This window comes from Streptomyces sp. NBC_01320 (assembly GCF_035974375.1).
GTDB classification, from domain to species: domain Bacteria; phylum Actinomycetota; class Actinomycetes; order Streptomycetales; family Streptomycetaceae; genus Streptomyces; species Streptomyces yanii.
On sequence record NZ_CP108391.1, the window covers coordinates 170623 to 228293 of the forward strand.

A 57671-nucleotide genomic window follows, 5' to 3' on the forward strand; every position below is an offset into this window, starting at 1 on the left:
CCAGGGCCTTCAGGGCGGCGGTGGGGCGGGTCCTGGCCAGGGTGAAGACCGCGCGGAGGGCTTCCTTCAGGCGCCAAGCACGGTGCAGGCGGGGGTCGGTGGCGGCGATCCAGGTGAGTTTCGCGGCCTGTCGGTCGGTGAGGTCGGCCTCGTTCTTCCACAGTGCAAAGCGGGAGTCCTTCAGCGCCCGGGCGGTGTCAGGATCGGCGGCCTTGTGGCGGGCGCGGTTCCAGGAGGCACGGCGTTCGCCGTCCAGGGCGTCGGTGGCCCACGCGACCACGTGGAAGGGATCCATCACGCGTACCGCCGAGGCGGCCCGGACGGCCAGGACCTCGGCGATCCAGGCGGCGCCGTCGGCGCTGATGTGGGTGAGCCGGTCGGTGCGCGGCTCGCCGAGGGCGTCGAAGAAGCGGTGCAGGACGTCCTTGCCGTGTCCGTCGGCCATCCACACCACCCTGGCGGTGTCGTGGTCCACGACGACCGTCATGTACTTCTGCCCCTTGCGGTGGCTGATCTCGTCGATACCGATCCGCCGCAGTCCCGACAGGCGGTCGACGGCCCGGTCGCGGTCGGCGACCGACGATCGCACCGATGGTCCGCCAGGAGGTGCGCATCAACTGCGCGGCCGCACTCTTGGAGCACTCGACGGCCATCCATGCCGTCTGGGCGTCGAAGGCGTGGGTGTGCCCGGCGCCGTGACGGGCCCAGGGCACCGCGGCGACGGTCGTCCCGTGCTCACGGCAGGCCACCCGCGGCGCGCAGGCCTCCAGGAACACCCGCATCACACCGTGATCGAGGTCCCGCCACCGGCGCCGCCCCCGCCCCATGTCGTACCAGGGCGCCGGACGCCGGCAGATTCCGCACCGCTGCCGACGACGCGCATCAGGCCGTATCGACACGATCACACACTGTTCGTTCTCATCGATCCGGACACCCTCGACGACCGTGTGTTCGGCCATCAGCGTCCGCTTCCATATCCTGAAGAGGGACACGCCGTTTTCCTGCTTGATCCAACTTGAGCCTAGACACCTCAAGGATCACAGGAAACGGCGTGTTTCCCGTATCAGAGCAGGTCAGAGCACCCACACATACGGCAGGAGAGCCCCTTTTGGAAGGCTGCGGCTTCACGGCTAGGCATCGTGTGATGTCTCGCGGGAAGACAGCATGGGCAGTCCGGTCAGTCTGGTCAGGGACATCACAGTCAAGGTCGGGCAGCAGGGACAGCTTCATCCCTTCACACAGCGCACCACCCAGTGGATCACCGAGTCGCCGTCGATAACACCACGCCACCGGACGTGACCCATCGGCCGTCAGTGACGAAGCCAGTTCGGTGAGGGCCCGGCGAACCATGGCGGCGAACCCGAGCTGACTGGGGTCCGTTATCCCGGCAGATGGTGTTTCGAGGCTGGTCGGATCGACACGGTGTATGTTCGACGACCGATCGAACCTAGCCGCAAGGTCGGCTTCGTGAACTGTAGCCCTAGAAGCGGACCGGCCGCGAAGGGGTTCCTTCGCGGCTTTTCTATCCATGACCATTGGGGGGCTTGTGATCGATCGAAGGTGCAGGCGTCCCGGCTGCCGGTTCCCCCGCGGGCGGACGATCGGGAAAACCGACCGTCTCCGGCCGTACTGCTCCCCTGAGTGCCTCCACTGGTCCCGCTGGGCCCGCTCCGTCACCTCGTGGGAGGACGGGCCCGCGGCGGAGGCGGAGGCGCGGGAGCTGCTGAAGGTCGCCGATGCCCTTGACAGGCGTCGACGGCCGAACGAGCCGATACCGGAGTTTCCGCTGGAGCCCAACCTGTGCTGGACGTATGCCGTGTCGGCCGTCTGACGGCCCGCGGAGGAGCCGTACGACACCACCCCTTGTCCACTTCCGTGACGAACAGGGAGGTTCACCTGAGGATCACAGGTGCCGGGCAAACCGGTACTTGCAGGCTTGCCCACAACAGGCGAAGGCTTGCCCAGGAACAGCCGGGTTGCGTCCCGAGAAGTGGCGTATGGGTTGGACCTGATCCGGGGGTTTGCTCCGGCTTTAGGATGACGCCCGCATAGATGAACGGCCACCGGCTGATCCTTCAAGACGACCAAGTCTTTGAAGGAGAGATCAGCACGATGACCGCACCTGACAGTGTGCCCCTGCACGCCCTCGCCGAGGACAACCTCGCCACGGCGAGTCCGGATCTGTTGCAGCACGGAGTTGGGGTGGTGCCCGTGCCCTCGCAGGCGACATTCAACCACGCCCTTGCCAGCGCGCAGGGGTTGCTGAGCAACGCACGACAGCGCCGGCGACACACCGCGCGGCCCGCTCCCCCCGACCATTCGCCATGGCACCTGGTGAACTGGTGATGATGAGCGCCCCGTTGGACCTGTTCGCGGTGCTGGATGACTGGGTCGTGGAGCGCTGTGAGCTGACCATCGCCCTTGATGTGTGGCCACCCGCAGTATCTGCGCGTCCGTCGTGCGTCCCAAGGGCACACGCAGCGTGGATGCGGCCGTGCTCCTGGCGCAGATGATGGTGCCGGCGTCGATGCGGCCCGGCTGGCGCGAAGAGCTCGCCATGGAATGGTCGGTGATTCCGTACGAGCGGCTGCCGAGCGTGGACGCGCGGTGCGAGGGAACAGCGGCTCGCCCGGTTATCACTCCCCAGACCATCGTGGTCGACCAGGACAACGTGTTCATCTCCGGCCTCAGTGTGACTGAGGGAAGGCCGCACTCAGGGGACGGCCGCCCTGCCTCTGACGGGATCATTTCAGGGGCAGGGCCGCCTAGGACCGCCGCACGAACGGCCCCGTGGCCTCGGCGGGGAGCGCGAGGCCAACTGCAGTTCGCCCTCGATGCGCAGAGAGAGCAAACTGGTTCAGGCGGGCGGCCGGGGGAGTTGGCCGCCTCTTTCCTGCCATCCTCCACGGAGACAGGAGCCTTCATCGCTTACAACGGCGAGGATCTGTAGCCGGTTCACGCCTGTGAGGATTGATTTCGAGGCCATGGCGTCGGCCTGCGAGCGTGGCGAGCGAGAGTCTCCGTGAACGACACGTGCAGGTAGTAGGCGCGGGTCGGGCCGCGGTGTTCGGCGCGGAGCTGAGTGAGCATGTCCGCACAGTGGTCGGTGTACAGGATGCCGTCGCGGACGACGTGGTACCCGGCATCGATCAGGCCGATGCTCGCCGCGCTGGGCAGGTCCCGCTCTCGCAAAACGATCCGGCGCAGATAGTCCTGACCCACAAGGGCCAGGCCACGGCCAAAACGGTCACGGACACCGCCCGTCCGGCGGCAGTCGGCCTGGCGCCGCGTCATGGTGTCACTGTGGACGAGACGAGCGGTCAATTTCCGGCTCACGATCAGCGCTTCTGTCCGTGACGGCTCTTTGAAATGTCTGCTCGCGCTGGTGACGGGCGTCATAGCGTTGCTATCGCAGCAACGGTCAGGGCAGGGGTGGAAGATGTGGCGGTGAACGGTACGGAGTACCGAATGTGGGCGCGGCTGGCACAGCGAGAGGACTTACCGGAAGCGGCGTTCTGCACGGTCGTCGACGGGCTGCTCCCCGATGACGGTCGCTTCAAGCAGGGTGGCAGGAGGACGTGTTCAAGGAGACTCTGCCGTCCCTGTTCCGCCGGGTCGGCGAGCAGGAGCTTCGCGAGCGTTTGATCGCGGCGTCAGGCAGTATCACTGTGACCACCATCGGGACCATCACCAGCAGCGAGAAATGTGTGCGCGGGCACACACCACCAGGTCTCAACACGTACCTGGGAGGGCCTACGGGGTCTTCATCAAGAACGTGCGCCTCGCGGACAACGACCCGTTCTGGCTGAGTATCACTTTCTGATGCTCCCCGCCATGTGACCCGCCACGCTGATCCGGCGGTCAGTCTTGTCGTCGCGCTATCGAAGCTGATCAACAGCCTCAAGGGCGGCAGCTCCCGATACCTGCGCGCCGAGTACACCGGACGGATCAATCGGATTGGCATGGGGTCGGTGTTCTGGTCGCGCTCGTACTTCGCTGAGTCCTGCGGGGGTGCACCGCTGACCGTGCCCTGTTCAGTACATTGAGGGCCAGAAGCGGCCTGTCTGACCGTCACGGCGGAGGTGCAGAGATCCACGGCGCTTCGCGCCTCCGCACCAAGGATGCGTTTCCCTCCGCGGCTGAAGTCGGGGATACCCACGCAAGATCGCGGATGGACGTGTCCTGCGGTCTGTTCGACCGCAGGACACGTGCTGCCTGGACGAAGTCAGCCGCGAGTGGCCGCGCGGCGCTTGCGGGTCGCGACCAGGATGCCACCACCCGCCAGAACCGCGGCGACCGCGGCACCGGCGATCAGCGGGGTGGCGCTGGATCCACCAGTCTCTGCAAGGGGCGGCGCAGGGGCGCTGGTCGATGGAGCGGGAGTCTCGGGCCTGGGCGGCTTAGTGCTCGGGGTGTCCGAGGGCGCCGGCTTCGTCGGAGGCGGTGACGTGACTTCGCAGACCGGCGAGGTCTTGATCTCGTCACGGGAGTACCTCTCGTCGTCGCCGGCCTTCACGACGAGGTGCACTGGAACCGCGGTCTTGTGCTCGGGCAGCTTCAGCGTCTCGTGGAACTCACGCCCGAACTGCTTAGTGGGCAGCAGGTCCTTGCCGTCAACGGTTACAGTCACCGTGTTGGTGACGTTGTCGTCGTATGCCGTGAGATCGACAGTGACCTCGGAACAGGTCACCTGCCACGTGGGCGTGTGGGCTGACACCGGAGTGGCACATAGGCCCACACCAACGAAACCCATGACCACGCCCGATATCAGGGCGCCTGAGCGCTTCCCCGCACGGGTGGGTGCCTTCATCTGTCCTCCACGCACATCTGTACATCAGGGGGTTGATTCGAGCGGACAGTACTCCCCCCTGCACAACGCCGTGTATCCGTCCGCACTCTAGGGCGAGATGACGGTTCACTTGGGCTATGACCGGCACGATCCGGCGCGGAAGAACGGGCGCGGACGGTGATGAACCCCTTTTATCTGCGCCGCGTTGAGTTGTTTGAAGGTACCTGCCACCACATCACATCTCGGCAGGTGGGGAAGGCCGTCTCGACTCCGCCATTTCCCGATGGTGGGGCGGCTCGTGCCTCCGAGCCAGCAAGCTGAGTTTCCCCGGCTCGGCAGCTAGCGCGGTCCTTCGGCGGTCCTGTCCCTGCGTCCTCCCGCGGGCGGGGGCAGGACCATCGGTCACGTCCGGTGGCGTGGTCTATCGACGGTGACCGGTCCACTGTGGATGCTAGGAGCGTGTCCCAGTAACCCGCACCCCGCCTGCGGTTCGTGATCATTCATGCGGGATGATCACGGTATGCGTGATCGGGATGGGCTGTTCGAGATCGAGCCGGGTGAGAAGAAGCAGCCGCAGGGTCGTCCCGCGGCGGTGGACAAGACGTTCCGGGCGTTCGACCCGCACCAGGTCCTGCTGCTGCCGCCGTCGCTGGAGGACTGGCTGCCCCAGGACCACCTGGCCCGGTTCGTCGCCGACCTGGTCGACGAGGTGCTCGACCTGTCGCCGATCCTGGCCGACTACACCGAAAAGCGCGGCTACCCGCCCTACGACCCGCGGCTGATGGTGCGGCTGCTGATCTACGGCTACACCACCGGGGTGCGCTCCTCGCGGGCGATCACGCGTAAGTGTGTCGATGACGTCGCGTTCCGGTTCCTGGCCGCCGACCAGACTCCGGACTTCCGCTCGATCGCCCGGTTCCGCCGCCGCCACCTGGACGCGCTCGCCGGCCTGTTCCTGCAGTCGCTGCACCTGGCGCGGAAGCTGGACATGGTCAAGATGGGCCGCGTCGCGCTGGACGGCACCAAGCTGGAGGCCAGCGCCTCCAAACACAAGGCGATGAGCTACGGCCGCCTGATCGGCAAGGAAGAGCAGATCGAAGCCGAGATCGCCGCCCTGGAGGCCGCGGCCCGGTCCCTGCTGGACGACGCCGAAGCAGTCGATACCACCGAAGATGCCCGGTTCGGCGTGGACGGCAAAGAGGCCGACCTGCCTGCCGAGCTGGACCGGCGTGAGAAGCGCCTGGCCAGGCTGCAGGCCGCCCGCGCGCAGATCGAGGCCGAGGCTGCCGACAAGGCCCGCCGCCACGCCGAGGACAAGGAACGCCGCCGTCAGGAGCGCGCCGGGACCAGCGACGAACGGGCCGTCACCGACGCCGGGCAGAAGGCCGCCGCGAAGGTCCGGCCCAAGCCCAAGGCCCAGGCCAACTTCACCGACCCCGACTCGCGGATCATGAAGAACAGCGACGGCGCCTACATCCAGGCCTACAACGCCCAAGCTGTCGTCGATGAAAAGCACCAGGTCATCACGGCCGCCGACATCACTACCAACGCCTCGGACGCGCTGAACTACACCCCGATGCTCGACCAGTCCGCGCAGAACACCGGCGTCCACCCCAAGCAGGCCCTCGTCGACGCCGGCTACTGCTCCGAGACCAACCTGGAAGCCGCCCAAGAGCGCCAACTCGCCTGCGGCACCGACACGTTCATGGCCACCGGCCGACTCGGCCACGACGAACAGGTCCCGCCCGCGCCCCGCGGACGCATCCCTGCCAGCGCCACCCTCAAGGAGCGCATGGCCCGCAAACTGCGGACCAAGCCCGGCAAGGCCGCCTACAGCCGCCGCAAAGCCATCGTCGAACCCGTCTTCGGCCAGATCATGACCTGCCAGAACGGCCGCCAACTCCTCCTGCGCGGTGAGGACGGAGCCCGCGGCGAGTGGCGACTGTTGGCCGCCTGCCACAACCTCCGCAAGATCTTCCGACACGCCGGAACCGCAGGACTCGCCGCGGCGATCAGCTGACCAGCCCGGTCAACGGCCCCCTTCAGGCCGATCCCCAAGCCGACATAACCAGGCCACCCGCCCCAGCAGGCACCCAGCGAGCAACCACCGATCTCACCGTCACGATCACCAGCCGATTGCCCGTTACCGGGACACGCTCCTAGGCGGTGAGGGCGGTCGGTTCGGTTGTCTCGGTGGGTTTAATTTGATCAGGTGAAGGCGGCAGCGGCCGAGGATCTCGGGGCCCATGTAGCGGCGCTGTTCGGCCCATTCGTCGCTCTGCTCGGCCAGGGTGGCGCCGATCAGGCGGACGATGGCGCCTCGGTCGGGGAAGGTTCCGACGACGTCGGTCCGGTGCCTGATTTCCTTGTTCAAGCGCTTCTGGGGGTTGTTGGACCAGATCTGTTTCCACGCATATGTTCTGCTTGAAGAGGATCCAGGTGGCCATGTCTCAGGTGCCCCGTGACGATGACACGCCAGACAGTGGCGGTACGGCCGCAGAACAGTCGGCCGTGCCAGTTGAGGAACTGGTGGCTCGGAGCGAGACGCTGAAGGGCGAGTTGGTGGACTTTGCCCAGCAGACCCGTTTCGCGAGGCAGCTGACAGCTCGTCTGCATGCGACCGGGACGGCCGGTGAGGCCTTGGGCATGAAGACGCAGACGCGGGGCGGGTCTCGGTGATGCGCCCTTCCGAGCGGGGTGGACAGCATCGGGGACGCCGGCTGCGGCACTGCGCCATGCGGACGCGTTCGAGGTGCTCTGTGCTCCCTCGGCGCCGGGCACGCTCTCGCGCCTGTTCACCCCACGGTCATTCGCGGCAACGGCATGCGGCGCAGCAGCGGTTGCCGCGGCATCCGGCCGTGCACACGCTGCTGCTGCCCGGTGCCGGGCAGATCAGGTTCATACGAACCCCGAGTCATCTTCAGTGACCCGGAGGGCAACCATTTCCTGAGCGACGGATATCTGACCCTCGCGCTACTGAAGCTCCAGATGCAGGTGAGGCATCTTGCTCGACACAAGCTGATCTATCAGGACGTCCCGTTTCGTCATTCACCAGGGCTTGACCTGCGACTCAAGGCTCAAACGCAACGGTACTGTTACTGAGATCACTTCATGATCAAAGCAACGGAACCAGGCAGACCCATCCGGCAGAGGAAGACGAACAGGTCAAGCAAACTCATCAGGTCGAGGTAGCCGAACCGGACCAAGAGGCAGAGCAGGCCGAACCGACCGAACAAATGGCGTCCCAGGGGATCGGCGCCGAACCAGACCCGGCGGCCTTCGTGACGGACCGCCGTCTTGGATAGCCCCGTTCACCGGGGTGAACCCGCGTGCTTCGGGGGCTTGTTGGCGACGCGCATCCCCGGACAACTGAACTTGAATGGGTGATGTCGGGGTCGTTTGCCTGCGCGGAGCTGAGCCGGTCCAGTAGCTCTGGGGCGTGAGGTATGCGCAGGGCGGCGGCCTGTCCGACGCTGAGAGGGCCGCAAGGGAGCGGGTGCGGCCGCAGGCCCCGACTGTTCCACGTCTCGTACACCGTGGAGGGAACGTGGCGGCTGCTGAAGCGGTACGGGTGGTCGTGGCAGCAGCCAGCCCGGCGTGCGATCGAGCGTGATGACGAGGCGGTCGAGGTCTGGAAGAAGGAGACCTGGCCGCGGGTAAGAGCATCGCGGCGGAGCGCGGGGCTTGGATGGTCTTCGAGGACGAAGCCGGGCAGTCACTGACTCCACCGCGCGCGAGAACGTGGGGCCGTCGCGGCTGCACACCGGTTGTCCGGGTGCGCGGCCGCCGCTCCGGTCGGGTGTCGATGGTCGGCATGACCTGCTACAAGCCCGGCCAGCGGTCAGGCTTGTTCTACGCGGTCCGGGAGTACACCGGGCGCAAAAACCAGCCGAAGGGCTTCGGCTGGCGCGACTTCCGGGACCTGATCGTCCGCGTCCGTATCCAGCTCGGTGGCCCGATCGTGCTGGTCTGGGACAACGTCCGCTGCACCTGACGAAGCCGCTTCGCGAGTTCATCGACGCGAACGCCGACTGGCTCACGGTCTACCAGCTGCCCACCTACGCGCCCGACCTCAACCCGACCGAAGGCGTCTGGTCGCTGGTCAAGCGGGACATTGGCAACCTCGCGGCAGCCAACCTCGCCGACGTCACCCGAGCCGTGAAGCGCAAGCTCAAGAGCCTCCAATGCCGTCCGGATGTCAGAGACGGCTGCCTGATCCCCTCCTCGTGCCTTCGTAGACGGGTGCAGATCCAATGAGGGTTCTGGCGATCAAGCCGCTGGTATGAGCGTGTCGCGGTATCGGGCCTGGTGGTTGCGCGTGAACTCCTGTGTCTCGTGCCAGGCCCAGTAGGTGTCGAAGTCGCCGTTGCTGCGCAGGGCCCGGAGTTTCAGGACGGCTTCGGCGCCGGAAAGGCCCCAGCGGGCTCCGGTGATGTCGAGGCGGTCTTTGACCAGGTGGCGGCACGCCCCCTCGACGATCCCGGTGGCGATCGGGAAGCCTTCGGTCAGCGCGGTGTCGTAGCGCAGGTAGGCGGCCTTGTTCTTCAGGTAGCCGACGGCGTCGTCGATGCCCTTGCGTGAGCCGGGCCTGAGCCCGACGGCGTCGGCGGCGGCGCTGATCGAGGCCGCGGCCTGCTCGGAGCCTCCGGCCAGGATGGTACGGGCCTGTCCGGCGACCCAGGCCTCGGCCGCGCGGTCGCCGGCCGGGTGCAGGCAGTGCGCGGCGCCCCACAGGTATTCGAGCACGTGGATGATGTCGATGACGATGTGCACGGTGACGTTCCGGCGTGCTGCCTCGGCCCGGATGACGTCGAGCTGGTGCCGGGCGCCGTCGACCAGCACGACCCAGGTCCGGCGGTGTCCGGGGTCGCGGGCTTCGGCCTGGTCGAACACGGCGGCGATGACCTGCTCGGCGGTGTCGTTCACCGAGCCGCACAGCCACTTGGACCTGGCTCTCGGGCCCGGGCGACGCTCCTTCACGGGGTCGGCGGGGTCGGCGATGATGTCGTCGACGCCGCGGACGGCGGGCTCGGCGTCGTAGACGGTGCCCAGGGTGGCCATCCGTTTGCGGCCGTGTTTCTCCCCGGGCGCGAGCCTGGTCGCCATCTTGTTGCCGCTCTTGGTCGCAGCGGCCTTCGCGGTGGCCTCGCGCAGCGCCTCGGGCCTTATCACCACGCCCTTACCGTCGGTGGACAGGACCAGCAGCGTGGCGTCGGTGCACGGTTCGGGCACCAGGGCCTGGTAGAAAGCGTCGATGTCGGCCGCGGCGGCCACGGCGAGTTCCTGGACCTGCCGGTGGCCGATCCCGGCGCCGGTCAGCGCGTTGACGCGGTCGACCGCCTCGGCGAAGGAACCGCGGGCGGACTCGGTCGCGGCGAGCCTGGCCAGCCCGTGGCTGTGCATCGCGGCCGGCATGTTCAGCGCGGCGTCGGCCAGGTGCAGATCCGCCGAGCCCGTGGCCCGGTAGGCGATCCGGGTCGCGGTGACCTTCCCGAACACCGTGGCCAGGATCCGGCGTCGGCCCCGCTCGATCCGGGTGCGCTCAACACCGGTCTCATCGACCACCGGATCGGCCCGCTGCTCGCGCACCGCGCGCAGATCCAGATGGTCCTGGAACAGCTGCCGGGTCACCTCGCGCATCCGCGCCGCGAGCAGGTCCTCCAGCCCTGAATGCGTCAACGCGGCGGCGTCCGGCGCGGCCAGTTCCGTGGCGACCTGCTCGAACAGGCCGCGGGAGGCGGCGAACGCGGTCTCGGTCACCGCCAGAGAGCCGGTCTCCAGGGCGGCGCTCACCAGCCCAGCTCCCGTCCGTCCACCCTGAACAGCCCCGGCGCGGTCTCAGCCAGGATCCCCCGCTCCACCAGGCGCTTCAGCTTCGAGCGCATGCCCTCCACGTGACGGGCCTCGGTCTGAAGCCCCAGCTCCACGCACACGTCCTTGCACCGCCACGCCGACCCCGACGTCGCGAACAGCGCGGTGATCCGCTGGTAGTCCGGTGACATCACCGTCACATCGCCCGCGGCCTCGGCGGCCAGCAGTGCCGCGGCAACATCGACCGGCCCGGACGCCGCCGACCCAGCCGCATCACGCATGGCCACCGGACCACCGGCCAGCACCTGCTTCACCGTCTCCCGCGTGATCTGCAGCCGGGACAGTTCGGCTTCCGCCTGGGACACCGCTTCGGAAAACTCTGCGATCTGCTTGCGCAACTCCGAGACCCTGGCCCGGCATTCACTCTCTCTGGCATCCAACGCGGCCATCAACGACGGCACCACACCACCCCGCCTCACCCGGTGCCCGCACCCACGGCCGGCTCACCTCGCCGACGGTAAAGACCGCCCCACACCCGCACATCCCGAACCCCTGCGAATCACCCCAACGAGGCACCCTCACAAGATCTGCACCCTTCGTAGACCGTGCTCCAATGGCAGCGCACGCCCGGAGCCCATCTGGCGCTGGGGAAGGCCGAGCCCTGAACGGAAGTGGCATGACCGAGCAAGTGGCCACAGGGGCCTTCTGCCTGCGGTACTGGCAGCCGACCGACCAAGTGGAGATCGGATGCCAGGTGACCGGCGTCCCTGAAGTCGTTGCGCACGCTGACCGGGCCGCGCGCGTCTACCGTGCACAAGGGGCTGACTGCCTGGCCGGCGTCTCTCTGTGGCGGGGCGCCGACAGCCCCGAAAACTCGCTCAGCCTCGCCATCGGCCCACCGTGCTGGGCCATCGTCCACACCGACGCCGAGTTCTTCCAGACCGTGACGCGAGGTCCGCGAAGCCCAGAGCGAACTCCGCAGAAAGTTCGCTTCGACGATCTGCTGGAGATCCCGAGCGACTGCTTCATCGACAGGGCGCTCGCGATTGACACCGTGTCGCTGTGGATGACCGAGGACGCGCTGCTGCAGGCTGCTGGCTTCTCCGACGACCTGTTTGGCTAGGTCCGCACCGGCGTAACAGCCAACACCAGCTGGCCGGGCAGTGTCCCGACATCACCCATTAAAGTTCAGAAGCTAGTTCTCAACTCCGAGAGAATTTAGCAGTATTGTTCCGTGAGCGTCCCGATTTCACTGCCAGCTTCCGTGCTGCATCTATCAGGTTCCGCTCGTCAGGGGTAAGAAGGTTCATGATCTTCGCATTTTTGAGCGAATCGTTCAGAAGAGCATGCGAGGCGCCTAAGCTCAGGGAGTAGGACCACATGCTTCTCCCCTCACCGCTTTCATTCCACTCTGCCGCCCATTTCAGCAGATGACCTATTCTCTGCTCGGTTGTAAATCTCAGAGCCGAAGCCTTTCTGTGGGTATGAGAAGATAAAATACTTGCGCCTCAAGGGCACAAGATCAACGACAATGCTCACCGGTCCCTACTGCACGACACGGGTCAGGCGCCAGTGAGTCGCGTGCAATCTTAAGGGCAACTCGTCAGTAACTATTCAGTGCTGGGAACGCGTTCAGGTAAGGCCAGCTACTCACAGCTCTTAGTGAGTTTCCATAGGGGCGACTTGGTAGCGCCGTCGCGCCCACACAGCTCTACTGGTCAGGCGGAACCGGAACGTTGCCGTGAGCCAGTCGCTCAGCGACCGAAACCGCCCCTCCGGTTACTCGGTCGGCCATTTACGAAGCAGCACGTCTCAACGAATTGCCTGAGCGTGCAATCATGTTGGCCGAACGAACACTATTCTTCCGACCGACACAGCAGCTGTAGTTCGTGACGTGTGGGGGTTCGTGATCACGTGGTGGCTGCTGCGGTGATCTCGTTCCAACGGCGGTGGCAGGCCGTCGAGCGGTGTTGGTAATGACGTCGCCAGTTCGACCAGTGCGGGGCGTGTGCGGGGTCAGTGTCCGGACGGTCCGGGCAGGGCGAAGACGCGGAGCAGGGCGAGGAGTTCGCGGGGGCTGACGGGCACCATGGCCATATCCTCGGCGGGGTTGGTGCGTTGGCGCTCGTGGAGGACGCCGACGGGCCAGGAGCGCGTAGGCCAGGACGCTCATCAGGCTCGAGTGGTGCCAGGACGTCCAGCAGGTGACCTGGCCGGTGTCGAGGTGCGCCAGGCCCTTGGCTCCCTGGAAGTCCTCCTCAACGCGCCACCGGCGGCAGACCGCGCTGACCAGCACCGATATCGGCTGGGGTGCAGGGTGCCAGGTGCGGTAGAAGGAGAGAGTGCCGGTGCGCCGGTGGCGTCGGATCAGAACGTGGCTGTGCGCCCGTGGGCCTGGCCGGGCGGGGTGTCGTCGGCGTTGACCTCGATGACCGCCCAGTCGTAGAGCCGCTCACCCTTGGTGCCGTTGCCGGTCCTCAGCCGCACCCAGGCTCGCTTCGCACCCGGCCCGGCCTGGACATGGACCGCCTCAGCTTCACCGTCCTGCAGACCGTCGCCGCCTACACCGTCACCACCGCGACCGGAATCCTGCCCCCCGGCGGGACCCGCCGAGCTCGTCGGCACCATCAGCCGGGCCGTCCTCGACGCCCTGCACCCCGCCCGCCACCGGCACCGCGCCAAGGCTCGCACCCGCAAGAACCCCACCAGCAAGTACGGACCGAACGCCGGACAACACCCCACGATCAGTCAGAACTGCACCGTCCACACCACCGTCACGTTCTTCGAACACAGACTCTCGAACCGCTCACGGACCTAAACGCAACGGTGTTGAGGACGAGACCAGTACAACGCGACCGCATCCGCCTTGAACTCGGCGGGGTAGTGCTTCATCCCCACAGGGACTCCGTTCTCCTGGACCATCAAGATCCAAGTCTCTCCCGTGTCCAAACTCCGAGGTCAGGGCCCCGGCGCTTCCGGTGGAGGCCGACCGGGCGCCCGGGGCGTGAGGGAACCCGCCCACGCACAACGGGCCGTGCCCACGAAGGACCGTCGCCGAGTGGGAAGCGAATGCGGGAACCCAGCACATCCAAAACCGTTCGGGATGCGACCCGCACGCAGCAGTGGGTCGAAGACTCACTCACGCACTCGTTGGGAACGGTTTCCCGTCCCACCAGCGGAGAGCCGGCACCTTGATCGGTAGGACAACGGCCCTTCAGGCGCCCTGACACGTCGCGCACAGCAGCTTCGAGGGTTAATTCCAAGGTCGTGAACCGCTCCGGGTGCCGATGCGTATGGGTAATACGCGACCGTCCTTCGGTTCCCGTCGTCGTCCTCTGGTTGCGTCCGTTCCACAGAACCCCCCACTCTGCTCCTGTCTTGCGACCGTGTCAGACGTCCGACTGCCGCCTTCCCACGATGAGGTGACCCAATGGCACACGGCCATATGAAAAGTTTTCCGAACAGCGACGTGCGTGGCCTCGCGTCTACAGTCGCCGTACCTGCAGAACCGGCCGAGCCCCTCTGCGCCGGATCGGATCCGTCCATGTTCTTCCCCGATGGCATCGGTCCTGCTGTCGACTCGCAAGTGATGGAAACCAAGCAAGTGTGCTTTGCCTGCCCCGTTCGGCTTAACTGCCTGACGGACGCGATCCGATTCGATGCAGAGGAGGGGATCTGGGCTGGATTCACCCCGCGAGAGCGAAGGCGCCTGAGCTCCCGAGCAATCGCCCTACAAAAGTTCGATCGCCAGTTGATCGAGAGAGTTGCGGCGGGTTATATCGTCGAAGTGGACGTGCCGGAACGGTCGACGGTAGTCATGGGCCTGTACCGCCGAGGGTGGGACGAACTTCGAATAGCCGACGCTATGAAGCTCGCCCCTTTCGCGGTTCGGATGGACCTGCAAGCCCAAGTCGAACTCGAGTTCTTCATCCATGCGCATGAACGAGCGAAGCAAATGCGCGCCGAATATGCAATATAGCTCAAACTGGGCAGTCCTGCATGACCCGTCGATGGCTACTCATCCACGGTCGCCCACATCCACGTCCTGAACTTCGCGGTCGCACGCAACCGCGCCAAACCCTGCACCGGGCAACGTGAGCCAGGCGCCCTGTGGTGACGGGCAGCACAACGTGCGGGGGCTTACTACTTCAACTTTGATCTCGCCGCAACTACCTGCCAGCGACTCACCGGTGCCAACCCTGGGGTCGGCGGGCTGTGCCCCCGGCGCACGGCGAAGCCGCGCTGGATTGCTGTCGGGGATCTTGGATGGTCGGGCTCAGCTACCGAGGGTTCGCCAGGACTTCGGCCGGGGGATCTCGTTCTGATCCAGGAGTGTCTGGAAGGCGGTCGGCGGTCTCGGTGAAGAGGCTTCGTGGGTCACTGACCGGCTGCTGAGGCGTTCGATGTTCACGGCGATGGCCGTGAGTACGTGTTGCAGGTGGGCTTTCGGCCGTCCTCGGTAACGGCAGCGGCGCATGCCGTGTCCGTGGGCGAACTCGTTGATGGTGCCCTCCACTCCGGAGCGGACCGCGTAGCGGGCCTTCCACTCGGGAGTCTGCTGCTCGTTGCGGACGCGGACTTGCAGGTCGCGGAGTTCTCGTGGGGGAAAGCCCACGTTCCGGGCGCTCTCGTGGGAATTGGTGCACCGAGGGCGGTCCGGACACGGCTGACACTGACTCTTGGTGAACCGCGCCACGATCAGGGGTGCCGCGGTGGGCGAGGAGGCCGAGTAGGGGCCGTGCCAGCCCTGGCTGACCTGGCCTCGGGGGCAGGTGACCTGTCGGCGGTCGAAGTCGATGTGGAAGTCGTCCCGACCGAAGCCTTCGTTCCTGCGGTGCTGGCGGGTGGGGTTGCCCGGCAGTGGCCCACTGACGGTGATCTGGTGTTGGCGGACGGCTCGTTCCAGGCGGACCAGAGAGGTGTAGCCGCCGTCGACCAGGTGCTCAGCCGGCAGCAGCCCGCGACGGGCCAGGCGGGTGTGGATGCCGGGCAGGGCCTGACCGTCGTTCGTTGCGGCCGAGGTGGTGGCCACGTCCGTGATTACGTTGGCGCTGTCGGAGGCACACGTCTCGGTGATATGCGCGGCAAACCCCTTCCAGCTGATGATGTGCCCGTGACGGACGTAACGCGCCGTGGTGTCGTAGGGGGAGACGATTGCCGATGAGGAGGGCGGCAGGCCGCCGTCGTCGGCGGTGCGCCAGCGCAGGGCGGCCTGCCGCGTCGCGGTAGTAGTTCTGCACGACGATCTGCGGTAGCGTCTCGGCCTGTGGGCCGAGCCGGTAACCCGGTCCGTGCCGGTGGGGGCGTTCCAACAGTCTGCAGGCGTCGTCGCCGGCGGCGAGGATCCTGGTCTTGGGCCGGGTGGGGTTCTTGCCCAGACGGACCTGACGGCCGTAGCGGCGCCCCCAGTCCTCGTCGACCAGGCCGGTCAGCAGGTGCGAAGCGCTGCCGGCCACTGCTTCCAGCACGGCACGGACGGCCTCGGTGACCAGTTCCAGCCGGGTCAGGTCGCGCACTGCAGCCAGGACATGGGTGGAGTCGGTGCGCTGCGTAGTGCGCTCGCGCACGAGTCCGGCCTCCTTCAGGCGCGCGAGCGCCAGATCGAGAAGACGGTCGGCGCGGTCGTCCTGGGCGAGGCGCTCGCGGAAGTCGGCCAGCACGCTGTGGTGGAAGCCGGGATCGTCCAGCTCCATGGCCAGGGCTTACTTGAAATCGATGCGGCATCGGACCGCCTCTGATGCCTGACGGTCCGACAGACCGAGCAGGAACTGCAGCAAACAGACGGTGGCCAATTGGGCGGGCGAGATGCCGGGGCGTCCGTCGCGCGGGTACCAGCCCGCGAAGTCCTCGTCGCACCACAGCCCGTCCAGCCGGTCTCTCACCCACATCGCCGTCGTACCGCCCGGGTTGCTCGCCCGCGCGATTTGCACGGTCAGAGAAGGAACTTGCTCACCGGAACGTGGACGGAGCGACAACGGACATCTCGACAACTGCATCGGTCTTCGGAACAGCCCCGAGCATGCCCGCTGATCACGCTGGCGCACCGGGAAACTCCAAGATCCCCGACCGAGTCAAGCTGAGAGTTTCGGTGCTCTTGCCGCGAAAGCGGCCTTGAGACGGATCTACCTCAAGTCGCGCGAACATGGGTGGTGGAGAGGGGCAGTCGTGTCGTGTCCAGTGGTCTGCCGCCTCGATGTGCGGATCTCCCGGCAGGGCCGTCTGAACCAGTTCCGTCTCGTCAACGTAGGTCCTCCCAAGCTACAGAACTGGAAAGAAGGCGGTCCCGATGATGTCGATCAGAGTTCCCCGCGTCGTTGTATCCGTGGCTGTCCTGATGGCCACCACAGCCACGACCACTGCCACTGCCGCGCCGCAGTCCGGTGATGCCCCGCCAAGACGTGATGGCCAAAGCGGTGATACCGACGTAAGCAAGCTCCGGGCGAATGCACGCACCGACCGTGCCTCAATCCGGCGGTCACTCGACGCGGCTGCAGAGGAGGCTGCACTGGAGGCCCGGCGAGACGCGGCCGCAGAGGCGGCTGAGATGGAGGCCCGGCGGGATGCGGCCGCAGAGGAGGCTGCACTGGAGGCCCGGCGGAGCATCGCGCGCAGGGATGCCGCTGCCGCTCTGCGCAAGAAGCAGGCCCGGGCCGCGGAAAGGAATCTCGCCCGTGAGCGAAGGGCCGCAGAGCGACAAGCCGCCGTGGAAGCGCAGAAGGTAAGAAGAGAACACACGGCGCACGTTCCGGCCGCGGGCCGAGTCAGGATTGCCCTGAACGAGGCTCTCGCTCAGCGTGGAAAGCCCTACGTCTGGGGGGCGGAGGGCCCCTCTTCCTTCGACTGCTCGGGACTCATGCAGTACGCCTATCGCCGTGCAGGGCTGGAGCTGCCCCGGACAACATGGGGCCAGATCAACGCCGGCCGACGCGTACCGGTGTCCGAGGCCCGGCCAGGCGACCTCGTCTTCTATCGAGGCGCTGCTCATGTCGGGATGTACATAGGTGACGGCCAGGTCGTCCATGCACCGCGGCCGGGCCGCAATGTCACGGTGCAGCCGTTGTACGCCATGCCCGTCTACGCAGTGGTGCGCCCCACCTGACCCGCATCACACTAGTGTCCTGCGACTCAGTGTGCACGGCCCGATCCGCCACGCGAGCCGGTCGTCGACGGCCTGCCGGACGGCCCGCGCGGACGCGGTCTTGCGCCAGTAGCAGAAGCTGGACCGGGCGATCCCGATGATGGTGCATAGCCGCTTGACGGCGTAGTGGCGCTGGTGGTCGGCGACGAACCGGCAGCGGGTCACAAGCACGTCTCCCCGGCGAGATACCGGGCAGCTTGCGGAAAATGTCGCGTTCCTCCTCCAGCTCGCGAATCCTCTTCCGCGCGGCGACGAGCTCTCCTTCCATCGAGCCCGGGACCTGGGCCGCAGCCGCGGCACACGGCGTTGAGTGCGCTGCAGGGCGCCGTCCGTCAGCGGCCCGGATCCAGTTGCGCAGCGTCTCGGTGTTCACCCCGACGCTCCCGGCCTCGAGCGGTACAACGCGACCGCGTCCGCTTTGAACTCGGCGGGGTAGTGCTTCATTGCCATCTGTGCGGGGCTCCATATCCACCCGGACCATCAAGATCCAAGTGTCTCCGGTGTCCAAAACCCGGGGTCAGGGCCCGGGTAACGCCCCACTCCCGCTCACCACAATTCACTTCAGCTCAGCAAACCGACAGCAGCTCATAACCTCTGCGGCAATTCACCCTGGCGACCTCCAACATCATTGGGAAGTCTCTTTGAGTGGCGGGCCTGTTGATCGGATGTGTTTGTCCGATCAGTGATCACTGATGCGATATGGGATCGGATCGAGCCGTGGATGCCGGTCGATCCCTGGCCCGGAGAATGGGCACCCGATGACCGATGCTGGCGCCCTCGGTCGAGGGCGAGCGATCAGCTTTGCCGAACGGGCTGGTTGTGTTCGTCGAGGCCAATCGGAAGACGGTGTCGTTCCGGCGCCTCGGCCAGGTCCTCGGGCCCGACAGTGGCCAAGGAGGTGCAGCTACGCATCCGTTCCAGAAGTCTGTCGCCCTCGTCGGCATAGCCCTCAGCAGGACGTGCCTCGGGTATCCGCTCGTCGAGCATCACAAGGCGGCTGGAGCCATCGGCCCAGGGCTCCACGGCGAGGACGGAGAACTCTGCGCCGGCAGGGAAGAGGACCTCGTCACGTGTTCCGTCGCGGTCGATCACTGACGTGCGCCTCGCAGTGCGGCTCCAGATGGCGTACAGGACATTCCCTCCGAAGATGGCCTTGCGGCTGTTAGCGGCCACGAATCCGGGCTCGACAACGGTTGCGCCGGAGGTGTACACGTCGAGCGCGGAAGCGGGGAGTTGTGCCGTCCGATAGGCGATCCCACTGTGCACCGGCAGCATCCGGAGCCCAGAGGCCACGCACACCGCAGCATCCCTGATCTGCGGGTTCTGTTCGCGTAGGGCGAACTCTATGCCGGGCAGGTCGCCCTCCAGATACGAGCGCAGGGCGGCAAGGTCCGAGGTGACACCGTTAAGCGACTCGTGGGGCAGCGCCCCGCGCAGGGCGGGGTGCTGTGCCAGTACATGGTTGACAGCGATGAGGTGGGTGTCGCGCCGGGGGCCGATCAGATCGCGCCAACCTCGCCGTTCCGCGTCCGTACTTCGGTCGGTGCGCCGGACCAGGAGGGCGATGGGCACCGAGGGTTCGGGCTCGGCCTGCTCCAGATCCCGGCTCGGTCGCATGCTCAATGCTGGGTCGGGTTCGCTGACGACCGGGGCCGACTGTGGCTCCGCCGGGGCACGTGGGCCAGCCGGGCGGGTCCCTTGTGTGTCCGGAGCTCTGTCCGGGGGAGGGTTTGCCACGGACCGAGTTTTGGTGCCGGATCCATTGCCGAGCGTTGCGGCGTCGTCGTTCGGCGCGCGCCGGGTCAGGAGGGCGGCATTGGGCGCCACTTCCATATCAACCCCGTCCCCTTCGACGCCCGGAACCGGCAAAGGCGTGGGGGGCGGTAGGTTGCGCTGCGCAGGGCCCGACCCGGGGCCGGCTGCATCGGCTACTGGGGTCGATTCGGCGGTCGCCCGCGGGCTCGGTTCGACCACCGGTTCAGCGTGAGGTTGCGGTTCCTCCGCTGGCGTCGCCACGGTTGTCGCGGCTGGAATCGACGTAGCGGCGGGTATCGGGTGCACACGAGTGATGGCACGGACCCGGGGCCCTCCGAATACCGCAGGTGCCAAGGCTGGTCCTTCGCGTGCCGATCGGGCGGTGGTGGGGAGGCTCTCGGCATTGTCCGTGACCGGCTGCGCCGCTGAAGCCTTGGCAATGGCTCGAGCCAATGAGGCGGGCGCTGGTTTCCATGAGGCGTTGATCGCACTCGGCCCGGTTGCACGGACGGGTTCAGGTGCTGTGGCCAGAGGGCGGAAAGGATTCCACTTCAGTTGTGCCTGCCCCTTCCGGGCAACGGCCTCTCTCAGGGACTCGGTCGTGGCGACGTTGATTCTCACCCGGTAGCGGTTGGCCAGCATCTGGGCGAAAGAGCCCGTGCCGCCATCAGCTGCCGAGCGCATGACCAGCCGCATCCCTGGCAGCAACGAGGGGTCGAGACCGTCAAGGAGCGTCTGAAGCGACCGCCGCTCCCGCGGGCGTGCCGCGTCGCCGTCCGCGAAGACAGTCATGGCCTCGCGGTCAGGCACCAACGCACCGACGAGCGTGTTGTACTCAGGGCTTTTCTGCCCTGCCGTGAGGTAGAGCCCGGATTCGACCCTCACGGGAATCATGTTTGTGGGCAAAGCGCTGAGACTGTTGCGCAATCTGGCGTTCCACGCGGGGGCCGGCAGCAACGCTCCTTCCCACATCTCCGGCTCACCGGGTGCGAAGCGCACCCAGGGGCTGAGCGTCCCATCGGAGCGCGCCCCGTGGACGTCGCCGCCGCCTTCACGCAAGCGTACTCCGGCCGTAGGGGCGGTGATCTCTACGCCGATGTGCTCGGCGAGCTCCCGGATCGACTGGCGTGCCGCCTCGGCAGATGCGGCGTAAGGCCAGATGAGCTGGGTCTGGCGAGCGGTCTCCCACGGTAGTTCGCGCAGCAGCGCGGTGCAGGCAGACATGAGAAGAGGATCGAGACCGTTCGCCTGCACGATCACTCTGAAATCGGCACTCGGACTGATTCTGGAGGCGAACTCGACAAAGCGGGGATCCGGTACACCGAGGGGCCCCAAGGTCAGCCCTGCCGCCACACGCCCGATTCTGGCGCTCGGCACAGCGGGGTGCCGGCCAGCGGCGGTCAGGGCACGCTCCCAGGCAGGCCGGGGATGCAGAGCACCATATGGTTCCTGGGGCCGGTCAGGGCGCACTCGGTACCATTGCCAGAAGCCCTCCCCCCAGGTGTCGTCCAGACCTGACGTGACCACACGTCCTGGTTCGAGGGACAGCGGCCCCTGGGTTGCGACCAGGTCGACCCGGTGATGGGCTGCGAACGCCTGGGCCACTCTCATGTCGAGAAGCGGCAGCAAAAGGCGCACAGCGCGTGGCGAGTCCGGCGGCAGCACACTCAGCAGGGCGGCAATTGTGTCGAGGATGGCCTGGCTCGGGGACTCGACGCCAACAGCGACTGCCATACGGTCCGATTCAACGGGAATGCTCGCCACTCGGGTCGCATCCTGTATCGATGGGGTACCCGAGTAGAGCCAGATGCCCGCCGGGATCAGCCGTGCCTTCCAGGGTGCAGGTGGGGCGGGCAGCCCAGCCGTCACGTACTCCTCCCACCACGGCTTGGTGTTGAACACTCCGTTGGACAATGCTCCCGACCACTCGTACGCCGTCACCGGCGGGGCGTGCATCGCCAGCCCCCCAACCTCACTGACGGTTCCCAGAAGCGGATCCGGCAAATGCTTGAACCGGGATGACATGGCGGCCCCCTTCGAGACGTGTCCACACTCGCGAGCCTGGCAACGGACCCGGAGCTGCTCCGGATTCCTTCTGCTCTTCTGTCTCCCCGGGATACGAGGGCGCCAATGGGCCGGTTCACCGGCGAGCGCGGGCGAACCGCTGACGCCCTCAAAAGTTCCGGAGCACGGCGAGCTGTTCAGCACCAATCGCTACCTGCGCGTACACCGATTCGCCCCTGTCGCTGGTCGAAGCCGAGAAAGATCATCAGCGTCATGCCGTAGTAGAACAGGTGATCGCAGACATGAAATCCGGCCCGCTGGCCCACCCGCCCTTGGGCAACTTCCAGGCCAACGCCGCTTAATGGGCAGTGAAGCGAGGGGGGCTGTCCGCGTCGGCGTAGAACGCGCAGGTGGGGCCCCATCTGGTCCGACCCGGGTTGGCGCGGGAATGTTCTGAACTCGGTAAGACCTGAGCACGTTTCCAGCTATGGGAAGACAGCTCAGATCTCGTCACCGTGGGAAGTTGGTTTTTCTGACCATGCCAGGAATGTTCCAGGCGAAGCGAGTCCCGTCGCGCGGCCTCCGGCTGTTCGCCGTGCTGTGTGTGGTCCTCGGTCTTTTGACGCCGCTCACCTACACCACTGTGCGTTTCGGGCAAGTGTCCAGCAGTGACCTCGAGTTCGTGCAGGTCGAGCGTCGCGGTGTGGCGTATATACGGCCCATGGCCACGCTGATCGCCGCCATTGCGGACGGTCAGTCCGCGGCGGTGGCAGGACGCCGTCCGGATCCGCGGGTTCTCACAAAGGCCGTCGCGGCGGTGGCGGAAGCGGACAGGACCGTGGGCGGAAGCTTGCGGGTCCAGGACAGCTGGGTGGATCTGCGGACCAGGCTAGCCGAGTTGGCCGCCACATCCCATACCGGCCAGAACGCTTACCGGGCCTACTCGGAGGCCATGGACGTCGCCCTCTTCTTGATGCTGCGGGTGGGGGACACCTCAAAGCTCATTCTCGACCCTGAGATCGACAGCTACTACCTGATGGACGCAGGGATGCTGCGGCTTCCATCGGTCATCGCCGACAGCGGCCGGATGGCCGATCTGGAGGTGCTGCGTGATCAGGGCACGGGCAAAGACCTCCCACTGGCCCGCGTGCTTGTGGCCCGGGACCGCGTGAGCGCGGCGGCATCCGCTGTCGAGGCTGGGCTGCCGAAGAGCTTCGGCAGCAGCGCCAGCCGCTCCATCGGTAAGGATCTCCTTGGCAAGATTGACGCATTTCATACGGCGCTCGAGCCGCTCGCACCGAGCTCCCCGCTCGTCGATCAGCCCCTCCCTCCGCGGGCTGAACTCCTGGAGAGCCGTCGGTCCGAGCTCGCTCGGACAGCGCTGGAGCTGAACATCGCCGCACTGGAGGAGCTGGATCACTTGCTCGCCACACGAGAGCGGGACATCGAGCAGAACCGGTTCGTCGTGCTGGTGGTCCTCATTGCGGGTCTTGCTCTCGCGGCAGTCGCGCTGGCTTGGCGAGCAAGGGCATCACGCTCCCGAGGGAAGGGGCCGCGGGCAGGAACCCCGAATTGGGTGGGCAGTTTCGCCGATGCGGGCCATGAGAAGCAACCCGAAGACGATGCGCTCTCGGGGCTTCAGCCGGACGATGTCCTGCCCTCTGGACCGAAGCATGGTCGTCCCACGCGAAAGAAGGCGGCCGGTGCGTCTCGCTGATCTTCAGGTACGGCAGCGGATCATCGCGCTCGCAGCCCTTCCGCTCACGGCCGCGGTGCTGCTCACCGCTCCTTTGGTCACCGAGCGCGTTCAGTCGGCTCGGGAGTCGACGCAGTCGGCCAAGGAGCTGGGACTGGCCCGGCAGGTGGGCGACCTCATCGCGGACCTCCAGCGGGAGCGCCTGTACTCCAGTGCATATCTCGCGACGCCGGACGGCGACGGCAACTCGGTCGTGCGGCAGGCTTCACAAACGGACGCTGACGTTAGCGACTTCCGAGAATACTGGCTCGGACCGGGCGCGCCTGCCGGGCTCACAGCCGCGTTCCGGGAGGCCTCCGATCTGGACCGGACCAGACATCTGGTGCTGAAGCGAGACCTGACACCGATTGATGTGGACACCCACTACGCTTCAGTGATCTCCGCGCTGCTCGACGCGCTGCCTTCCAGCGGTGCAGCACAGGGAAACGGCCGGGAGGCCTTCGGCCGGGAACAGGCCACGGTGGAAGAGCTGTTGCGTGTAAATGAGAGCAGCAGCAGTGTTGGTGCGCTGCTGCTGACTGTGGTGTCGGACCGTGGGCAGGCGCGGCAGTTGATGGCTGACGTCGAGAGCCGCACGGCCGTAGCGAACACCGAGAAGGGCCGGTTCCTCCGGGGCGCGAGCCCCTCGGAGGTGGACCTTTTCCAGAAGGTCGAGTCCGGTGGCGAAGCTGCGAAGATCAAGACCTATGCCGATGCGCTGAGTCTTTGGGCCTACGCCAACCCGCGCGGCACCGCGCAGCAGAGCGACCTGCCCGACGGAGTGACGGCCTCACGCATTTTCGCGGCTTGCGACTCTCTGGACCAGCTTCGCCTGCTGGTCCAGAACAAGATCGCTCGTGACTCTGCTGCGGTCGCCTCCGACAACGCGTCGGACGCTGGTAAGTGGGCGCTTGCCTTCACCCTGGCCGTCTTGGTTTTCACGGTCGCCATGGTCTGGCTCACGGTATGGATGGCCCGGTCCATCGCGAGACCGCTGCGTCTTCTCCACGGTGCTGCTGAGCAGGTCGCGCAGGCCGCCGAGGTCGAGTTGACGCGGGTGGTGGAGGAGACGGCGGGGTCGTCCTCCGGACAGACATCGGTCCGTATCAGGCGGGTGCCGGCTCTGACGAGGGACGAACTCGGGCAACTAGCGGTGGCGTTCAACCGGGTCCAGGACGCGGCGGTCGCTCTCATCGAACGTCAAGTACGCAGTCGCGACAACGCGGCGGCCATGCTGGGCAACGTGGGACGCCGCACCCAGAACCTTGCCGCGCTGCAGCTGTCGATGATCGACAGGATGGAGCGTTCGGAGACCGACCCTGAGGTCCTCGAACGTCTGTATCGCCTGGATCACGTTTCGTCCCGGCTGCGGCGGTATGCGAACAGTCTGGTCGTGCTTTCGGGGTGGACGGAGCCCGTTCTGGCGAGCTCTCCTGTTCCGCTGGGGGAGCTGACGCGTTCGGCCCTGGGAAAGATCGAGGGGTTCCGCCGTGTCCGTCTGGGGGACATCCCTCCGCTTCTGGTGTCTCCCCAGGTTGCCGCGGACCTCGCCCTTGTGATCGCTGAGTTGTTGGACAACGCCACCTCCTTCTCACCTCCGACCGCTCCTGTCGAGTTTTCCGCCGAGGTTCTGCCCGGCGGGCTGTGTCTGATCCAGATCGTCGACCAGGGCGTGGGCATGGCGGACTCGCGGCTTGCGGAGGAGAACGACCGGCTGGTCCGCAAAGAGCGGCTGGACCTCGTGTCGACCGACTTCCTCGGCCTGTTCGTGGTGGGTCGGCTGAGCCGGCGCCACCACTTCCAGGTCCGACTGGGGCACACGCCGAACAGGGGCGTCACCGCCCGGGTCCTGTTGCCCGCGGCGGTGTTCCACATCGCTGCCGACCCTGCCGGTAACCGGGAACTGACAGCGGGCGTGCCTCAGCCGTCGGCCCTCGCATCGTCATCCGAAATCCGGCCTTCCGTTCCGCGTCGGCCGACCGAGGCCGACACGGTGCGGCATCTCGGCGGGACACTCTCACTCTCTGTTGACGCGCCGGCCGAAGAGCAGCCGGTCACCGTCGAGAGCATCAGCCCTGGCGCCATGCGTAGAGCGTCCCTCGCCGGGTCCAGCCCCGGACCCTTCGACTGGTTCAAAGCGGAACAGGGGAGCGGGATCGAACCCGTGCTGAACGGGGGACTCACGACCGCGAAAACTGCAGGGGCGCGGGGTGTGCGAACCCTTTCGGCTGCCCCGGGGCTCACACCCGAGCGGCTGCCGGTGAGAAAGACGCGCCGAGCCATGGCGCTGCCCCCTCCTCCGACTGGTGAACCTGCTTCGGCCGTGGTGCTGCCGTTGGCCGAGCGCCCTGGGGACGGCGCGGGCAAGCCCGCTCGGTTGGTGCGCCGGGTGCCGGGAGCCCAGATGCCGGCCGGGTCCTTCATCCCGAACGCCGGACATCTCGGGAGCGATCCCATGGATCCCGAGGCGGCGCGCGCCATGATCGAGCAGTTCGAGGCCGGTATAGCCCGGGCCTCGCAGTCCCGCCCAAGCCCAGAAGGAGATTGAGATGAATAGCTCGGACATGCACCTGGGACCATCGAGCAGCCTGAGCCAGGATGCCGAGAACTTCAATTGGCTGCTGAGCCGTTTCGCTGGGAATACCGCGGGGGTGCGCGACGCCATCGCCGTATCCTCCGACGGGCTCATGATCGCTCAGTGCATCGAGGGAGAGCGGGCCGATGTGGACCGCCTCGCCGCCATCGTCGCGGGCATGACGAGTCTCGCGGGCGGGGTCGCGGGGTCCTACCAGCTCGGTTCACTCAACAAGGTCATCGTCGACATGAACGACGGCTACCTGCTCATCTCCGCCATCGGATGCGGATCGGTGATGGGGGTGATCGCCTCGAAGCAAGCGAACCTCGGGCAGGTCGCTTACGAGATGACTCTCTTCGCCAACCGGGCGGGCGCCGCCCTTACCCCGGAACTCATCCGTGAGCTCAAGAACCACATCCAGGCATGACCGCGTACGGACCCGAACCGCCATCGTCATGGGAGAGCGGTTATGGAAACCTCGGGCCTGTGGACGCACCATCCGCTGATCCTCCTCCGCTGGACCTGGTGCCCCGCCCCTTCCTTATCACTCAGGGACGCACCCAAGGCTCGAGCGAGGCCATCGCCATCGAGACCCAGGTGGTGGCGACCGAACGTGGCCTCACCGACTACAGACACACGACCTTCGAGCGCCGGGACATCGTTGAGCTGTGCCGTGAACCGCTGTCGGTTGCCGAAATCTCCGCCCGACTCGGCCTGCATCTGAATGTGGTCCGCGTACTGGTAGCCGACCTGTACGCGGAAGGCCGCGTCCTCGCCCATATAGCCGAGTTCGATGCTTCCCGGGACGTCGACACCCTCCGGAGGGTCATCCGTGGTCTCCGCGCAATCTCCTGAACAAAGCCGCCGCGCATCGGGAAAACGCCCGCCGATGCCCGTGAAGATCATTGTCGCGGGCGGATTCGGCGTGGGTAAGACGACCACGGTCGGCAGCATCTCCGACAGCGTGCCCCTCACCACAGAAGCCGTCATGACGTCGGTGGCATCCGGGATCGACGACAACAGTCTTACGCCTGACAAGCGGACCACCACCGTGGCCATGGACTTCGGCTCGCTGGCCATCGACGAGGGCATCAAGCTGTATTTGTTCGGTACACCTGGCCAAGACCGCTTCGGATTCATGTGGGGAGATCTGATCCGCGGAGCACTGGGCGCCCTGGTCATCGTCGACACACGCCGTATCGAGGACTGCTTCCCTGCGGTGGACTACTTCGAGAGGGCCGGAGTGCCCTTTGCTATCGGAGTGAACCGCTTTCCCACCCGGGAACATATTTCGCAGGAAGAGTTGCGCTGGGCTCTCGCGGTCGATCACGAAGTGCCAGTGGTGGAGTTCGACGCACGCGAGAAAGTGTCCGTACGGGACGCGCTGCTCGTCGTACTCGACCAGGCACTCGTTTTCGCTCAAGCCGCAGCACCCAGGTGAGTCACGACCTGAGTGCCGGTCAACGAAAGTCTCTAGGCACCGCTGTATTCACACGTTCGGGCTCCCCGCGGAAGTCGCCGCGGCAGATCCATCGACTGCCGGGAAGGAATGACGTGCTCCACCGAAAGAAGTACCGAAAAGCGCTGGCCGGTAGCGCCGCCCTGACCGTGGGGCTTGCCGTCCTCGGCGCTTGCGGCGCCGACGCTGGCACGAACGACGGCAGCGTCCGTCTCCGCACGGTCACGATCGGGGTCAGCGCGCCACTCACAGGCCCGCTCGCGGATCCAGGCAAAGGCATCGTGAACTCGGTGCAACTCGCGGCCCAGCAGGCCAATGAGAAACAAGTGGTGCCGGGCATCACCTTCAAGATAAAAGCCCTGGACGATCGCGCCATGGCGGACCGAGGAAAGGTCAATGCCAGGCTCTTTGTCCGCCAGCCGGATGTGATCGGCGTTGTCGGGCCACAAAGTTCCCGAGTTGCCCTGACCATGCAACAGACAATGGACCAGGCCGACCTCACCCTGGTGTCGCCAGCCAACACCAACCCGGCCCTGACGCTGGGCCCCGACTGGCTCTCCGGTCGCACGGCGCGGCCGTACCAGTCCTACTTCAGAACAGTCACCACGGACGCGAGCCAAGGCCCTTTCGCCGCTCAATTCGTCTACAGGGAACTCGGCAAGCAGCGAGTCTTCATGATTGATGACGACGAGCCGTACGGCGTGGGCCTGGCTGCAACCTTCAAGGCAGAGTTCACCCGGCTCGGCGGAACGGTGGCAGGAAAGAGCAGCATCAGCGTGGGGGACCAGGAATTCACCACCCTGGCCGCCCGGATCGCAAACTCGGGTGCCGAATTCGTCTTCTGCGGAGGCGCCTACCCCGAGTGCGGACGCATCAGCAGGCAAGTGAAGGCGGTCAGCGCGGCGATTCCCGTCGTGGGCGGCGATGCCGTCTACGAGCCCACCTACATGGACCTGGCCGGCGACCAGGCCGAGGGTGACGTCGCGATCTCCGTGGGAGCCCCCGCGGATATGGTCCACTCGGCCCGGGCCTTCGTCACCAACTACAAGATCGCCGGCTACTCGACGCCACCGGGCCCGTACGGCGGCTATGCCTACGACAGCGCCTGGGCCATCGTCGAAGCCGTCAAGAGCGTTGTGGCCGACAACGGAAGTACGCTGCCCGCCCATGCCCGCGCGGCGGTCTCGGCCGCCATGTCGGAGGTCACATTCGCCGGCATGACCGGACCGGTATCGTTCGACCAATATGGAGACGCCACCGACAAGCAGCTGACGGTTTACGTTGTGCGGAAAGGGAAATGGGCGACCCTGAGCACAGGCATCTACGTGAGCTGATGCAGTGGAATTGATTGGATGACGTCGGCTCCGTTCGGCTGACAGCCGGGTGCCGGTGGGGCTCACAGCTGCTGGGCATGCAAGCTGCTTAGGCGCAGGTGGCCACGATGGGGGTGAACGGTGTGACGGTCTGTGGGGGTGTCGGGCGGGGGCTTAACGTGTTCGGTACGATCCGGTACTTCGGGTGCGGCGTCAGCACTCGGGGCCTCCGTGTGACCAGTGGGATGGTTCGGGGCCTGTCTGTCGCCTCTGGCCATACCCATAGGGTCAGGTCGTGGGGGACTCCGCCTGCCCGGAACGGAGCGCATACGGGGATAGACGTCCTCGTCAGCACGCCTTCGCCTGACGCACTCGTCTTCCAGCGCCTCGACGGGCGGGAACGGCGGTTCCGGCAGCAGCGCCTCAGACAAGGGCACCAGCGGCAACAGCTTAAGCGAGCGGCTTCTTCTCCTTGCACGGATGAGGTTTTCGTAAGGGCATGGACAGTCATGAGTGACCAGGCCATCGGGCGGGTGTGGAAGCCAGTGAGCTGAGTGGGACGTTCACCAGGCCCTCGCCGCTGGCCTGGCGGGCCTGCCGGAGTAACTCCGCAAGCCCTGACAGTTGCGCCTGGGCGGCGGTCTGGGCGGCGGCATGCTCGGCTTGGTCGTTGACGGCCTGGTCGATGTACTGGACAAGGTCAGCAGCCCAGGCGACGCGATCGGCGGCTGCTTCCAAAGCGGCCTCCACCTCTTGTGCCCACGAGGACGCGTCCGCGGCGCCGGACCGTGAGGTGTCCGCGGGTTGGCGGTCGACGTCAGCGGCGGTGCGGATACTCTGCGCGGCGGCCCGCCGGGCGCGCAGGTCATTCTCCCGGAGGCGGGCGCCGGCCTGTGCTCGGTGGGCGACGGCGATGGCGGTGACCTGTGTCGAGACCCGGTTCCAGGCGTCTGTGGTCTGCTGATCGGCGCTCTCCAGAGCGCCAGTGCGATCGAACCGCCAGTGATGCAGGCCTGCGTCGCCGCGTAGCACCAGTTCGACCGGCCGGTTGGCAGTGGCAGCGGTTTGTGAAGCCGTGTAGAGAGTGCGGCCGAGCAGTGAGCCGTCAGGGTCGGCGCCGATGGCGAGCCACAGTTGAGCGGCGGGATCTTGGGGGTCGAAGCGGTCGGCTAGGACATGCGGCAGGTCGGCGAGCGGGTGGGTGGCCCAGTTCCGCAGGTCGGCGTCGGGCTGCTCGGCGAGCATCGACTGCAGGTCGTACACCTGCGGGTCGGTGCGCGCGTCGGTGACGCCGAAGCCCAGGACGTCGCGTTCGAGGAGCCGCGCTACGGCGCTGCCGGTGACATAACGCACGCCCTCCGCGCCCTGCACCGTGATCACTGTGTCGACCGCGGTCTCATAGCTGCGCACGCCGCGTCCGGTCTTGGGCACCGGGGTGCTGCCACCCACCCCTAGGCCGAGCTTGAACCACTCCCGGCGGGAGGCGGACGTGGCCGAGACGGGCCCTTGGGTGATCGGCTGCTGCGCCAGCAGCGGCACGCTCGCGCCTCCGGTGTGCCTGCCGGCGGCGCCGTCGGAGTTGTAGACGAGATTCAGGACTGTGGCGGAGGCGCTCCCCGCCACGGTCGAGGTGGTGGCAGTGGTGGTGTGCAGGCGCAGTCTGTCGAGGGTGATGCCGCCGGCGTCGGTGATCCGCCTCGGGTTGTGGAGCGCAATCTGCATGGTTGGAGGGGTGTCGGGGCTGGTCTCCTCGGGCCAGGCACCGGGCATGGTGTTGGTCAGGCCGCTGGTGGCACGGGGCAGGTCCAGGTTGATCTTCCCGGCCTGGATGAGTTCGCCGATGCGTACGGCGGTTGCCTCGGCGGAGGCGGAGGCGGGCAGTTGTTGCCAGTCGTCGGCCAGCCGGGGTGCGACGGTGTTCAGCGCCTGCATGAGTTGGGGGGAGCCGTCGAAGTGGAACACCGGGGTCGGCCCGGTGGGTATGAGCTGTGGCCCGTCGGTGATGCGGTTTCCTCCGGGGCCGGTGGCGGGCGCCTCGGCCGGGTGGACGACTGAGATGCCGGGCGGTGTCGGATCGAACGCCTTGACAGGGTCGGCTGCCTCGCTGTCGGTGAATCTCAGGGCGACGAGAGCCGGGACGGTGGTCGTCCGGGCGGGGCGGCCGTGCAGGGTCTGGTGCACCCACGCGGCGAGACTGGAATTCTCGTCGGACCAGGCCAGCAGGCCGCCTGTGATCAGGCCGCCGACCAGGTTGGGCGGCCAGTCGGCGACGAGTTGGGAGCGGACTGAGACCGTGTAGTCGTATTCCACCTCGAAGTCGGCCGCGGTTTCGGTCCGCAGCCAGTAGCGGTCTTCGGCGGACGTGGACACCTTGCTGGTGTTGGTGCGGACGCTGCTCAGTGTCAGTGCGGGCCCGGTGCGGTCGGTGCGGGTGTCGTCGGCGGGACGCACGTAGCGGGTGGTGGGGTTGACAGTCCCCGAGTGCAGGCGGGTGGTGGAGACGCTCTTGGAGGTGTTCGCGGGGGAGTGGAAGTGCATCTGCTCCAGGCCGCTGCCGGACGCCTCGCCCGCGTCGTGGCCGCGTACGGTGCGCAGTCCGGCGGTGTCCTGACGGGGCCTGGCATTCAAGCTGACCTCTACCAGTCGAGCGCCGCCCATGGCCAGGTGCCGGAAGTGGAAGCGCTGTACGCCTTCGGGTCCTCGGCCAGGCAGTGTCCGCAGGCCAGCCGGCGAGGTCCAGTCGGCGATTCTGGCCATCACACCGGGGAGGTAGGAGGAGTGGCCGGGGCGCGTGGAGCCAGGTGCCTCGCGTTCCACGAGGGCGGTCAGTTCCTTGCGCAGCCGGTCGCGTTGCTCGATGCGGCGACCACCGTGCTGCTCGGTGGGGCGACCGGTGTCCGAGGCGTGATCGTTGAGCTGTTTGACCGACATGATGCCGGCCATGCCCAGTTCTTTGGTGCGGGCGAACCGGTCCGGAAGGGGAAGGTTCGCCTCGGGCCGGTCGGGGATGTTCAAGCCCTCGACGTTCCGGAACCATGCGGCGTATCGGACCAGTTGTTCGTCGCTCATGGCGAACTGTGCACCGTGCGGCAGGTCGACGGCGACCGTGACCGGCGGCGCACTGCCCGCGCCGAAGGCATTACCGATCAGGTTGCGGCTGCCTTGGCGAACTGTCAGGAGGATCGTGGCATGGGTGCGGATGCGATGTTGGGTGCCGCTCTCGGTAGGGAGTCGCATCACGCCCGTGGCCGAGGACAGGGTGTCGGTCTTGTCCGTCCGGTGGGTGTAGGCGTAGCGAGCGGAGGGATTGGCTGTGGCAGGCGGCTTGGGCTTCTGCGGGCCGGACTGGGTAGTGACTTCGCCGGACTTGGGGTTCAACTGCTGTGCGGTGCTCGCGATAGCGGCTTGGTGCGCGGCCGTCTTGGTTTGCTGCTGAGAGGCGGTGTCGGTGGACGTCAGGTCCGTCTCAAGGTACTGACCCGCACTGCCCCTGTGCTCCGGGCCGTGCAGGTAGCCCTGGAGTTCGACTGAGAACTCCTGGTCGGTGCCCAGGCCCGGCAGGGTCAGGTTTTCGACGACGTATCCGCTGTTGAAGATCTGGTGGGCGCGCGCCATCAGGGCGGTCGGGCTGATCGCGGACCAGAGTGCCTCGGCGGCCGGGGTGGTCGGGTGGTTCGCGTCCGGGCCGAGCAGTGTGCGGGACACCCAGTCCGCCGTGGCGGCAGCAGCAGCGGATACCCGCTCCGGTACATGAACGGCAGCCGCCTCCCTTACGTTGTCGAGCAGTCCGCGCTTGTGCTCGGGGTGCCCGGGATAGGTGTTGGCGATGATCTGCGCGAAAGCGTCCTGCAGTGCGGCCGAGCCGCGCAACACCTCCGTGATCGCGTCGTCGGGAAGCCGGACGACTCCCGGGACCGGCGCTCCGTCCGGGCCAGTCATGGCCAGCTTTTCCAGATCGGCGGCGGTGCACTCGCGGATTCGGTGGCCTGGGAGTTCACCGCGCCTTCCCCGGCCCGGCTCGATCAGGCGGCGGCGTCCTACCGAGAGCGCGATGTGTCCGGGTGCAGTCGCCGGGCCCGTTCTGTTGCCGTCGGCAGGGTCGTTCCTGGTGAACCGCACAGCGGGGCCGTGGCCCGGCCCCTCATACAGGTCGAGGGCGAACAGCGACGGAATCTCGAAGACCTCGCTGGCCTGACCCGTGTCGGTGGGACCGAGCGTCGAGCTGTTCCTGAAGAACTGATCCTGACCGACACCGGCGCCGACCGTGGAGGTATGAGTGGTCTGACGGGAGTAGGTGTAGTCCCCGCTGCCGCCGAGCGACCACGGCCGCTTGTCCCCTCCGAACGGGTATTGCGGGCCACCGCCGAAACCGGCCTGCCAGCCGTAGCTGTATCCATGCTGCTGAGTGCCGCCGACGCTGAACATCGATATACCCAGGCTCTGCACATCGGGCAGTGTGCGCACATGTCGTGCGGGGGTGTCGGGAGCGGTGTCCCGTGCTGCGGTCAGCCGTAGTCGGACCCGGCGTGTACCCCCCGTACCGCTGGGTTGCTCCAACCACAGCGGCTGACCGCCGTCCACCATGGCGTCAACCGCCGAGCGCAGCCCCAGTGAGGATCGGGCCTGCTCGAACCGTCGCAGGTTCATCAGCTGGGCCTGCACCAGTCCCTCGTCGAAAGGCTGCCGGGAGGACTCCTGGGCCGGCGGGAGAAAGCCCTGCTCGCGCAGCCACTGCTCGGCCCGCTCGAACAGCGGCGCGGTGCCCTCCACTGCCAGGGGAACGGCGGACACCCCCAGGCTCTGCAAGTTCTCCAGTTCCTCAGGCAGCTCATATCCGTCTGTGTCTGGACCGGGAGGCCGCCCGAGCGCGGTTTCACGGCTGAGAACCCGCAGCCGCATGCCGCTGTCCCAGGGCCCGAAGTCATGTGTGGTCCGGCCGCCTCCGGCCTGGATGAAGGTGATCCGGTGGGACACCCTGGCCGGGACGAGCAGATGGCTGCGGTTGCTGCGCAGGGAGTGGATGACGCTGGCAGAGCCACCCGCGCCGAGCGCATCGCTGGTCTGCCACTTCACACCTGCCTTGCCGACGAGGCTGCCGGAGACCTTCGACGCCGCGGCCGCATGGCCTGCGGCGCGGTCTGCGGTGAAGGATGGGCCGACGCTGCCGTCGAGACCGATACCGTTGGTCACCTTGACCGAACTGTCCACCTTCTCGTACTGATGGACATGATGCTCCAGGTTGATCTTGCGATCGACCGTGCGGTGTGTGGGCTCTGCGAGCACCACCTCGGTGGTCAACTGGATTATGCCGATCGCTTGGCCGCTGTTGCCCAGCAGGATCGGCGAGAACAGGCCGCCGCTGCGCTGCATCGGGAGCGTGCCCCGCAGCGAGAGCTCTGAGAGGAACGACTCCACCTCTTGTGCCGAAGACTGCGACAGCCCCACTAGCTCGTTCTTGAACTCCCGGTGTACCTCCGCGAGCAGACGTCCCGGTTCTTGTACGCTGTCCACCCCCCAAAGCGGCAGGTCGTCGATGTCCGCAGGCTGCGGCAGGGGCCTGTCGCTGTCGAATGCGAGATGCTGCGGGAACCAGATGGTGATGGGGCCGTGGACCTGCGCGGGGCTCCAGTCCACTGGCGGCCCCAGCGGGGCAGCGTCCAGCCGTATCTCCCACTGCGACGAGAATGCGAAGGGCTGCGACAGTTCCCTGGCACGCTGCGCGGTGAAGGTCTGCACCCCATGCGTGACGGTGGTGGATGTCGAGAGCTGATTGTGTGTCAGCGTCAGCGACAGCGCGCCGTCGACGACCTTGACCGGACCTGCTTTACGGATCGGGAAGGTGCCGGACCAGGGCACGGCGACCGTGCGCACATTCCCGTTGCCAGCCGAGTTCGACGACTCCTGCGTTCCGACGCCCCGTCGCTCCACCCGGGCCTCGGGGTCCTCGACGCTGTGGGCGCCATAGCGCTCCGACCGGAGCGGGGCTCGCAGCGCCATCCGCACATGAACGGTGCGTGCCCGACCGCCTACCTCGACCGTGATTTCGTGGCCGCTGCTGCTGCGAAGATACGCCAGGTGTTGCGCCAACTGCTCGGCACTCAACCGGTCCCGCAGCTGGGCCAGCACCAGGTGGCCGTCGGCCGCGGGGCGAGGGATGCCCAGCGCCGTCATGACCTGACGATGCAAGCCGTCGACCACGGAAGCGGGCACCGGTTCGACATGGACCAGCCCGATGTTCCCGTCGTGCTGGGAGCCATAGGTCTGGACGAAGGATGAGGGTAGGGCGCTCCTGTCGCGTGGCGCCTGGCTGGGCTCCCAGCGGTCGTCGCCGGAGGCAGGCAGCGGTGCGACGACGGCCGGGTCCGCCGGTACCGGGAGCAGCTCGCGTTGGCTGTTCGGCTGCGGCCGGAGGCCGGGCAAGGGGTGGTCCCGCACGACCGGGCCGGAGTCGGAGACATCCTCGAGGGTCCTCAGGTAGTCGACCGTCATCACCCCCTCGGCCAGCCTGCTGGTATCAGCCATGAGGCCGTTGCCGTCGGCATTCCCGGCCAGGCGTCGAAACAGCGAGTCGTCGTCGCGGGCCTGGTCCCGCAGACCCGCGTAATGCATCAGCTCATGCAGCGAGACGGCGTCGTCCCGCTGCTGGTTCCGATCCTGTTTCTCCAGATCGGCCGACGGGCCGTCGGTGTGCAGGCGGATGTGCAGTTGGTCGGAGCGGCCGGGGTTTGCGGTCCTACTCAGTTCAACCGCCTCGGCGTGTTCGGGAGCCGTGGTCAGCACCAGGTCGACGTGGAGCTGGTCGCCTGAGCGCGGCAGTCGCAGGCCGTGGTTGACGTGGGTGCCTAGGAGGTTGCGCATCCGGTTCTGGAAGGCTGGCAGCTCCCCGGGTTCGAACCCATCCCCGAAACGTACCGGTAGGTGGAGGGTCAGGTTGCGGACCCAGCGGCCGTCGTCGGCCTGGATCCGCTGGATCCGCATCCGGATCCGGATGTTGCGTCCGTACAGCGTGCCTGGGACGCGGTCCTGCAGCAGAGGATCGCGTCCCGGTTCGAACCAGTCGACGCTCAGGGGCGACGTCGGGGCGTCCGGGCGCCGGGGTCGCCACTGATCGGGCCGGACCGGTTCGGCGACCGGCGCGGCCAGTTCCGGTGTGCGGGCGCCGAGTGCGGGCCCAGAAGCGTGCGACGGAGGTTGGGGGACAGCGTGGCGGGGAGTGCCGCCCGCGCTTGCCGGGATGTCTGACCTCCCAGCGGGATCCGATCCGGACTCCTGCCGGATCGCCATCTTCGGCGGTACCACATCGCCGACTTCGAACGACGGAGAGAGGTGAGGCAGGGCAACACCGTCCGCGTGGGCTGCGGGCCCAGCCGGAACAGACTCGCTCGGCAGGGCCTGCTGGGGGACAGGTACCGGGGCATACTCCACGGCACCGGCTGACATGCCAGTCAACACGGCGTGGACACTCTCCGCGATGTCCCCAGCCTTCGACGGCAGACTAGGCAAGCTGTCCGGCTGCGCCCGAACGTCCCCGCCGGTGATCGTCGCGGCGGTACCCAGGCTGTCCCGCGGCGCAGTATTCACGGCATTCGGCAGCACAACGTCGGGGTCACTGCTGTGTGCCGCGTCCAAGACTGATGACATCGCGCGCGCGGACGGATCGGGCCCCGTGCCCACAGTGGCTGCGTGGATACTCTGCATGGCAGGGACGGCTGCGGCGGAATCCGCTGCTTCGATCACAGCGTCCGCTTCGCGCGGCAGGTTGCGCGACCGCACCTCCCACAGAGGCCGCTCGATCTCGTCCGAAGTCGCCTGCCCCACGGAGTGGCCTATCACCGCCGCCACCACAGACGGCACGGACGCCGAACCAAGGGCGAACCGGTTGTGTACTACCTCCGCCGCCGGATCCTGCAAGTTGGGGATCGCCCCTGTCCTGGTCTCCGAGACAGCCGCGGTGGAGCGGACCCATGACGACGAGGGGTCGCTTCGCATGGCGTCCTGCTGGTCGAGAGCCCAGGGCAGAGCCCCCGGGGCCGGTGTTCCCCATTCCGCAGCAGGGTCACCCGTGGCGGTGGCGGAACCGTCCTGCGGGTCAGTCGCGGATGTGGCGCCACCGGTACGGGAGGGCTGGGTCCCGCCCGTGCTCAGCGAGGGGCTGACGGCACCAGACGGCGTCGGTGCAGTCACGCCGCCAGGGTCCGTGGGGACGCTCTGGCCGAGTAGCTGCGTGCCTTCCGGCATGACCTCGGTCTCATGACGCGGCTGCTGTACCTGCTCGATCGAGGTCTGGTCCGGGATCTGGTAGTGCCGGTGGTAGCTTCCGCCGAAGGCGTCCATCCCTGTGGGCAGACCGGAACCGGTGAACACGCCGGTTGCGCCGAACGGCAGGTCCACACCGCTCGTCGGCACCTCCTCACCGCCCTTCACCGGACCCGAGCCGGTCTGCGGGCGGGTATCCACGAGGGTCGTGGAGACGTCCTCGACATCGGTGAACGAGGACACCTCGCTGAAGATCGACGCCGCATCTCTGAAGTTGCTGAAGGCCTGCGGAATATCCGACAGGTGAGGGATGGGTGCGCCCGGCTCCGGCTCCTGTGGCAGGAAGAGTTGAGTGTCCGCCGGCCCGGGGGACACTGTGAGGGGCGGGCCATCCACACTGCCGGTCGCTAGAGGGTGGCTTTTGTTCTCCCGTGCCGCAACTGGCGCGCCAAGGACATCCGCCTTGTCGTGGAAGAATTTTTCCGTCACTGAAATTTTCTGGTGGAAGAACTGGCGGTACAGTCCCAGAATGGGCGCGTCCATCGCAATCTCCGCGGCTGTGGTTAACCCGCCGCTCACACCAGACATCAAGAATTCCTGCCCGTTGAGCGCGAACTTGTTCTCGGTCAGTCCCCACATAGCTGCACCAAACATGGCAGCCTGACCCTCGTTCACAAAGGCGAAAGGAACTTCCGAGCTCTCCTTCAGCCAGTGCCGGTCCTTGAAATGCTTCGCGACATATTTCCCGTAGACCTCGCCCAGTGCACCGCCGAACATCCCCGCGAAGAACCCGATATACGCCGACCTGCCCACGTCCTGCCAGTCGAAGGACGTCCGACGCCGATCCGGACTGTCCGGCACCGTCATCGACAGGAACTGCGCGAAGAACGACGTGAACGCCTCCTCGAGCGCCTCCAGCACTGCCGTGAACGGCATCGGCGCAGCACGCCCCAACCGCTGCATCGCCAAAATGATCGACAACGCCGTACGCGCCCGCACCATCGCCGCCTCGGCAAACGATGTCCCCCCCGTGAACACCGACAACGCCGCGATCATCGCCAACTCGAGATTCATCAAAGAGAACTCGATCAAAATCTCGTACTTGCCCTCGGCCAGCTTCCGCGAACGGTCGACCTGCCGCTCACCCGTCCTCTCCAGCTCATCCGCCAGCCGGAACAGATGGTTCACACCGTTGTCATCGACGAACAGCCTCATCGCCCCGACGAACTGGTCCCCCACCGCCGGGGGCATCGAATACCCCACCTGCGCGATCGCACCCTGCATCGCACCCGACAACGCCCGCAGATCACCCGCCAGCTTCTGATACGGCAACCGGCTCTCATACCCCAGGTCCTCATCCCCCGACGCCACACTCGCGCCAACCCAAACCTCAAGAAACTCCCTGAAGCCCGCAGAGAACTCAATCGCCACGTCTGGTCTTTCTCTGCCCGAAGCCGCTGTCGCTGCCGATGTCCGAATGATGCGCCGCCGGGTGCGCTGGCGACGTAACGAGCCGTGCCTAGTGGTTCCCGGTCCGCGACTCCTGGTCGTGAATGCCACCGAAAGCCAGATCCTGCGTCTTCCGACCTGAGACGGCTCGTCGCAGATGGCTTCGATCAGGCCCGAATTCCTCGCTCATCGAGTAGGCCGTGAAAGGTTTCTGTTCGTACTCCTTACGGCAGTCCAGTCCGACCTGTTTGGCGAAAATCCATACTCTTGATCGAACTCGGGACCCAGTTGGTCTAATCTGCCACGACTTCTCGCTATTCTGAGCAGCTCTGCAGGTAGCTGAGTAGCGGCACGCCAATTTCCTCGGATTCACTCCTCAGCCCGCGGTCCCGTGCTAAGTTTCATACCCCATGCGGCCAGCTGACTGGGCCAATTGTGAGCGACTTTGACGGAGTGCTGACGGATTCAGCGTTACGCCTTGATGAATCCTTCGCAGGCACGGGGTGATGATCCCTTTGGGAACTGGCCTCGTCTCCCCGCCGTGTTGAGGCACTCAGCCCTGATCCTCGCAGGGAATCCCGACCTTCAGGCCAGGCGGGAATGCGATCCAGGGCCCGGAGGCGCGGAGTACCGGAGTTCTCTGCGTTGTCGGTGGCACCAGCTGTGGTTGACGCCGCACCATGTGGTGCAGGATGCCCAGCAGTCGTGAACCCGCCCAAGGCGCAAAGGGCCCGCCCGGCCCACAGCCGGACAGACCTCAAATACGACCTCCCAGGACGATTTGCTTCCGGGTGCGCAGTCCAAGATCAGAGAGCACCATTGTCCAGACCATCCCACTGGAGACCGCCCGCGCCCGGGGCATGGTCGGTGTTGATACCAACGCGGGCCGATACGCCGGCTATCAGCTCGACAACCATGGCAACCCGGTCGGTGATCCGCATCGTTTCCCCAACGACGTGTCCGGAACCGCCGGCCACCGAGACGTGCAGATCAGGCATGCCCTGACCCGCCTGATCAACAGGGCCAGTCATACTGGGTACTGCTGCAATCGGCGTCGAAAAGCTCGACTTCACAACCGAGAACCACAGCAGCCAGAAGCGATTCCGGCAGCTCATTGCACCAGCACGTGAGGTGCCCAGTATTGGCAGACACCGCTGGTCAGCCCACTCCGCACCACGTCCCGTCACGACGCCGCAGCTATCGCGATCGGACGACGCGCCCTGTTACGCGATCCACGATGGAGTACCCGCTGCTCGAACGGAGTTGAGAGCCTAGAAGACTGCTGAAAATCTTGTTGAGGGGCTGTTCGGCCGTAGGCCGGGCGGCCCCTTCTTCGTCATGGGGTGGCCGGGGCAAGGTGCCAGGTGGTGTTGGTGCGGGTGAGTCCGAGGTTGATCAGTCGGCGGAGGTTGAGGGCGGCGGCGCGGTGGTGGAGTGCGATGTTGTTGGCGATGACGCCTCGGTAGCGGACTCTGCGGTTGCCGTGGGCAACGAGCCAGGCGATGGCGCGTTCGACCGGGGGCCGCCATCGGCGGTATTCGTCCTGCCAGGCGGTGTCGGTGGCGGCCTGGACGCGGGCTGCGGTCAGCAGTTCGTGCTGAGGGTGGACGTTGATAACCCGTCCGGTCTTGGAGGTTGTGCAGCGTTCCCGCAGTGGGCAGCCGGTGCACAGCCGTTTGAACTGGGCGGTGCGGCCCCCGTCGGCCTTGGTGCGGCCCAGGTTCGCGGTCTGTCCGGCCGGGCAGGTCACGGTGGCGGCGTCGGTGTCGACGTGGAAGTCGTCGATGGTGAAGCCTCCGGGGACGGCCTGCCGCAACGGCGGCGGCTTGACCACCAGGACGTGGCCCTGGGCGGTCAGTTGTTCACGCAGGTCGCCGGTGCCGTAGGCGGAATCGCCGAGCACGGTCAGCGTCTCGCCCTCGCTGTGGTCTTCGTCGGCCAGCAGGTCCAGCGCGACGGCGGCCTCGTGGTTGTCCGGCCCGTAGCCGCTGGTTAACGCGACGGCAGTGAACAGTCCGGCCTCTGGCTCGAAGGACACGTGTCCTTTGAAGCCCTCCTGGTGGCGGGTTCGGTTCTTGTGGATGTGCCGGGCATCGGGGTCGACGGTGGACACCGTCCGGTCGGGCACGGTGCGCCTGGCGATGCGCCAGCGTCCGTCGCGGCCGTCGGAGTCCTCGGCCGGCTCCACGTCCTGGCCTGCGACGAGGGCGAGAAGGCCCACCGCGTTCGCGGCCCGCTCGCCCAGCTCACGCTCGGGCAGACGGCCGAGCATGTTGAGCGCGTCGGTCACCAGGGCGTCGACCAGCGCCTCGCGGGCGGCTTCGTCATTCCAGGCGATCCTGGGTTTGCCGGGGTCGGTGTAGTCGTGAGCAGTACACCACCGGCCGGCGACCTCGCCGGCGCCGGGGACCTCACGGATCACGCGGCGGATCGCGGCCACGATCTGGGTGACGGTGTCCTGAGTGGCCACCGCATCGTCCAGGACGGTGGAGTCCAGCGCCCGGCGCTGCTTTCCTCTGAGGACACCGGTGGCAGTCACCACCTCTTTGACCTTGGTGAAAATCCGCGTCGGGTCGGCCGAGCGGGCGAGCCGGCGCCGGAAATAGGTCAGCAGCGAGGGATCGAAGGCGGTGTCGTACAGGCCCAGCCCGCAGGCGGCCTTCCAGCGCAGGTCACATCGCAGTTCCTGGACTGTCTCGAAGTCCGACAGCCCCTGCAGGCTCTGCAGTACCACCGTCGCGGCCAGCACCTGCGGCGGCAACGACGGCCGTCCGTTGGCCGACGGATACATGTCCGCGAAGAACTCCGGCGGGAACAGCACCTCACGATGCTCGGCCAGGAAAGCGAACACACTCCCTGCCGGGATCAACTCCCGGCAGGTCTCCCACACATCCGGCCCGACCATCTCCCCGGCCCATTCCCCCTGCATGCTCACAAGACTGGCCCCGGACCTGCCAGTCCGGGGCCAGAACGCAAAAGATTTTCAGTGCGTTGTGGCAAAGGGAGTCCCTGTTCGATGAGCAGGGGCTTCTTCGTGTGCACGGCATGTTCGTGGAGGGGTAGGGGCAGGCAGCGGACGGCTTGTTGTTGACCGAGGAGGTTGCTATGCCGTCGGTGCTGGGGTTGATGGAACGGCGTGAGGCGCGGGCAAGGCAGGAGCTCGAGTCATGGACGGAGGTCCTGGAGCAGGCTCAGGCGGAGGTGGATGCCGCACGGGAGCGAGTCGAGCGAGCCCGGGTGGGGCGTGAGGAGCTCGTGTCGGTGCTGGCCGAGGAGAGCGCGGTGAATACGCCGGTTTCCGTGCCGTCTGGTGGTGAGGCGGCTGCCGCTGAGGGATCGGGAGGTTCCGGCGCGCGGTATGGCGAGCGGCTGCCGATGTGGCGGTCGGGCATGGGTGAGGAGGTGCTCAGCGACCTGTATCGGGAGGTGTTCGCCGCGGCGGTGGCTGCTTCGGGGCCGGTGAGCGGGGTGGAGCTGACGCGCATGGTGGGCCGGGATGCGGAGATCAAGAACGAGGTGGAGAAGATCCGTCACCGTGCCTACGCGCTCGAGAAGCGGGGCTGGCTGGTACGGGAGAAGAACGGACGGTTCATGCCCGCGCCCGGGGCCGTCGGCCGGGACGCTTCTCCGGCCAGCGCGGGGCGTCCCCGGCCATCTGGCGCGACAGCCTGATCACGGCGGACCACCAGACCATCTGCTGGTGGTGATCGGGGCGGCGTTCGTGGTCGCGGTTGAGGCGGCGTGAGCGGGAGAGCCAGCTCAGCGTTCGCTCCACCACCCACCTGCGGGCCAGTACGACAAATCCGCGTTGTCCGTCGGATCGGCGCACGACCTCGATCCGGACTCCGTGACGGGCGAACGCTTTCGCCAGCGCCGGACCCTGGTAGGCACTGTCGACCCACACCAGTTTCAGCAGCCGGCCCGGCTGGTCCATGAATGTCTCCAGCAGTGCGGGGGCGGCCTTGGAGTCGTGGACGTCTGCTGTGGTCACGGTGACCTCCAGGAGCAGGCCCTCGGTGTCGGTCAGGATGTGACGCTTGCGTCCGTCGCGTGACTTGCCGCCGTCGTATCCGCGGCTGTCCTCGCCGACGGTCTCGGAGGCGTCCACCGACTGACTGTCGATGATTCCCGCACTGGGCTCGGCGTTGCGGCCTGCGCGCTCCCTCGCCGAACGTCTCAGGCGTTCGTACAGTTCACGCACGTAGTCGTAGGACCGCCAGCGGCGGAAGAAGTCGTAGACCGCCCGCCAGTACGGGAAATCGACCGGAAGAGCCGTCCACTTCACGCCGTTGTCGACGAGGTAGCGCACCGCGTCAAGCATCTCGCGGTGGCAAAACGCCTCCGGACGCCCGCCCCGCCTGAGGAGCCACGCCGGCACCGGCATCGCGGCGCGGACCTCTGCCCACTCCGCATCCGTCATGTCACTGGGATAGCAGCCCGCCCGCCGTTCCGGAGCGATCGAACCGAACCGGTGCACGTAGCAGTCACACCCAGGGGTGACCGTGGTGGACGCAGACACAGCGGTACTGCTCAACTGATCAGGCAACGGGCTTCCTTGGTCGTGCTGGGTGTCGTAACCGCGTCACTACCAAGGGGCCCGTTCTTTCATGCCCGCAGCCGCACCCGAACCCCCGTCCAGATGATCACCCACTGCCGCACACCTCGAACGAGATCCGGTTTGCCACAACGCACTCAGCAGTCTTCTAGTAGGGCTTTGTTAGGTCCTGTGGTGGGGTTCGGGGGTTGGTGCGGGTTGGCCGCATATCGAGCAGGCGCCGGTCCAGGTGGCCAGGAGGGCCTGGAGTTCGCGGAGGACCGCGTAGAGGGTCAGGCCGGCGCAGGGGCTTTTGGGTCGAGTCTGAGCAGGGTGCAGAAGGCCTGGGCGAGGGAGGTGAGGGTGACGTGGCGGTGCCAGCCGAGGTAGTTGCGGCCCTCGAAGTGGTCCAGGCCGAGACCGTCCTTGAGCTCGCGGTAGTCGTGCTCAACTCTCCAGCGGATTTTGGCGATTCGTACCAGCTCGCGCAGTGGGGTGTCGGAGGGCAGCGTCGAAAGCCAGTAGCCGGTTGGTTCGGCGGAGTCGGGAGGCCACTCGACGAGCAGCCAGCATTCGGGCAGGGAGCCGTCCGCGTTTCGGCGGATGTGTCGGTTGGCCGGGCGGACCCGTAGGGCCAGGAATTGTGAGCGCATCTCGGCCCGTGGGTTGTGCTTGGTGGCCTTGCTGCCCTGGCGCCAGGTGACGGTGCGGGTGGCTGCTTGTCCGGCGGCCAGGGCCAGCGCGCGCAGGGTGGTGTGCGGCTGGGGGTAGGCGGGCACGGGAGGGCGGCCCTGCCCGGAGTACGGTGGTCGCTCGGGCGTGGCGTCGCCCGGGTGGGCGGTCGTGGTGGCCTTGACCGCGACCGCGTAGGTCAGACCGCGCTCGGTCAGGCCCTCACGGAAGCCCGTGGCGTCGCCGTATCCGGCGTCGGCGACGACCGGAAGGTCGGGCAACTCCCAGTCCCCGCGCACCTCGTCCAGCATGTCCAGGGCCAGGCGCCACTTCTCCCGGTGCCGTGCGGTGTCCGGGATTCCGGCCTTGGCCCGGCGGCGCTGGATCGCCTCGGCCAGTAGCGGGTCTTCGCCGTGCTTGGTGTCGTCCCAGTTCTCGGGCAGGAACAGGCGCCAGTCGACGGCCGAGGACGCGCGGTCGCTGACCAGGTTCACACTGACCCCGATCTGGCAGTTGCCCCGCTTGCCCAGCGCGCCGCAGTACATCCGCGCCACTCCCGGCGAGTCGTGGCCGTCCTTGGGAAAGCCGACGTCATCGATCGCGTACGCCTCGGGCGAGATGTGCGCCGCAGCCCAACGGGCCAGCCGCTCCCGGACCTTGGAGTAGTCCCAGGTGGAGGAGGACACGAACTGCTGAAGCTGCTGGTGGTCCACGCCCAGGCGCTCGGCCATCGGCTGCATCGACTTGCGCTTACCGTCCAGCATCAGCCCACGCAGGTACATCTCGCCCTTGGCCCGCTGGTCCCGACGCGCCAACGAGCCCAGCATCTGGGCCGCGAACGCCTCCAGGCGCGGACGGACCTCTTCCATCTCCTCAGGAGTCACACCTGAAAGAAGATCACGATCTATCCAACGAGGATCACTTGGGGTACCTAACAAAGTCCTACTAGGGAAAGACGTCACCGCCCCCACACGACAGGAGTGAGTGTGCAGGGCATCGGACCGTCCAAGGCCGGACCGGGTATCCGGCGCGTGAGATGATCGGACCACCCACAACGGGCCTTGCCCACGAAGGACCGTCGCCGAGTGGGAAACGTACGCGGAACCCAACACATCCAAAACCGTTCGAGACGCGCCCAGCACGCAGCAGTGGGTACAAGACTCACTCGTGCACACTCGTCAGGAACGGTTAATGCTCCGACTTCTCGACCGCACTACGCCCCTCGCCCCAGCTGAGCTGCCGCCTCAAGGACTCCGGTGTTCAACCACTCGTGCCGAAGAGCTGTGTCCAGTAGCCGCCCGCCAGGCCGCCGGCTGCGTAGCCGATACCGAGGTGGGTGAAGGTCGGGTTGAGGATGTTGGCGCGGTGGGCGGGGCTGTCCATCCAGCCGCGTACCACTTGCGCCGGGGTGAGCTGGCCGCAGGCGATGTTCTCGCCGACGACGGGGTGGGGCCAGCCCGCTGCACGGGCCCGGTGCCGTGGCTCTCGCCCCTCGGGGCTGGTGTGGGAGTAGAAGAACCGTAGGACCATGTCTGTGCTGTGGGTCTGGGCCGCCTCGGTCAGCCGCAGGTCCGCAAGCAGCGGCGCTGCTCCGGCCGCCGCGCGTTCGGCGTTGGTGAGTACGAGAACCTCGATCATCAGCTCGGCCAGCGCCTGCGTCGTGAACGGCCGGGCCCATACGACGGTCCAGTAGACGTCTCCGCGCAGGTCGTCCACCGCGCGCCCTGTGCCCATGTGAACGAGTTCCTCGTCCAGGTGCGCCGGCCGCCACCGTTGCGCGGCCTGTTGGCAGGAATAGGCGAACTCCGCGGCCGTGCGAGGCCCCCGGACCATGTGCTCGGTGACGGTGACGGCCCAGTAGTCGGCCGCCTTGACGCGTTGGCAGATCGAGATTCCTTCGGGGTTCTCCCGGCCGGGCCGTCCCTGCGCGGCCAGGGCGACCGTGTGCTCCTGTGCGGCGATCGCGAGCCGGTCGTCCAGGGCCAACGGCGGTGCGTAGTAACGGATCCGTTCGGCGTTGAGCAGCGCCAGGAGAGTCTCCTGAAGACCCTCGCCACTGGACGCTCGCCCGGGGAACGAACGCCAGGGTCGGGTCGCCGTCGAGCGGTTCGCCGCGATCGGTGCTCCGGTTCTCTCCCGACCGACCGCCGGCGCCGTGACGGTGGATGTGGGCGAGCGCCAAGAGGTCCGGGCCGGGATGTGGTGGACGGAACCGGGCCAGCAGCATTCCGTCTGTGCTGGTGACGTTCATCCGGGGCGACGGCAGCCGACTGAGGGGAGTCCGTGGGACGGCGGAGGTGACGATCACCATGGCTCCTGAGGTTCCCGGGCGCAGCCGTCTTGGGTCGACGGTGGAGGTGTCACCGTGGGGGCGGAGCCCGGGAGCGGGCGGTTGCCCGGGGACGAAGAGGCCGTCGGCCCCCGCGACCCGCCCGTCGCCGTCGGTCATCGCCAGGGCGAGGTCGAAGGGGCGGGGCACCCGGATGTACAGCGCTCCCTGCGGCAATGCCACGGTCGTGCCCGGGAGTAGCTCGTTCATCCGCCGTTGGCCCGCCGCCTCATCCAAGGCAGGCAGGCTCCGCGAGCCCGATGTGAGAGGTGTCCTGGACGACCTCCGCGGTGTCCGTACGCAACCGCGGACCGAGGTTGGGTTCCCCGTATGGCTCGCTGCAGGGGGAGCCACGCAGGCTGTGGAGCGCCGCCGAACTGTCCGTGACGAGGCTCGTCAGCAGGCCGGACCTGAGGACGGCGCCGATCGCCTCGGCCTTCTGAATCCCTCCCGCGACGCCGATCACCTCGGGGATGCGGCGGAACTGTTTGCTTCCGACGGAGATGACGCGGTCGTTCAATTCGGTGGAGATCACCCTGCCGTCCCTGTTGAACAGCAGAGCCCCCATCTCGGCGACGACGCCGAGCCCGCGGTATTGCTCGCGTTCGTTCACGGTCAGGCTGTCGTAGACGGTGGAGAGGGTGCTCCCCCAGGCGCCGATGGCCATGACCGCCTTGGTGACCCGGTCGAACTGGTTGAGGGATTCAGCGATGTCCGGCTGACAGCGGAGGATGTCGGCGGTGAGCTTGTTGGGCAGGACCAGTGGCGCGTAAATGGGGTAGCTCTTGCCGCCGGAGGCGGCCGCGGCCCTGCGGACTGCCGCGCCGGAGTCGGCGGTGATGGACTCCAGCGGGTGGACCCCGGTCAACTGGACGACGGTGCACAGCGACAACTTGGTGAATCTTTCGGTCACGGAATTCACAGTGTGGTCCCATGCCAGCCCGAGCACGTCGTCCGGCTCCACCATCGTCGCGATGAGGTGGGCCGCGGTCGGGGCCAGCCATTGGGTGACCGGTTCCGGGCCTCCGGGGCCGTCGGCTGTTGCCTTGACCACGATCGCGTGTTTGAGTCCGAATCGTCGGCGCATCGCCGTGGACAGCTCGGTGTCGATCTCGGCCGGGACCGTGATGCTTATTTCCACGATGCCCAGAGCCACGGCCGCCTCCAGCAGGCGGGCGACCTTGAACCGGCTGATGTCGAACTCCTTGGAGATCTCCACCTTGGACTGGTTGTCGAGATAGAACCGTCGGGCGACGGAGGCGGCAAGCAGTATCTCCTTCGGCGGCAGCGAGGGCTGTGAGCTGCTCGTGTCTGATCCAGCCATGTCTAACTTCCTCAGTGGCGCACGAGATGACTTTCCGGCGGCCTCATAGACTCAGACGCAGCAGCTGAGCCCGGGTTCAGTGAACTTCCTGCTGAGGGACGCGGAAGGGTGTCGCCACCCTGTGCCGAGTCGTGGAGGTCGGCCGTTCCGTCTACTACGGCTGGCTGGCGGCCCGCCTGCCGCGACGGCTCGGCAGGAAGGCCGAGGGCGAGCTCGGAGGGACCGAGTACTGCTTGCGGCGTTGTCGAGGCTGCTTCCCAGAGAACGCTGGAGCAGCTTCTTCGTCACCCCGGCGACATTGCTGCGCCGGCACCGGGGGCTGATCGCGAACACGTGAACCTTTCTGTAGCAAGAAGCCGGGTAGACTGCCGGTACCGGAGGATACGCGGGAGTTGATCCTGCGCCTGGCTCGTGAGAACCCGCTGTGGGGGCACCACCGCGTACAAGGGGCGCCGGCCCGGTTGGGCATCACCATCTCGGCGGGCAACAGTGCGGACAGGGCTGCGCCGTGCGAAAGTTCCGCCCGCACCCAATCGGGCGGCGGGACACTTGGTCGTCCTTCCTGCGCACTCGGTGACCGAACAGCTGGCTCCTGCCCTCCCGTTGGAGAAACGGAATCCATCGCACCCAACTGCTCAGCGGTCTGATCAATGGGTACCGGCACGCCGCTTGACCGAGGGCGAGACGACGTACGTGGTCAACGGCTCAGAACGAGATTTTCACGCGGGCGCGGGACACGTTGAGGACAGAACTCTGGGGCCCGGCGGTGATACCCGGCGCAACGGCCAAGAAGCCCGGCCGCCGCACCGTAACGCACCACCGACGTCTCATCGATGGCGGATTCCACCGACGGCGGCAAGCCGTGCCGCGGAGTGATACTGCAGACGGTGACGGCCGTCGAACGCGCTTCGCGCGGACGGTGCGCCCCGGCCGCGGATCGTCAGCACCTGCGCAGCGACGGGGCTTCCCACATGTATTTGCTCGGATTGTCCACCGTGCTGCGGTCCGCCAGGGTGACCGTTCCGTCGTACCACGCCGTCAGGTAGTCGCCGTAGCGGTGGCTCGCGATCACGAGGCTGCACCCTTCCCCCGCGTAAAGGCTCCAGCGCTGTCCGGTGGCCCCTGTGGCGCAGCCAGAGAAGTACATGTCCTTGCCGTTGGTGTCCAGGCACTGATTAGCCGCCACGTTCTTGATCAGATACGTGCCGTCGCCCACGAAGTTGAGCCGCCACTTGTCGTTGTTGCAGGAGCTCTGTGCGACGTATCTGGAGGAAGAGTTTTTGACCAGGCACTTGCCGAGGAGCCGGTTCGTCATGCTAAAGGTGTACGTCGCCCAGCGGCCTTGCGTGACAGGTTCGGCGGCCGGTGCGTTGGAGGCGCTCGGCTTCTTCTGCTCTGCCGTGCCGGATGTCTGGGGCCGTGGCGCACTCTGTCGTACTTTTCCGCTGTCGCTGCTGGGGGAAGCGGTGACCGTCTTCGGTTTGCCATCGGACGCGGTCTTCTTGAAATGGTGCTTCTTCGACTCCGGTGATCCGCCCGGTTGCGAGGCGGTGTCCGAGCTGGTGGACGGCGGTTGCGGAACGTAGTTCCCGAGTTCTCCGCCCGTCGTGCCGGAAACCGTCAGCCCCGTGTCCCGGGGCAAGTTCGCGGCTGTGTCTTGGCGTTTGTCGTGGTCCTTTCCCACAAGCAGGAGCGGGACGCCGAGCAATATTGCGCCGATCAGCGCCGCGGCGGCCAGCATCGGTTTCTTGGGGCGGCCTCCCCAGGACCGTCTGTTAGCACCGTCCTCCAACGGCCCGGTGCCGTCCGGAGTGTCAGGGCCGACATCCCCCTTCCCGGCGGCTCCGCCCCTCTCGGCACTCCGCGCGGTTTCTGCTTGCGGGGCGTCGGCGCCAGCCTCTGTCTCGCTGGACGCGGCTGCGCCCCTGCTGGATTCCTTCCCTGCCTTGCCAAGATGGGCGAGGCGGTGCAAGTCCCTCTCCCGGGACTCCGTCCCCGTCTGTTCCCGCGTCGTCTTCTCGTCGCTCTGCGCCGCTTCCGTGTTCCCCTCGGCAGCCTCGGGCTCGTGCGCGCCGGTCGCGGGCGCGGCGGGGGCCCCCTCTTCGGTATCCGCCTGTACGGCGACCGCTGCCAGGGCCTCACCGGAGTCGCCCGCCACTACGGACATTACAACCGGGCGACGCACGGACGCTCGGCGAGCGGCGATCACCGGGGCGAGTTCGCCTGAGCCGATCTCAGTCAGGCGTTCGCCACTGTCTGGCCGTCGTCCCTTGGGCATCGTATGTTCCTCCACTTTTCCGCATGGCGGGTGAGCTTGACGGGTAGTTATGCCGACCTTCAGTAATGCGCATGGTGCGCGGCCCGCGGCCGCGCGTGGATCGCCCTGTTGCCTTTCACTACGCTGCCCAGGCGGTTTCGTTCGCGCGAGTTCGCAACGGCATAGGCCGCAGCCTCTGCAGCACACGGCCTGTCGACCCGTGCCTGCGCGATCTTGGTGGCTAATTCCAACGGTTATGCCGCGAGGCGGAGTTGGAGTCTGGCGAGGTGGCTGTGGCTGCCGCGGCCGAGGGGGTGGCCGTTCCACCACGCTGCGAGTCGGATGAGGTTGAGGGCGGTGGCGCTGGTGGTGTGGTCGAGGTGGGTCTTCGCGAGGCCGCGGTAGCGGGCTCGGCGTAGGCCGGTGGTGTGGGTGGCCTGGCGGATGGCGCCCTCGACCCCGGCGCGGAGCGCATAGTCACGTTGCCAGGTTCCGTTCTGTTGCTGGGCGCGGGCGGTGTGGATGGCCTCGGTGAGCTCACGGGGGTAGAGGCTGAGCCGGCGGCCCTTTCGTCGGCGGCTGCTTCCAAAGCGGCCTCCACCTCTTGTGCCCACGAGGATGCGGCCGCGGCGCCGGATCGTGAGGTGTCCGCGGGTTGGCGGTCGACGTCAGCGGCGGTGCGGATACTCCGCGCGGCGGCCAGCCGGGCGCGCAGGTCATTCTCCCGGAGGCGGGCGCCGGCCTGGGCTCCGTCTCCAGCGCCACCAGCTCATTGCGTGATCGCGTCGTGCAGGGCGGCGGGGTTCAACTGCCAGCAGACGACGGATTTCTTCCGGGGTGAGGTCCACGAGGTCGGGTGTGTCGGCCGCGTCACCCCTTTTTCGCGTTTCTGAACGGTCATCGCCGCGAGGAAGTTGTGCGCGAGCATTACGAGTGTGATGTGCCGGTACCAGCCGACGTAGCGGCGGACTTCGTACTGGTCCAGGCCGCATTCGTTCTTCGCATTCTGGAAGCATTCCTCGCGAGGCGGCGGTCCACCTGGTCATAACCGACCTGATGGCTTGCCGCCTCACGGGCGCGGCCGCGGTCTCTTGGCGTGACCCGACAACACAGGACCAGCCTTGAATTCCGTAGAAACACCGGGAGAACACGACCTGCAACGGTGAGCCGCCGTCCTAGGCCTGGCTGGAGCGGAGGGTGACCGCGCGGCGGAGGGCGTCCCGGCAGGCGAGGATGGCGGGGTGCTGGCTGCGGCCACGGCGTACGACGGTGAAAATGCAGCGTGTGTGCTGGTCGCGGGGGAGCTGCCGCAGAGTGACGGTCGGGCGCTGTCCGCACCAGACGAGGTCGGGAAGGAAGGCGGCGGCGTGTTTCTGCTCGACGAGGCGGACATGGAGCAGGAGGTCGGTGGTCTCGAACCGTACGTCGGGTTCGAAGCCGGCGTTGCGGCACAGGGTCATGGCCCACTGGCGGGCGGGTGTGCCTTCCGGTTCCATCGCCCAGGGATGGTTCGCGAGTGAGCGCAGTGCCGCCATCGGGCTACCAGAGTGCGCGTCGTCCGACGGCTTCGGCAGTGCGAGGTGGAGGGGGTCGTCGAGCAACTCTTCCTCTTCGAGTTCGGCGGGCCGCGGGTTGGGATTGCCGGGGTATTCCTCGGTGAGGACCAGGTCGAAGTCGTGGGCCTGCAGGGCAAGCAGGGCCTTTTCCGGCTCCATGTGTGCGACGTGGACCCGCAGGCGCGGGTGCCGATCACGCAGGAGGTCGAGCGCGGTGGGAACCAGGGCCAGGGCGGCCGTCTGGAACGAGGCGATGCGCAGGGTGCCGGTCAGGTCCGTCAGGGAGGTGGCGATGTCCGCCTCCGCGCGCTCCAAGCGTTCGAGAACGGCTTCGGTGTGGGCGACGAGGATCTCGGCCTGCTCGGTCAGCCGCACCCGCCGCCCGACCGGTTCCAGCAGCCGAACGCCCACTTCGCCTTCCAACTGCGAGAGCTGCTGGGAGACGGAAGACGGGGCGTAGCACAGGGCTGCGGCCACGGCCGCCAGGGTGCCGCGGTGCTTGAGTTCGCGCAGCAGGCGCAGTCGGTGCAGGTCGAACATCGGCAGACCGCTCTCCTCACCGACGCGGAGCGATAGCTAAGTGTCAATCCCCTGATTTCGTAGAGACCTTGTTATGCAACTTGGCCCTGATGGTGGGTGTGGTTGCGTGCTTCTTGGATGGTGTTCTCGAACGTGACGGGCGGCTGCCCGCCGGCGGCGCTGTGGCGCCTCCTCGTGTTGTAGAAGTCGGTGATCCAGGTCGCGGTCTTGATCCTGGCCTCGGCCCGGGTGTCGAAGCGGTGCCGGTGCACGTACTCGACCTTCAGCACAGAGTGGAACGACTCCGCGGCGGCGTTGTCCAGCGCCGACCCCACGCGCCCCATCGACTGCACGACACCCCACCGGCCGCAGAGCTGCTGGAACGCCGCACTGGTGTATTCCGAGCCGCGGTCCGAATGAAAGATCACGCCGTCCACCTCGCCACCCCGGGTGGCGATCGCCATCTGCAGTGCGGCGCTGACCAGGGCGGTGTCGTGCCGGGAACCCATGGCGTAACCGAGTGCCCGGCGGGAGAACGCGTCGTGGACGGAGGCAAGGTAGAGCTTGCCCTCGCCGGTGTCAATCTCGGTCATGTCGCCCCACCACAGCACGTCCGGAGCGATGGCGTCGAACCCGCGTCGCACCAGGTCAGGAGAGGCTTTCCGTTTGCCCTGCCGCGTCAGCGACTTGCGCCGACGCGGCGGCCTGCGGCCCTGGAGGCCGAGCTCGGCCATGATGTCGGCGACGGTGTTCCGCGACACCTGCCAGCCCTCCTCCCACAGATCCAGCGTGATCCTCGGCGAGCCGTACGTCCTGCCCGACCGGTCGAAGAAATACCGGATCCTCTCCGCCAGCTCGGCCCGTCTCACCTCGCGTTTCGTCGGCCGGTCAGGGCGCCGGTGCCACTTGTAGAACCACGCCTCCGACACCCCCAGAGCACGGCACGAGACGCGATACGGAATGTTGCACTCGGTCTTCTGGTCGCTGATCACCCCGACGACAGCCGTCGGGTCCGCCGCAGCTACTTCACCCAGATGACCATGCAGCGTTTGAGGACATCACGCTCCATGACCAGCTCCTTGTTGTCCTTCCGCAGCTGGGCGTTCTCCCGCCGCAACCGGACCAGTTCCTCGCTCTCCACCGCCTGGCCGGCCCCGGCCCCGCCGACCCTGCGGGCCCGCGAGACCCAGCTCGCCAGCGTCGTCTCGTTGATCCCCAAATCCTTCGCGACCTGCCCGACCGGCTTCCCGGTCTCGGTCACGATCCGCACAGCCCCCTCACGGAACTCCGCGTCGAACTTCCGCCTCTTCTCCGCCATGACTCCCAACTTCCCCTGCAGTCACGGTCTCTACGCTACGAGGGAAGACTCAGTCGGGTGTTCATCCAGGACGAGTCGAGCCGTCTGGGGCTGCCCGCGTTCAAGGCGCTGGGTGCGTCCTGGGCGGTCCACCGCACCCTTGCCGAGCGCGCCGCGAGTGGCAAGGAAACGAGTCCGGTCACCCTGGTGACCGCCACCGACGGCAACCACGGCCGGGCGGTGGCCCGCACGGCACGCCTGCTCGGGCAGCACGCCCACGTTTTCGTCCCGCAGGGCGTGCATCCGCAGGCCGTGGCGGCCATTGTCGCAGAGCAGGCGAAGGTCACCGAGGTCGCGGAACCGTACGACGAGGCCGTACGCCTGGCGGCCCAGGCGGCTGCCGCGCCGGACGCGGTCCTGGTCCAGGACACCGCCTGGCTGGGCTATGAGCAGATCCCGGGGTGGATCGTCGAGGGCTACTCCACCCTCTGCGCCGAGATCGACGAGCAGCTGGCGGCTGAAGGGGTCGTCGCAGGACCTGACCTGGTCTCCATCCCGGTGGGTGTGGGGTCACTGGCCCAGGCTGTGGTCACCCATTACCGAAGCCGCCCGTCAGGACGGGCTCCGGCGTTGTTGTCGGTGGAACCGAAGACCGCGGCCTGCGTCCTCGAAAGCCTCACCGTCGGTGAGCCCGTCAGCGTCACCACGGGCGACACAAACATGGCCGGGTTGAACTGCGGCACCCCCTCGAGCATCGCCTGGCCCTACCTGCACAGCGGACTGGACGCCGCTGTCGCCGTCTCCGACGCCGACAGCACCGGCGCGGCCGCTGAACTCGCGGCCCTCGGTGTCTCCTCGGGTCCGTGCGGAGCCGCCACGCTCGCCGGTCTCCGCGCGGTGCTCACCGGCGTGGGCGCCGAAGAACGCCGTACGGCACTGGGACTCGATGCGACCTCGGTGGTCGTGCTGGTGAGCACCGAGGGCCAGGCCGCCAACCCGCACTCCACCGCCGATCACTGAACACGCAACACCCGAAAGACCCCTGCGTTGAACCACCGCACCTTCATCACCCCGCACCAGACCGGCTGGACCACGAGGAGGGCGGCAATGTGCTGCCCCACTTCGCCGCCGCACTCGGTGTCCTCGGCCTGCTGACCATCGTGCCCGGCCCGGACATGGCGCGCTGGTCGACTCCGGGGAGTACGGGGACCTGCGGGCCACCGTCGGCCATCTGATCGTCCACCCGGACCTGACCAACATCGTTCCGCCCCGCGCCGAGATGACCGTGGGCCTGCGCAACCCCGACCAGACGGCCCGGGCTGAGGAAGCCCTCGCCACCACCCTCCTGCGCCTGGCCAACCAGGACTGAGCGCGGTCCCCAGCGCCCCCAGCACACACCAAGACGCCCGAGACAGAGCCCACAGCTGATCCCGGGGAGAGCCAACAGGCGCTCCCCGGGATCAGCATGCCTGCATGCAGGGAGGACACGGGCTCCATCGTTCGGAATTTCCAATGTCTATCACTCAGAAACCTTCGCTGGACCGATCCGAGGCGGCTGGGGCACAGTGCTCGGCAAACACCGCCACCCCGGGTGCCCCGCCCCTGACCTCCCGGTCGCGGCGTCAGACTTCGGAAGGCCCTCATGCTCCCTGAGACTGCCTCGACTCCAGTGTTGCCTGATCCTTTGGACTTGGATCCCGGCCGCCTGCTGGCCCGGCTGATCGCCATCGACTCCGTCAATCCGGACCTCGTACCGGGCGGGGCCGGCGAAGCCGTCATCGCCGACTTCTGCAGCGAATGGCTGGCTGCCCGCGGCTTCGAGGTCCACGCCCTGGAAAAGCGCCCCGGTCGGCCCTCACTCGTCGCGATCGCCCGCGGCACTGGCGGAGGCCGCTCCCTCATGCTCAACGGCCACCTCGACACGGTCAGCCTCGCCGACTACGACGGGGACCCCCTCGACCCGCAGATCCGCGACGGCAGGATGTTCGGCCGCGGCACCTTCGACATGAAGGGTGGCATCGCGGCCATGATGGTCGCCGCGGCCCGCGCCACCGCCCGCGGTCCCCTGCGCGGCGATGTCATCCTCGCCTGCGTCGCAGATGAGGAGCACGGCAGCTCGGGCACCGAGGAGGTGCTGGAGTCGTTCACGGCCGACGCGGCGATCGTCACTGAGCCGAGCCACCTCGAAGTGACCCTCGCCCACAAGGGCTTCGCCTGGTTCGACGTGGAGATCGTGGGCCGCGCGGCCCACGGTTCACGACCGGACCTCGGCATCGACTCGATCGCCAAGGCCGGGCACTTCCTGGTCGCGCTCGAGGAACTGGGACGGCGCCTCGCGCAGGGCCCGGTACACCCCCTCCTGGGCACCGGCACCGTGCACGCCTCCGTCATTCAAGGCGGCGAGGAACCCTCCACCTACCCCGCGCACTGCCGCATCACCCTGGAGCGCCGCACCGTCCCCGGCGAGAGTGCCGACAGCGTCGAGCGCGAACTGACTGACGTCCTCGACTACCTCGCCGCCACGGTCCCCGACTTCCGCTACCGGCTGACCCGCGGCCTGCACCGCGAGCCCTTCGAGGCTGACCCCAAGGCACTCATCGTGCGCACCCTGACCCGCCACGCCGAGCGGGCCCTCGGCCACCCGCCCGTGGTGCGCGCCGAGCCCTTCTGGACCGACTGCGCCCTCCTGGACCGCGCGGGCATCCCCTGCCTGCTTTTCGGCGCCGACGGCGCGGGCGCCCACGCGGCCACCGAGTACGTCGACCTCGCCTCGCTGGACCGCCTCACCGACATCCTCACCGACACCATCGCCGACTTCTGTTTCTGAGCCCTCGGCCGGACCCGCCCCGGGCCCTGTACGGAACGAAAGGTGCATCACCATGACCACCCAGGTAGACCAGCGGCACGGCGACGGCCTGGCCGCCGACAGCACGCCCGACGAGGGCTACCAGCGCGGCCTCACCGCCCGCCAAGTCCAGATGATGGCCATCGGCGGCGCCATCGGCGTCGGCCTCTTCTACGGATCCGGCGCCGGCATCGCCCGGATCGGGCCGAGCCTGATCGCCTGCTACGCCGGGGCCGGAGTCATCGTCTTCTTGATCATGCGGGCCCTGGGCGAACTGCTCACCTACCGTCCCACCTCCGGCAGCTTCGCCGACTACGCCCGCGAGTTCCTCGGCCCCTTCGCGGGCTTCGTCACTGGCTGGTCGTACTGGGCTGTGTGGGTCTCCGCCTGCATGGCCGAAGTGACCGCAGCCGGCCACTACATCGCCTACTGGTGGCCCTCGGTACCGGTGTGGGCCACGGCCGCGACCGCCCTCGCCGTCCTCTTCATTGCCAACCTCGTCTCCGTCAAGGTCTTTGGCGAGCTGGAGTTCTGGTTCTCCACAATCAAGGTGGTCGCCATCATCGCGATGCTCGTCATCGGCGTCGGCGTCCTCACCTTCGGGTTCTCCTCCGTCGGGGACACCGCCTCCGTCACCCACCTGTGGGCCGACGGCGGCTTCGCACCCAACGGCGCCTGGCAGTCCCTGCTCGCCATGCAAGGCGTCGTCTTCGCCTACCTCGGCGTCGAACTCGTCGGCGTCACCGCCGGCGAGGCCGAAAACCCCAAGCAGACCCTCCGCAAGGCGATCAACACCCTCCCTGTCCGCATCGCGATCTTCTATGTCGGCGCACTCGTCGTCGTCCTGTCCGTCCAGTCCTGGACCGAATACGCCCCCGGCGTCAGCCCGTTCGTCCAGGTTTTCGCCAAGGTCGGCATACCCGGCGCCGCCGGAATCATGAACTTCGTCGTCCTGACCGCCGCCCTGTCTTCCTGCAACTCCGGCATCTACTCCACGGGCCGGATGCTCCGCGGCCTGGCTGTCAACGGCGAAGCCCCCGACGTCGTGAAGAGGCTCAACGGCCGCCGACTCCCGCTCGCCGCCCTGACACTGTCCACACTGGTCATGGGCATCGGCGTCGTCGTCAACATCGTCTCCCCGGACAAGGCGTTCGTGTACATCACGGCCGTCGGCACCTGTGCCGGCCTGTGGACCTGGACGGTGATCCTCGCCGCACACCTGCGCTACCACGGCAAGGTCCGCGCCGGCCTCCTGCCCGCCACCGACTTCCGGATGCCCGGCGCTCCCGTCACCAACTGGATCGCCATTGCCGCTCTCCTCTCCGTCCTGATCCTCATCGGGATGGACGCCGACACCCGCATGGCGCTGTACGTCTGGGCCAGCTGGTTCGCCCTGCTCGGCGCTGGCTACCTCACCCTCACCCGAAAGGCACGAGGATGAGCACCGTGGAGAAGAACCTCCAAGCCCTGGGCCTGTCCCTGCCCCAGGTCGCGGCCCCGCTCGCCGCATACGTCCCCGCCGTCCAGGCTGGCTCCTTCATACACACCTCCGGCCAGCTCCCCCTCGTCGACGGCTCACTGCCACTCACCGGCAAGGTCGGCGCCGACGTCACCCCAGAGCAGGCCAAGGAACTTGCCCGTACCTGCGTCCTGAACGCTCTGGCCGCCGTGAAGCAGATCGCTGGTGACCTCGATCGCATCGCCCGCGTCGTCAAGGTCGTCGGATACGTCGCCTCCGCGCCCGACTTCATCGGCCAACCCGGCGTCATCAACGGTGCCAGCGAACTGCTCGGCGAAGTCCTGGCGGACCGGGGCGTCCACGCCCGCAGCGCGGTCGGCGTCGCGGTCCTCCCGCTCAACGCTCCAGTTGAGGTCGAGATTCAGGTTGAGCTGTCCGGCTGAGAAGACGGGCCGCCCTAGAGGAAGCCTGATCGTCGACTCAGGGTGTGCGAGGGTGCGGGGGAGGGGGCAACCCGCGGCACCCTTAACCGCGGACGGTGCGGACAACGGAGAGCATCAAACCCTGTCGATAACTGGTGGTCCTGGCATCCACC

The 57671-nt window shown here is 67.1% G+C and carries 38 protein-coding genes and 7 pseudogenes (1 of these 45 running past the window's edge); 21 read left to right on the forward strand and 24 right to left on the reverse strand.

Features of this window, described 5'->3' with window-relative positions; genetic code table 11:
• Positions 1–959, reverse strand: a pseudogene (locus OG395_RS56285) (ISL3 family transposase); it reaches 266 nt to the left of the window's first position.
• A gap of 1153 nt (positions 960–2112) precedes the next feature.
• Between OG395_RS56285 and OG395_RS56290 the strand changes: the two are divergent.
• Positions 2113–2346 (forward strand): hypothetical protein, encoded by a 234-nt coding sequence (locus OG395_RS56290; protein ID WP_327249933.1) that lies wholly within the window; start codon positions 2113–2115, stop codon positions 2344–2346.
• 645 nt (positions 2347–2991) lie between these two features.
• Here the strand turns inward: OG395_RS56290 and OG395_RS56295 are convergent.
• A pseudogene (locus OG395_RS56295) lies at positions 2992–3258 on the reverse strand (kinase); the annotation flags it as partial.
• 614 nt (positions 3259–3872) lie between these two features.
• Here OG395_RS56295 and OG395_RS56300 point away from each other — a divergent pair.
• A pseudogene (locus tag OG395_RS56300) lies at positions 3873–4068 on the forward strand (IS200/IS605 family transposase); the annotation flags it as partial.
• A 157-nt stretch (positions 4069–4225) separates the two neighbouring features.
• On the opposite strand, the gene OG395_RS56305 reads toward OG395_RS56300, so the two are convergent.
• On the reverse strand, positions 4226–4810 hold the full coding sequence (locus OG395_RS56305) for an LAETG motif-containing sortase-dependent surface protein (RefSeq protein WP_327249935.1): 585 nt from the start codon (positions 4808–4810) through the stop codon (positions 4226–4228).
• Positions 4811–5381: 571 nt separating this feature from the next.
• Between OG395_RS56305 and OG395_RS56310 the strand changes: the two genes are divergently transcribed.
• Positions 5382–6809: an IS1182 family transposase gene (locus OG395_RS56310; RefSeq protein ID WP_442818733.1), complete on the forward strand. Its 1428-nt coding sequence runs from the start codon at positions 5382–5384 to the stop codon at positions 6807–6809.
• Between the two features lie 123 nt (positions 6810–6932).
• Here the strand turns inward: OG395_RS56310 and OG395_RS56315 are convergent.
• Positions 6933–7199: pseudogene (locus tag OG395_RS56315) on the reverse strand (transposase); the annotation flags it as partial.
• 1102 nt (positions 7200–8301) lie between these two features.
• On the opposite strand from OG395_RS56315, the pseudogene OG395_RS59000 reads away from it, so the two are divergent.
• Positions 8302–9046: pseudogene (locus tag OG395_RS59000) on the forward strand (IS630 family transposase); the annotation flags it as partial.
• A 12-nt stretch (positions 9047–9058) separates the two neighbouring features.
• Here OG395_RS59000 and OG395_RS56335 read toward each other — a convergent pair.
• Positions 9059–10555, reverse strand: a complete 1497-nt coding sequence (locus tag OG395_RS56335; protein ID WP_442818841.1) for an ISKra4 family transposase — start codon at positions 10553–10555, stop codon at positions 9059–9061.
• Positions 10556–10578: 23 nt separating this feature from the next.
• Positions 10579–10998 (reverse strand): hypothetical protein, encoded by a 420-nt coding sequence (locus OG395_RS56340; protein WP_327249937.1) that lies wholly within the window; start codon positions 10996–10998, stop codon positions 10579–10581.
• Between the two features lie 278 nt (positions 10999–11276).
• Here OG395_RS56340 and OG395_RS56345 point away from each other — a divergent pair, with 278 nt between their 5' ends.
• Positions 11277–11723 carry a hypothetical protein gene (locus OG395_RS56345; RefSeq protein WP_327249938.1) on the forward strand — a complete coding sequence of 149 codons (447 nt, stop codon included), beginning with the start codon at positions 11277–11279 and terminating at the stop codon, positions 11721–11723.
• Positions 11724–12967: 1244 nt separating this feature from the next.
• On the opposite strand, the gene OG395_RS56350 is transcribed toward OG395_RS56345, so the two are convergent.
• Positions 12968–13228: a hypothetical protein gene (locus tag OG395_RS56350; protein WP_327249939.1), complete on the reverse strand. Its 261-nt coding sequence runs from the start codon at positions 13226–13228 to the stop codon at positions 12968–12970.
• Positions 13229–14045: 817 nt separating this feature from the next.
• On the opposite strand from OG395_RS56350, the gene OG395_RS56355 reads away from it, so the two are divergent.
• Positions 14046–14579 carry a WhiB family transcriptional regulator gene (locus OG395_RS56355; RefSeq protein WP_327250154.1) on the forward strand — a complete coding sequence of 178 codons (534 nt, stop codon included), beginning with the start codon at positions 14046–14048 and terminating at the stop codon, positions 14577–14579.
• A gap of 297 nt (positions 14580–14876) precedes the next feature.
• On the opposite strand, the gene OG395_RS56360 is transcribed toward OG395_RS56355, so the two are convergent.
• Genes OG395_RS56360 through OG395_RS56370 form a run of 3 tightly spaced genes read right to left on the reverse strand, consistent with a single transcriptional unit; the run spans position 14877 to position 16482 of the window.
• Positions 14877–15632, reverse strand: a complete 756-nt coding sequence (locus OG395_RS56360; RefSeq protein ID WP_327249940.1) for a transposase — start codon at positions 15630–15632, stop codon at positions 14877–14879.
• The gene (locus OG395_RS56365) at positions 15544–16293 is read right to left on the reverse strand and encodes a hypothetical protein (protein ID WP_327249941.1); all 750 of its coding nucleotides are present in this window, start codon (positions 16291–16293) and stop codon (positions 15544–15546) included. The genes OG395_RS56360 and OG395_RS56365 overlap by 89 nt, the downstream gene beginning before the upstream one ends.
• 9 nt (positions 16294–16302) lie before the next feature.
• A complete protein-coding gene (locus OG395_RS56370; RefSeq protein ID WP_327249942.1) occupies positions 16303–16482 on the reverse strand; it encodes a transposase in 180 nt (59 codons plus the stop codon).
• 662 nt (positions 16483–17144) lie between these two features.
• On the opposite strand from OG395_RS56370, the gene OG395_RS56375 reads away from it, so the two are divergent.
• Positions 17145–17699 carry a C40 family peptidase gene (locus OG395_RS56375; RefSeq protein WP_327249943.1) on the forward strand — a complete coding sequence of 185 codons (555 nt, stop codon included), beginning with the start codon at positions 17145–17147 and terminating at the stop codon, positions 17697–17699.
• 6 nt (positions 17700–17705) lie between these two features.
• Here OG395_RS56375 and OG395_RS56380 read toward each other — a convergent pair whose 3' ends face one another.
• Positions 17706–17903, reverse strand: coding sequence for a hypothetical protein (locus tag OG395_RS56380; RefSeq protein ID WP_327249944.1), 198 nt, complete (start codon positions 17901–17903; stop codon positions 17706–17708).
• Positions 17904–18533: 630 nt separating this feature from the next.
• Positions 18534–21518 carry a hypothetical protein gene (locus tag OG395_RS56385; RefSeq protein ID WP_327249945.1) on the reverse strand — a complete coding sequence of 995 codons (2985 nt, stop codon included), beginning with the start codon at positions 21516–21518 and terminating at the stop codon, positions 18534–18536.
• Between the two features lie 526 nt (positions 21519–22044).
• Here OG395_RS56385 and OG395_RS56390 point away from each other — a divergent pair.
• The 6 genes from OG395_RS56390 to OG395_RS56415 all read left to right on the forward strand — a co-directional run bounded on the left by OG395_RS56390 (position 22045) and on the right by OG395_RS56415 (position 28600).
• A complete protein-coding gene (locus OG395_RS56390) occupies positions 22045–23214 on the forward strand; it encodes a hypothetical protein (protein WP_327249946.1) in 1170 nt (389 codons plus the stop codon).
• A 55-nt stretch (positions 23215–23269) separates the two neighbouring features.
• A complete protein-coding gene (locus tag OG395_RS56395; protein WP_327249947.1) occupies positions 23270–25780 on the forward strand; it encodes a sensor histidine kinase in 2511 nt (836 codons plus the stop codon).
• A 1-nt stretch (position 25781) separates the two neighbouring features.
• On the forward strand, positions 25782–26234 hold the full coding sequence (locus tag OG395_RS56400) for a roadblock/LC7 domain-containing protein (RefSeq protein ID WP_327249949.1): 453 nt from the start codon (positions 25782–25784) through the stop codon (positions 26232–26234).
• 59 nt (positions 26235–26293) lie between these two features.
• Positions 26294–26662: a DUF742 domain-containing protein gene (locus OG395_RS56405; protein ID WP_327249950.1), complete on the forward strand. Its 369-nt coding sequence runs from the start codon at positions 26294–26296 to the stop codon at positions 26660–26662.
• Positions 26601–27248 (forward strand): GTP-binding protein, encoded by a 648-nt coding sequence (locus OG395_RS56410; protein WP_442818820.1) that lies wholly within the window; start codon positions 26601–26603, stop codon positions 27246–27248. Before OG395_RS56405 ends, OG395_RS56410 begins: the two co-directional genes overlap by 62 nt.
• A gap of 113 nt (positions 27249–27361) precedes the next feature.
• Complete coding sequence (locus tag OG395_RS56415) at positions 27362–28600, forward strand: branched-chain amino acid ABC transporter substrate-binding protein (RefSeq protein ID WP_327249951.1); 1239 nt, start codon at positions 27362–27364, stop codon at positions 28598–28600.
• 486 nt (positions 28601–29086) lie between these two features.
• On the opposite strand, the gene OG395_RS56420 is transcribed toward OG395_RS56415, so the two are convergent.
• Entirely contained in the window at positions 29087–38167 is a 9081-nt protein-coding gene (locus OG395_RS56420; protein WP_327249952.1) for a hypothetical protein, read from the reverse strand.
• A gap of 941 nt (positions 38168–39108) precedes the next feature.
• On the opposite strand from OG395_RS56420, the pseudogene OG395_RS56425 reads away from it, so the two are divergent.
• Positions 39109–39507: pseudogene (locus OG395_RS56425) on the forward strand (IS200/IS605 family accessory protein TnpB-related protein); the annotation flags it as partial.
• Positions 39508–39620: 113 nt separating this feature from the next.
• On the opposite strand, the gene OG395_RS56430 reads toward OG395_RS56425, so the two are convergent.
• The gene (locus OG395_RS56430) at positions 39621–41213 is read right to left on the reverse strand and encodes an IS1182 family transposase (RefSeq protein WP_327248597.1); all 1593 of its coding nucleotides are present in this window, start codon (positions 41211–41213) and stop codon (positions 39621–39623) included.
• A 176-nt stretch (positions 41214–41389) separates the two neighbouring features.
• Between OG395_RS56430 and OG395_RS56435 the strand changes: the two genes are divergently transcribed.
• Positions 41390–41956 (forward strand): hypothetical protein, encoded by a 567-nt coding sequence (locus OG395_RS56435; protein ID WP_327249953.1) that lies wholly within the window; start codon positions 41390–41392, stop codon positions 41954–41956.
• On the opposite strand, the gene OG395_RS56440 is transcribed toward OG395_RS56435, so the two are convergent.
• The 5 genes from OG395_RS56440 to OG395_RS56460 all read right to left on the reverse strand — a co-directional run bounded on the left by OG395_RS56440 (position 41874) and on the right by OG395_RS56460 (position 48884).
• A complete protein-coding gene (locus OG395_RS56440) occupies positions 41874–42704 on the reverse strand; it encodes an IS5 family transposase (protein WP_327249954.1) in 831 nt (276 codons plus the stop codon). The genes OG395_RS56435 and OG395_RS56440 overlap by 83 nt on opposite strands.
• Before the next feature lie 407 nt (positions 42705–43111).
• The gene (locus OG395_RS56445; RefSeq protein WP_442818821.1) at positions 43112–44374 is read right to left on the reverse strand and encodes an IS701 family transposase; all 1263 of its coding nucleotides are present in this window, start codon (positions 44372–44374) and stop codon (positions 43112–43114) included.
• 376 nt (positions 44375–44750) lie between these two features.
• Positions 44751–45689 carry a CAP domain-containing protein gene (locus OG395_RS56450; RefSeq protein ID WP_442818842.1) on the reverse strand — a complete coding sequence of 313 codons (939 nt, stop codon included), beginning with the start codon at positions 45687–45689 and terminating at the stop codon, positions 44751–44753.
• Between the two features lie 359 nt (positions 45690–46048).
• Positions 46049–47143: a sugar-binding transcriptional regulator gene (locus tag OG395_RS56455; RefSeq protein WP_327249957.1), complete on the reverse strand. Its 1095-nt coding sequence runs from the start codon at positions 47141–47143 to the stop codon at positions 46049–46051.
• A 940-nt stretch (positions 47144–48083) separates the two neighbouring features.
• The gene (locus OG395_RS56460) at positions 48084–48884 is read right to left on the reverse strand and encodes an RICIN domain-containing protein (protein ID WP_327249958.1); all 801 of its coding nucleotides are present in this window, start codon (positions 48882–48884) and stop codon (positions 48084–48086) included.
• Positions 48885–49208: 324 nt separating this feature from the next.
• Here OG395_RS56460 and OG395_RS56465 point away from each other — a divergent pair, with 324 nt between their 5' ends.
• A complete protein-coding gene (locus tag OG395_RS56465) occupies positions 49209–49370 on the forward strand; it encodes a hypothetical protein (RefSeq protein WP_327249959.1) in 162 nt (53 codons plus the stop codon).
• Positions 49371–49654: 284 nt separating this feature from the next.
• On the opposite strand, the gene OG395_RS56470 is transcribed toward OG395_RS56465, so the two are convergent.
• From OG395_RS56470 to OG395_RS56490, 5 genes and pseudogenes are all read right to left on the reverse strand, one after another.
• Complete coding sequence (locus tag OG395_RS56470; protein WP_327249960.1) at positions 49655–50014, reverse strand: transposase; 360 nt, start codon at positions 50012–50014, stop codon at positions 49655–49657.
• Positions 50015–50169: 155 nt separating this feature from the next.
• Positions 50170–50421: pseudogene (locus tag OG395_RS56475) on the reverse strand (IS701 family transposase); the annotation flags it as partial.
• Between the two features lie 154 nt (positions 50422–50575).
• Entirely contained in the window at positions 50576–51496 is a 921-nt protein-coding gene (locus OG395_RS56480; protein ID WP_327249961.1) for a LysR substrate-binding domain-containing protein, read from the reverse strand.
• A gap of 71 nt (positions 51497–51567) precedes the next feature.
• Positions 51568–52467 carry an IS3 family transposase gene (locus OG395_RS56485; protein ID WP_327249962.1) on the reverse strand — a complete coding sequence of 300 codons (900 nt, stop codon included), beginning with the start codon at positions 52465–52467 and terminating at the stop codon, positions 51568–51570.
• A 29-nt stretch (positions 52468–52496) separates the two neighbouring features.
• The gene (locus OG395_RS56490; RefSeq protein ID WP_327249963.1) at positions 52497–52793 is read right to left on the reverse strand and encodes a transposase; all 297 of its coding nucleotides are present in this window, start codon (positions 52791–52793) and stop codon (positions 52497–52499) included.
• Between the two features lie 15 nt (positions 52794–52808).
• Here OG395_RS56490 and OG395_RS56495 point away from each other — a divergent pair, with 15 nt between their 5' ends.
• The 5 genes from OG395_RS56495 (at position 52809) to OG395_RS56515 (ending at position 57519) form a co-directional block, all read left to right on the forward strand.
• Positions 52809–53792, forward strand: coding sequence for a pyridoxal-phosphate dependent enzyme (locus OG395_RS56495; RefSeq protein ID WP_327250156.1), 984 nt, complete (start codon positions 52809–52811; stop codon positions 53790–53792).
• Positions 53793–53881: 89 nt separating this feature from the next.
• The gene (locus tag OG395_RS56500; protein ID WP_327249964.1) at positions 53882–54007 is read left to right on the forward strand and encodes a hypothetical protein; all 126 of its coding nucleotides are present in this window, start codon (positions 53882–53884) and stop codon (positions 54005–54007) included.
• Positions 54008–54414: 407 nt separating this feature from the next.
• Positions 54415–55599 (forward strand): ArgE/DapE family deacylase, encoded by a 1185-nt coding sequence (locus OG395_RS56505; RefSeq protein ID WP_327249965.1) that lies wholly within the window; start codon positions 54415–54417, stop codon positions 55597–55599.
• 52 nt (positions 55600–55651) lie between these two features.
• The gene (locus OG395_RS56510) at positions 55652–57058 is read left to right on the forward strand and encodes an amino acid permease (RefSeq protein ID WP_327249966.1); all 1407 of its coding nucleotides are present in this window, start codon (positions 55652–55654) and stop codon (positions 57056–57058) included.
• Positions 57055–57519: a RidA family protein gene (locus tag OG395_RS56515; RefSeq protein ID WP_327249967.1), complete on the forward strand. Its 465-nt coding sequence runs from the start codon at positions 57055–57057 to the stop codon at positions 57517–57519. The genes OG395_RS56510 and OG395_RS56515 overlap by 4 nt, the downstream gene beginning before the upstream one ends.
• Positions 57520–57671 lie beyond the last annotated feature (152 nt).

Bases quoted from the DNA above. Each gene is read 5' to 3' on its own strand.
- OG395_RS56305 (WP_327249935.1), bottom strand. From the start codon at position 4,810: ATGAAGGCACCCACCCGTGCGGGGAAGCGCTCAGGCGCCCTGATATCG.
- OG395_RS56410 (WP_442818820.1), top strand. From the start codon at position 26,601: ATGCTTCCCGGGACGTCGACACCCTCCGGAGGGTCATCCGTGGTCTCC.
- OG395_RS56290 (WP_327249933.1), top strand. From the start codon at position 2,113: ATGACCGCACCTGACAGTGTGCCCCTGCACGCCCTCGCCGAGGACAAC.
- OG395_RS56440 (WP_327249954.1), bottom strand. From the start codon at position 42,704: ATGACGGATGCGGAGTGGGCAGAGGTCCGCGCCGCGATGCCGGTGCCG.
- OG395_RS56385 (WP_327249945.1), bottom strand. From the start codon at position 21,518: ATGTCATCCCGGTTCAAGCATTTGCCGGATCCGCTTCTGGGAACCGTC.
- OG395_RS56375 (WP_327249943.1), top strand. From the start codon at position 17,145: ATGGAGGCCCGGCGGGATGCGGCCGCAGAGGAGGCTGCACTGGAGGCC.
- OG395_RS56480 (WP_327249961.1), bottom strand. From the start codon at position 51,496: ATGTTCGACCTGCACCGACTGCGCCTGCTGCGCGAACTCAAGCACCGC.
- OG395_RS56435 (WP_327249953.1), top strand. From the start codon at position 41,390: ATGCCGTCGGTGCTGGGGTTGATGGAACGGCGTGAGGCGCGGGCAAGG.
- OG395_RS56460 (WP_327249958.1), bottom strand. From the start codon at position 48,884: ATGCTGGCCGCCGCGGCGCTGATCGGCGCAATATTGCTCGGCGTCCCG.
- OG395_RS56355 (WP_327250154.1), top strand. From the start codon at position 14,046: ATGAAAAGTTTTCCGAACAGCGACGTGCGTGGCCTCGCGTCTACAGTC.
- OG395_RS56400 (WP_327249949.1), top strand. From the start codon at position 25,782: ATGAATAGCTCGGACATGCACCTGGGACCATCGAGCAGCCTGAGCCAG.
- OG395_RS56455 (WP_327249957.1), bottom strand. From the start codon at position 47,143: ATGGCTGGATCAGACACGAGCAGCTCACAGCCCTCGCTGCCGCCGAAG.
- OG395_RS56490 (WP_327249963.1), bottom strand. From the start codon at position 52,793: ATGGCGGAGAAGAGGCGGAAGTTCGACGCGGAGTTCCGTGAGGGGGCT.
- OG395_RS56430 (WP_327248597.1), bottom strand. From the start codon at position 41,213: ATGCAGGGGGAATGGGCCGGGGAGATGGTCGGGCCGGATGTGTGGGAG.
- OG395_RS56350 (WP_327249939.1), bottom strand. From the start codon at position 13,228: ATGGTGCCGACGAGCTCGGCGGGTCCCGCCGGGGGGCAGGATTCCGGT.
- OG395_RS56365 (WP_327249941.1), bottom strand. From the start codon at position 16,293: ATGGAGCTGGACGATCCCGGCTTCCACCACAGCGTGCTGGCCGACTTC.
- OG395_RS56510 (WP_327249966.1), top strand. From the start codon at position 55,652: ATGACCACCCAGGTAGACCAGCGGCACGGCGACGGCCTGGCCGCCGAC.
- OG395_RS56390 (WP_327249946.1), top strand. From the start codon at position 22,045: ATGTTCCAGGCGAAGCGAGTCCCGTCGCGCGGCCTCCGGCTGTTCGCC.
- OG395_RS56345 (WP_327249938.1), top strand. From the start codon at position 11,277: ATGACCGAGCAAGTGGCCACAGGGGCCTTCTGCCTGCGGTACTGGCAG.
- OG395_RS56515 (WP_327249967.1), top strand. From the start codon at position 57,055: ATGAGCACCGTGGAGAAGAACCTCCAAGCCCTGGGCCTGTCCCTGCCC.
- OG395_RS56505 (WP_327249965.1), top strand. From the start codon at position 54,415: ATGCTCCCTGAGACTGCCTCGACTCCAGTGTTGCCTGATCCTTTGGAC.